At 46.8% G+C, this 47155-nt stretch carries 34 protein-coding genes and 2 tRNA genes; 23 read left to right on the forward strand and 13 right to left on the reverse strand.

Annotated features, from left to right (window positions below):
• The first annotated feature begins 230 nt into the window (after nt 1-230).
• The 12 genes from abc-f (at nt 231) to CIK90_RS07785 (ending at nt 17135) form a co-directional block, all read left to right on the forward strand.
• Complete coding sequence (gene abc-f, locus CIK90_RS07730; protein WP_094446272.1) at nt 231-2171, forward strand: ribosomal protection-like ABC-F family protein; 1941 nt, start codon at nt 231-233, stop codon at nt 2169-2171.
• Nucleotides 2172-2192: 21 nt separating this feature from the next.
• Nucleotides 2193-4232: a M13 family metallopeptidase gene (locus CIK90_RS07735; protein ID WP_094464792.1), complete on the forward strand. Its 2040-nt coding sequence runs from the start codon at nt 2193-2195 to the stop codon at nt 4230-4232.
• 134 nt (nt 4233-4366) lie between these two features.
• A complete protein-coding gene (locus CIK90_RS07740) occupies nt 4367-5308 on the forward strand; it encodes a zinc ribbon domain-containing protein (RefSeq protein ID WP_094464794.1) in 942 nt (313 codons plus the stop codon).
• Nucleotides 5305-8268 (forward strand): protein kinase, encoded by a 2964-nt coding sequence (locus tag CIK90_RS07745; protein ID WP_094464796.1) that lies wholly within the window; start codon nt 5305-5307, stop codon nt 8266-8268. The genes CIK90_RS07740 and CIK90_RS07745 overlap by 4 nt, the downstream gene beginning before the upstream one ends.
• A gap of 2 nt (nt 8269-8270) precedes the next feature.
• Complete coding sequence (locus CIK90_RS07750; RefSeq protein ID WP_094464798.1) at nt 8271-11579, forward strand: AAA family ATPase; 3309 nt, start codon at nt 8271-8273, stop codon at nt 11577-11579.
• A gap of 50 nt (nt 11580-11629) precedes the next feature.
• Entirely contained in the window at nt 11630-12220 is a 591-nt protein-coding gene (locus tag CIK90_RS07755; protein WP_094440696.1) for an FHA domain-containing protein, read from the forward strand.
• 14 nt (nt 12221-12234) lie between these two features.
• Complete coding sequence (locus tag CIK90_RS07760) at nt 12235-12990, forward strand: PP2C family serine/threonine-protein phosphatase (RefSeq protein WP_094464800.1); 756 nt, start codon at nt 12235-12237, stop codon at nt 12988-12990.
• 60 nt (nt 12991-13050) lie between these two features.
• Nucleotides 13051-13968 (forward strand): homoserine O-succinyltransferase, encoded by a 918-nt coding sequence (gene metA, locus CIK90_RS07765; protein ID WP_094390491.1) that lies wholly within the window; start codon nt 13051-13053, stop codon nt 13966-13968.
• Nucleotides 13965-15791, forward strand: a complete 1827-nt coding sequence (locus tag CIK90_RS07770; RefSeq protein WP_094464802.1) for a U32 family peptidase — start codon at nt 13965-13967, stop codon at nt 15789-15791. The genes metA and CIK90_RS07770 overlap by 4 nt, the downstream gene beginning before the upstream one ends.
• Entirely contained in the window at nt 15772-16743 is a 972-nt protein-coding gene (locus CIK90_RS07775) for a zinc ribbon domain-containing protein (protein ID WP_173849326.1), read from the forward strand. Before CIK90_RS07770 ends, CIK90_RS07775 begins: the two co-directional genes overlap by 20 nt.
• Before the next feature lie 199 nt (nt 16744-16942).
• Nucleotides 16943-17029, forward strand: a tRNA-Ser gene (locus tag CIK90_RS07780).
• Between the two features lie 31 nt (nt 17030-17060).
• Nucleotides 17061-17135: transfer RNA gene (locus CIK90_RS07785), tRNA-Glu, on the forward strand.
• A 448-nt stretch (nt 17136-17583) separates the two neighbouring features.
• Here CIK90_RS07785 and pheS read toward each other — a convergent pair.
• Complete coding sequence (pheS, locus tag CIK90_RS07790; RefSeq protein WP_094435924.1) at nt 17584-18621, reverse strand: phenylalanine--tRNA ligase subunit alpha; 1038 nt, start codon at nt 18619-18621, stop codon at nt 17584-17586.
• A gap of 127 nt (nt 18622-18748) precedes the next feature.
• Here pheS and CIK90_RS07795 point away from each other — a divergent pair, with 127 nt between their 5' ends.
• The 3 genes from CIK90_RS07795 to CIK90_RS07805 are packed head-to-tail and all read left to right on the forward strand — an operon-like array spanning nt 18749 to nt 21367.
• Nucleotides 18749-19591: a DUF4348 domain-containing protein gene (locus CIK90_RS07795; RefSeq protein ID WP_254046306.1), complete on the forward strand. Its 843-nt coding sequence runs from the start codon at nt 18749-18751 to the stop codon at nt 19589-19591.
• 19 nt (nt 19592-19610) lie between these two features.
• A complete protein-coding gene (murB, locus tag CIK90_RS07800; RefSeq protein WP_094446280.1) occupies nt 19611-20612 on the forward strand; it encodes a UDP-N-acetylmuramate dehydrogenase in 1002 nt (333 codons plus the stop codon).
• Nucleotides 20609-21367: an MBL fold metallo-hydrolase gene (locus CIK90_RS07805; protein ID WP_094464806.1), complete on the forward strand. Its 759-nt coding sequence runs from the start codon at nt 20609-20611 to the stop codon at nt 21365-21367. Before murB ends, CIK90_RS07805 begins: the two co-directional genes overlap by 4 nt.
• A gap of 176 nt (nt 21368-21543) precedes the next feature.
• Here the strand turns inward: CIK90_RS07805 and CIK90_RS07810 are convergent, their stop codons facing one another.
• The 6 genes from CIK90_RS07810 to CIK90_RS07835 are packed head-to-tail and all read right to left on the reverse strand — an operon-like array spanning nt 21544 to nt 27835.
• Nucleotides 21544-22359 carry an SDR family oxidoreductase gene (locus tag CIK90_RS07810; protein WP_094390486.1) on the reverse strand — a complete coding sequence of 272 codons (816 nt, stop codon included), beginning with the start codon at nt 22357-22359 and terminating at the stop codon, nt 21544-21546.
• Nucleotides 22352-23584 (reverse strand): mannonate dehydratase, encoded by a 1233-nt coding sequence (gene uxuA, locus CIK90_RS07815; RefSeq protein WP_094464808.1) that lies wholly within the window; start codon nt 23582-23584, stop codon nt 22352-22354. Before uxuA ends, CIK90_RS07810 begins: the two co-directional genes overlap by 8 nt.
• 48 nt (nt 23585-23632) lie before the next feature.
• Complete coding sequence (locus CIK90_RS07820) at nt 23633-24109, reverse strand: hypothetical protein (protein WP_144007245.1); 477 nt, start codon at nt 24107-24109, stop codon at nt 23633-23635.
• A 10-nt stretch (nt 24110-24119) separates the two neighbouring features.
• Nucleotides 24120-25601: an ATP-binding cassette domain-containing protein gene (locus CIK90_RS07825; RefSeq protein ID WP_094464810.1), complete on the reverse strand. Its 1482-nt coding sequence runs from the start codon at nt 25599-25601 to the stop codon at nt 24120-24122.
• Nucleotides 25589-26146: a crossover junction endodeoxyribonuclease RuvC gene (ruvC, locus tag CIK90_RS07830; RefSeq protein ID WP_094464812.1), complete on the reverse strand. Its 558-nt coding sequence runs from the start codon at nt 26144-26146 to the stop codon at nt 25589-25591. Before ruvC ends, CIK90_RS07825 begins: the two co-directional genes overlap by 13 nt.
• A gap of 36 nt (nt 26147-26182) precedes the next feature.
• Complete coding sequence (locus tag CIK90_RS07835; RefSeq protein ID WP_094464814.1) at nt 26183-27835, reverse strand: glycoside hydrolase family 10 protein; 1653 nt, start codon at nt 27833-27835, stop codon at nt 26183-26185.
• Nucleotides 27836-27942: 107 nt separating this feature from the next.
• Here CIK90_RS07835 and CIK90_RS07840 point away from each other — a divergent pair, with 107 nt between their 5' ends.
• From CIK90_RS07840 to CIK90_RS07860, 4 genes are all read left to right on the forward strand, one after another.
• Entirely contained in the window at nt 27943-29406 is a 1464-nt protein-coding gene (locus CIK90_RS07840) for a carbon starvation protein A (protein ID WP_094464816.1), read from the forward strand.
• A gap of 21 nt (nt 29407-29427) precedes the next feature.
• Nucleotides 29428-30276 (forward strand): carboxylating nicotinate-nucleotide diphosphorylase, encoded by an 849-nt coding sequence (gene nadC / locus CIK90_RS07845; protein WP_094390479.1) that lies wholly within the window; start codon nt 29428-29430, stop codon nt 30274-30276.
• Between the two features lie 32 nt (nt 30277-30308).
• Complete coding sequence (locus CIK90_RS07850; protein WP_094464818.1) at nt 30309-31973, forward strand: dipeptidase; 1665 nt, start codon at nt 30309-30311, stop codon at nt 31971-31973.
• Nucleotides 31974-32210: 237 nt separating this feature from the next.
• Entirely contained in the window at nt 32211-34226 is a 2016-nt protein-coding gene (locus CIK90_RS07860) for a sensor histidine kinase KdpD (protein ID WP_094464822.1), read from the forward strand.
• A gap of 96 nt (nt 34227-34322) precedes the next feature.
• Here CIK90_RS07860 and CIK90_RS07865 read toward each other — a convergent pair whose 3' ends face one another.
• Entirely contained in the window at nt 34323-34682 is a 360-nt protein-coding gene (locus tag CIK90_RS07865) for a hypothetical protein (protein ID WP_094464824.1), read from the reverse strand.
• A 303-nt stretch (nt 34683-34985) separates the two neighbouring features.
• Between CIK90_RS07865 and CIK90_RS07870 the strand changes: the two genes are divergently transcribed.
• Nucleotides 34986-35618 (forward strand): peptidylprolyl isomerase, encoded by a 633-nt coding sequence (locus tag CIK90_RS07870; protein ID WP_094464826.1) that lies wholly within the window; start codon nt 34986-34988, stop codon nt 35616-35618.
• A gap of 18 nt (nt 35619-35636) precedes the next feature.
• The gene (gene aroC / locus CIK90_RS07875) at nt 35637-36713 is read left to right on the forward strand and encodes a chorismate synthase (RefSeq protein WP_094390474.1); all 1077 of its coding nucleotides are present in this window, start codon (nt 35637-35639) and stop codon (nt 36711-36713) included.
• Between the two features lie 213 nt (nt 36714-36926).
• On the opposite strand, the gene nifJ is transcribed toward aroC, so the two are convergent.
• A complete protein-coding gene (gene nifJ / locus CIK90_RS07880; RefSeq protein ID WP_094464828.1) occupies nt 36927-40505 on the reverse strand; it encodes a pyruvate:ferredoxin (flavodoxin) oxidoreductase in 3579 nt (1192 codons plus the stop codon).
• A 35-nt stretch (nt 40506-40540) separates the two neighbouring features.
• Nucleotides 40541-41728, reverse strand: a complete 1188-nt coding sequence (locus CIK90_RS07885) for an ATP-binding protein (RefSeq protein WP_094440683.1) — start codon at nt 41726-41728, stop codon at nt 40541-40543.
• Between the two features lie 118 nt (nt 41729-41846).
• Here CIK90_RS07885 and CIK90_RS07890 point away from each other — a divergent pair, with 118 nt between their 5' ends.
• Both CIK90_RS07890 and CIK90_RS07895 read left to right on the forward strand, forming a co-directional pair.
• Nucleotides 41847-42932 (forward strand): hypothetical protein, encoded by a 1086-nt coding sequence (locus tag CIK90_RS07890; protein ID WP_094464830.1) that lies wholly within the window; start codon nt 41847-41849, stop codon nt 42930-42932.
• Nucleotides 42933-42973: 41 nt separating this feature from the next.
• A complete protein-coding gene (locus CIK90_RS07895; protein WP_094464832.1) occupies nt 42974-44605 on the forward strand; it encodes a glycoside hydrolase 43 family protein in 1632 nt (543 codons plus the stop codon).
• A gap of 260 nt (nt 44606-44865) precedes the next feature.
• On the opposite strand, the gene CIK90_RS07900 is transcribed toward CIK90_RS07895, so the two are convergent.
• Genes CIK90_RS07900 through CIK90_RS07910 form a run of 3 tightly spaced genes read right to left on the reverse strand, consistent with a single transcriptional unit; the run spans nt 44866 to nt 46936 of the window.
• The gene (locus CIK90_RS07900; RefSeq protein ID WP_371595988.1) at nt 44866-45543 is read right to left on the reverse strand and encodes an MBL fold metallo-hydrolase; all 678 of its coding nucleotides are present in this window, start codon (nt 45541-45543) and stop codon (nt 44866-44868) included.
• Nucleotides 45504-46127 carry a 16S rRNA (guanine(527)-N(7))-methyltransferase RsmG gene (gene rsmG, locus CIK90_RS07905; RefSeq protein WP_094464836.1) on the reverse strand — a complete coding sequence of 208 codons (624 nt, stop codon included), beginning with the start codon at nt 46125-46127 and terminating at the stop codon, nt 45504-45506. The genes CIK90_RS07900 and rsmG overlap by 40 nt, the downstream gene beginning before the upstream one ends.
• Nucleotides 46128-46144: 17 nt before the next feature.
• Nucleotides 46145-46936: an RsiV family protein gene (locus CIK90_RS07910; RefSeq protein ID WP_094464838.1), complete on the reverse strand. Its 792-nt coding sequence runs from the start codon at nt 46934-46936 to the stop codon at nt 46145-46147.
• Nucleotides 46937-47155 lie beyond the last annotated feature (219 nt).

Genomic DNA, 47155 nt, shown 5'->3' on the forward strand with positions numbered 1-47155 from the left:
CCTCTTCGACAGACCGATTCTACCTTTTTACAACAAAGGTACGAAACTGTCTTTAGCAATCATAGTTTTACCTTGATTATTTAACATTTATGCGACTGCGTCGCATTCTTCTGCAAACTTAGAGTGTATTCCGTGTGTTCCGTGGATAAAAATTTCCTTGTAATCCGTGCGACCTTTTCGGTGGGAATACGGGAATAATTTTGTAACTTTGCATGGTAAATATAAATAGAATGATATCAGTAGAAGGATTACAGGTGGAGTTTGGGGTCAAACCCCTCTTCCAGAATGCCAGTTTTGTGGTCAACGACCGCGACCGTATTGCCCTTGTGGGTAAGAACGGAGCTGGTAAATCAACGCTCTTGAAAATACTGTGTGGCTTGCAGCATCCTACGGCAGGAACTGTCAACGTGCCCTCCGACACCACTATCGGCTATCTGCCACAGGTGATGGTGTTGCAGGATGATACGACCGTGAAAGAAGAGGCGATGAAAGCCTTCGCCAATGTCACACGACAGCAACAGTTGATAGACAAACTCAATCGCGAACTCGCAGAACGTACGGACTACGAGAGCGAAAGTTATTTGGCGCTGGTGGAACGCTTCACGCAGGAGCACGACCGCTACATGATGATGGGAGCGGACAGTAATGATGCCGAAGTGGAACGCACCCTGACAGGTCTCGGTTTTGTAAGAACAGACTTTGACCGTCCCACACGCGAGTTCTCAGGAGGTTGGCGCATGCGTATCGAACTGGCAAAGATTCTGTTGCAGAAGCCCGACGTGCTGTTGCTCGACGAGCCTACCAACCACCTCGACATCGAGTCGATACAATGGTTGGAGCAGTTTCTTGCACAAAGTGCGAAAGCCGTAGTATTGGTCAGTCACGACCGCGCCTTTATCAACCATGTGTCTAATCGCACCCTGGAGATATCGTGTGGACACATCATAGACTATAAGGTGCGCTACGATGAATATATGGTGCTTAGAAAGGAACGTCGCGAACAACAGCAGCGTGCCTACGAGAACCAGCAGAAGGAGATAGCCGAGATGCGCGCCTTTATCGAGCGCTTCCGATATCAGGCCACCAAAGCCGTACAGGTGCAGCAGAAGGTGAAACAACTGGAGAAGATAGTACCTATCGAGGTGGATGAGGTGGATAACTCCGCCATGCACCTGAAATTCCCACCCTGTCTGCGAAGCGGCGACTATCCCGTCATCTGTGAGGACGTCAGGAAAGACTATGGCGCCCATACCGTATTCTCGCATGCCAACCTGACCATCAAAAGAGGAGAGAAGGTGGCTTTTGTGGGAAAGAACGGCGAAGGAAAGTCAACCCTCGTGAAATGTATCATGGGCGAGATACCCTACGACGGTATGTTGAAGATAGGGCATAACGTACAGATCGGCTATTTCGCACAGAACCAAGCCCAGCTCCTCGACGAGTCGCTCTCCGTATTTGAAACGATAGACCGTGTGGCAAAAGGAGAGGTCAGACTGAAGATCAACGACATCCTCGGCGCTTTCATGTTTGGAGGCGAAGCATCTGACAAGAAAGTGAAGGTGTTGAGCGGCGGCGAACGCAGTCGTCTGGCCATGATCCGGCTGTTGCTCGAACCCGTCAACCTGTTGATCCTCGACGAGCCCACCAACCACCTCGACATGCCCTCGAAAGACGTGTTGAAGGAAGCCATCAAGGCCTTCGACGGCACAGCCATCATCGTGAGCCACGACCGTGAATTCCTTGACGGCCTGGTCACCAAGGTCTATGAGTTTGGCGGAGGACGCATCAGAGAACACCTCGGAGGCATCTACGATTTCCTACAGTCGAAGCGTATTGACGAACTGAGCCAGTTGGAAACGAAGCCTGCGGCAGAAAAGACACCCAAGGCAGCAGAGAAAAAATCAGACGAAAAATCGCCAGCCCTGTCGTATGCCGAACGCAAAGAACAGCAGAAGAAGATCAGTAAGGCAGAAAAGGCCGTAGCCGCTTCGGAGAAGAAGATCAGCGAGATGGAAGACCGCCTGAAACAGTTGGACCAACTCCTCATGGACCCCGCACAGGCATCCAATATGGAACTGGTGACCGAATATACCAATATCAAGGCAGCCCTCGACGAAGAAGTGGAGCGCTGGGAACAACTCTCAGAAGCGTATGACGCATTAACGAAATGACGAACAAAGATCAATAATATTATGGAAATGAAAAAACTACTTCTAATGATGGCAGTTACAACGATGGCCATTCCTTCGATGGCCCAGCAACAACTGAAATCGGGATTGTCTCTGGCCGACATGGATCAGAGTGCCCGTCCTGGAGACGATTTCTTCACTTATGCCTGTGGCGGATGGATGAAAGCCAACCCTCTGCCGGCAGCCTATTCACGCTATGGAAGTTTTGACCGCCTGGCAGAAAACAATACCAAGCGCATCAACGGCATCCTGAAGGAGCTGCAAGAGAACAGCTATGCCGAAGGAACGGTAGAGCGTAAGTTAAGCGACCTTTACAAAATGGCTGTAGATACAGACCGCAGAGAAAAAGACGGACTCTCGCCCGTACAGCCCATCCTCAAGCGCCTTGAAGCCGCCAAGACCACCAGTCAGCTCTTTGCCATCCAAAAGGAAATGATGCCCGCAGGAGCACCCATGTTCTATGGCGCCGGTATCGGAGCCGACGAGATGAATGCTACGCAAAACATCCTCGGCGTCAACCAAGGCGGACTGACCCTCGGACAGAAAGACTACTATCTGGAGAATGATCCCGCCACGACAAAAATCCGTGAGGCGTACAAGCTCCACATCGTGAAGATGTTCCGACTCTTCGGATTCAAGACGGGGACGGCACAGAAGAAGATGCAGAACGTCATGAAGATAGAGATGGCTTTGGCGAAAGTATCACGATCAAATACCCAGCTGCGTGACCCGAAAGCCAACTACAACAAGATGACGCTCCAGGAGTTTCAGAGCAAATATCCCCATCTGCAACTGGAACAGCTGATGAATGCCAAAGGCATAGACAGCAAATACCTGCAGACACTCGTCGTAGGCCAGCCCGACTTCATGGCAGGTGCCGAGAAAGTGATTGCCGGTCTCTCAGCTCCGGCATACCGCGACTGGATGGAATGGCGCATCATCAACGGCGCCGCCAACCTGCTGAACGACGAAGCCGCACAAGCCAGTTTCGATTTCTACGGCAAGGTGATGGCAGGACGCAAGGAAAACCATCCCCTCTGGCGCAGAGCCACCTCGCAGGTGGAAGGCGTGATGGGTGAGGCCCTTGGAAAAATCTATACAGAGAAGTATTTCCCCGCCTCTTCTAAGAAGCGTATGACCACCTTGGTGGAAAACCTCCGTATCGCCCTGGGCGAGCGTATTGCCGCACAAACCTGGATGGACGACAGTACCAAGGTGAATGCCTTGTTGAAACTCAACACCTTCTATGTCAAGATAGGATATCCCGACAAATGGACCGATATGAGCGAGCTGACTATTGATCCGTCGAAATCGTATTATGACAATATGAAGGAATGTAACCGCTTTTGGAACAAATGGCACATCAACCATACCGCAGGAAAGCCTGTTGACAAAGACGACTGGTATATGAATCCGCAGACCGTCAACGCCTATTATAATCCAACCACCAACGAAATCTGTTTCCCTGCCGGCATCCTTCAGCCCCCGTTCTTTGACCCAGAGGCAGACGACGCCTTCAACTATGGTGCGATCGGCGTGGTCATCGGTCACGAAATGACCCATGGATTTGACGACCAGGGACGACAATACGACAAAGACGGTAATATGCATGACTGGTGGAAGGCTGAGGATGGGAAGAATTTTACGGAACGTACCGACCGCTATGTGGAATTCTTCAACAATATCAAAGTATTGCCCGACCTCAATGCCAACGGACGTCTGACCCTTGGTGAGAACCTGGCCGACCATGGCGGTCTGCAGGTGGCCTATTACGCGCTGAAGAACGCCACCAAGACCCAGGCCCTTCCCGTGATCGACGGACTGACACCTGAGCAACGCTTCTTCCTCGCCTACGCAGGAGTATGGGCAGGAAATATCAACGAAGCCGAAATCCGCAACCGCACCAAGAGCGACCCACACTCCCTCAGCCGTTGGCGTGTGAATGGTGCGCTTCCCCATATCGACATGTGGTATGAGGCATTCGGCATCAAAGAAGGAGATAAGATGTTTATTCCGAAATCAGAACGTTTGGAACTCTGGTAAACACCCGATTTGAGGCATTTATAAAAAGAAATTATAAGAAAAACCGCTGTAGATGATAATTTACAGCGGTTTTTTTAGTATATTTTCAAAAAAAATAAGTATCTTTGCAAAAGAATATTACGACCTTTGTAGTAATGATAGAAGATAACCAGACAATTAAAAACCAAAACCAGCGCACAGTACGTCCGCAGGAAATGTTGCTAAGCCAAGAACTCCAAGAAGATCAGGTTTTGCAGCAGGCGGAAATGCAAACCTTGCGTGCCAAAGTCAAAGTATGTCCGTATTGCGGCGCAGAAAATGAAGAAGAATCCATCTTTTGTGCACAATGTGGACAACCCATAGGAAAACTTACGTGTCCCTATTGCGGGGCAGAAATGGACCCAGGAGCAGATTTCTGTGAGACCTGCCATCGGTATGTGCGCAAAGACGTTTGTTCGTACTGCGGCTATGCGCTCCACGGCAACGAAGCCTACTGTCCCGAATGTGGAAGTCCGAGAGGAGGACTGGTATGTCCGACCTGTCATACGATGAATGATTTTGCTTTCTGCAAGAAATGCGGTACTCCGCTGACGGCAGAAGCCAAGGAGATGGTGAAGCGATTGCAGAAAGAGCCCGATTATATCCATCTGCAAGAGATCGTCAAGGAGTACAACCTTCTGGAAAGCATCCTGCCTGCCTGTACGGAGAAAGACCGTCTGCGCGACAAAAAGAACGATGAGTTGAGAAAACGCGTGTTGACGCTTCTCGCGAAAGACTCGGGGATGCCTGAGGAAGACATCGTGATTCCATCGCGCAACCGCATGACCGATAAACAGTTGGAGATGTTGAAACAGCAAAATATGGAGGCGCTGGCAGAAGCGTTGGAAAAACTTGCAACCAGACCTACCGAGTCGCCTATCATGGCCAGAAACTACACTATGGCCTGCAAGCCACAAGGCATACGCCTCGCGTGGGTATGCAACTATAAACACGCCATGCACAGCAGTCCTTGCGGATGTGCCAAGCCACAGCTTGGAGGCAAATGGGTGGTATTGGGAACAAAGAGCAGTTCCGACATAAAAGATGATAAGAAATGACAGACAAGACCATCGTAAATCCGGAACAGACACAACGGGTCCAACAGGCAACGTTTCGTGTACAGGCATCTGCCATGGCGGATGACCAAACCATTCGTACCAATAGAATTGCCAATGACGATGAAGAAAAGACAGGAGATTTCATTCTCAAAGGCAAATGTTATCAGAATATCAAATGTCTGAGCGACCATTCTGGTGAAGCACAGGTGTTTCTGGTGAAAGACGGAGAAGGGGAGAAGGTGCTGAAACTCTATTACCCCAACTTCAGCATCAACAAGACGTTGATGCGCATCATTCAGAACTTTGACATGGAAATGGTTGTCAAAGTGCAGGATTACGGCAAGACATACGTTGACGGCAAAAACCGAGACTACGAACTGATGGAATATCTGCGAGGAGGTAATCTTGGAGAATACGACCTTGACGGTAACTTCAATCAGTTCAGACGTATTGCCCTGCAAGCCGCAGCAGCCTTGGAATATTGCCACAACAGCAATATCATCCACAAAGACATCAAACCTAGTAATTTCTTCTTCCGCGATGAGAATCACACGCAATTGGTGCTGGGCGACTTCGGCATCTCAAGTGTGATACGTGACGATGAAGATATGCATAAGACCACACAAGCGCGTACCCCTGCCTATGCAGCACCGGAGATGTATAACGACGTGATTGACGGCCAGGTGGAGATTACGCCTTCGGTAGATAGCTACTCGCTGGGAATCGCCTTGATGACCCTGTGGCTCGGAGAGAGTCCGTTCAGCCAAAATGAGCGCGTGATGATGCGCAAGAAAAACGAAGGACGTCTGCCAAGAATCAACGAACTGCCAGAACGCGTCAAGATGATCGTACTGGGTCTGACGGCTGTCAACCCAAAGAGCAGATGGGACTACAATCATGTGGAGCGCTGGTTCCTGGGAGAGAATGTCCCCGTGGATATTTCATCGCCACTTCTGAAATATCGCAGTTTCGTGGTAGATCCAGAGCGCAACCTTGTGGCGGATAATGTGCATGAACTCATCCCCTTGTTGGTAGATAACGAGAAGCTTGCCATCAACTATCTCTATAACGGTCACATTACCAGTTGGTTGGAACAATGTGGTAATGTAAAACTTAGCGCTACGTTGAAGGATATCGTCAGCAATCGCTATCCTGTCGATCAGACAGCAGGTCTGATGTCGGCCATCTACGCCATGGAGCCTACCTATCCGTATCGGGACCTCCGAGGAAAGCTATGTGACAACCTTCACAGTGTGGTCATCTCTGTACTTGCAGCCTCCGATGAATATGCGCTGGCCCTGAAGAACGAAAATGACAGCCTGTTCCTGTATCTTGAAAGCCATTCAACAGCTAATATTGAACGCCTCAGAAGTTATTTCCGCGAAGACAGCCAATTAGACTCGCGTAAGGCGATACTCCAGTTGGCCTATGAGGTAGATAGCGAAATACCGTTTCTTCCGAAATATCCATCATCCAACATCTCGGAAATCGTCAGAGCCTACGGGTATGAAGACTGTACAGACGACGAATGGATGGCGCTGAGCGACGGACGCCTGCTGTCGTGGATGTATGCACACGAAGATCGCATGGCCTGTGAGTCGTTGCGCATCATGACAGAAGGACAGCAGCCTTCAAAGGCGCTGGGGTATAAGGTGTTGTATAATATCGACCGCAACGCGGCATTCGACCTGCGCGAAGCACAAACTCCAGATGCCGTTGGCGCCTGTCTTCTCGCTTTGCTTCACGATACCCAGCATAGTAATGATGAGGATTTTGCGGCAGCCATAGCCGATTACTCAGACCCCGACGGCCGATTCCATTATTTCGCACAGTTGCACGGATGGATGGAACAAATCAATATGGCACGTTCATGTTTCGACATGTCGAGCGATGAGAATACCGAACGCCTGGGAGTTTACGACCTCCGTACGGCAGCCTATCGCTTCTGCATGATGCTCGGCGTCTGTCCAACCTATATGTTGGAGGACGGTATCGAACTGCATGATGTCAAGGCGATGCAGCAGTATGGGAAGCGTACAGTACTCATTGGCGAACTCCAACGGGGTGCGTTGAAGCAATGGATGTCGATCTTCTACCACGAGAATCCGAAAGAAGACTTCCGCGAGTCATACAGTTACGAACGGAGTCTGGAACAATGGATACTGGCATTAGGAGAGATAGACCAGACGCAGACCTATTATAAAAGGTATTGTGAGGCGAAAACACAAACCGCGCAGAAATTTGAACGCGTGCATGGCGATTATATCCGCGCCAATATGAAGGAACGCATGTTGCGCATGGTCTTTTATGCGCTATGCGTACTGTGGATTCTGATGCTGGCGGTCTGCGGCATCAGCGGACGCGAGTATTTGCTGGAACATGCCGGACTCACCATCGTACTGCCTGTGGGAGGAATCATGGCACTTATCATAGCCATGCGAGCCTATTTCCACGGTTTCGGATTCGTGCTCTCGGCATTATGGGGAAGTCTGGGACTCTTCTCTACCTATATTCCTGTGGCCATTCTGCGGCATACGCAGAAAACGGCCCCCGCTATGTTTGTCCCGGTAGTAATCGTCATTACAGCCGTATATATGGCCATCTGCTATTTTACCGACTACCGGAAGGAAAGACGTAATGACGGAAACCTGATAGACGAGGTGATGGACGACGACATCAAGACCTCCCTGCTGGAACCCTTGTACTTCACCTTCAGACAGAAGAGTTATCGGTTTAAGGGTTCTAAGTTCGGACTGTTGGACGATGTCTCCAATCAGATACGTTCCATCAGCGGAGAGTCGGTAGCCCACTACCTGCTGTGGTCTGTCATGGTGCTCATCATGGTCATGGAACTGCTGGTCTATAGCCCGAAGCTATTGAATGTGAAGAATCCTGATTTGGACAACTGGCGGCTCAATCCTACCAAAGTTGTCAATCAGTTGCAAAGAGATGTAGAATAATTATGGTCTGTGAGAAATGTCATAAAGAAAATCGCTCGATAGCGAAATTCTGCAAGTGGTGCGGCCAACCTCTTGCCACAAAACACGTGCTTGACCGCATGGTCGGTCTTGACGAGGTGAAGCGTCAGTTGAAGACCGTAGTAGATACCTATACCTATTTACAATCGCGCAAGGATATTGTCAATATCCGGTTGAGCATCAATACCATTATTATTGGTGAGACAGGTACGGGAAAGACCGCCTTGGCCGAGGTCATTCGCGACTATTTCTATCAACATAAGATTATCGAGAAACCCAAGTTGACCATGGTTGACGCCGTGGATTACCAGCGTTTTGTGGATAAATGGGACGATAATGTGAAAAAGGCGCGCAACGGTATTCTCTTCTTTGACAACGTACAGAAACTGTTGCCAGACCGTTATTCCAATCAGGTCAACCCGCTCGACAAGTTGTTTGTGGAAATGGACAAATGGAACGAGAATCCTATCGTGATCATTTCGGGACTTCCCAAGGGACTTGACGACTTCCTGAGCAATAATCCTGCGGCGCAGAACCGCTTCAAATATACTTTCCGGTTGCCTGCACCAGGCTATGCAGAACTCTGTGAGATCTGTAAACTGGAGTTACGGAAGAAATACGCCATAACCTCCTTTACCCAGGCTGCAGATCATAAGTTGCAACGGTTCTTCCAGTATCAACTGAAGATCAAGGACGAGACCTTCGGATACGGACATCTTGCCGTGAAGACCGCAGAAGATATCTTCACCTCTTTCATCAGCAGGGGAGCCCAAGCCGATACCGTTGAGGAGTGTGACATCAGAGGATATGTTCCTGCAGAACGTTCTGTGGATGACATTCTCAAAGACCTTGACTGCTTCATCGGAATGGATGAAGTCAAGAAGACCGTGCGCGAGATTGCCTATAGCGTGAAGAATAGTGTGGAACGTGCACAACGGGGACTCGGCGATCAAGAGAAAGCCGGCATACATATCGTGCTGACGGGTAATCCCGGAACCGGTAAGACGACCATCGCCCGGAAACTGGGCGAGATACTGGAGTCGATAGGTTATCTCGACAGCGGTCATGTGGTAGAAGCCGACCGGTCGAAGATGGTGAGTCCATACCAGGGCGAGACTCCGAAGATCGTAGATCGCCTGTGTGATAAGGCCATGGGCGGCATCCTTTTCGTGGACGAAGCCTATACGCTGGCGCCACTCAGTCAGACGGGCGAGCGCGACACGCAAGGAGCGCAGGCCCTTGAACAGCTGATGAAACGAATGGAGGACGACCGCGGCAAATTTGTTGTTATTGCTGCAGGTTATCGGTCGGAGATGGAAAATCTGTTCCGTATCAACGTGGGTTTCAGAAGTCGATTCAGCTATTTCCTGAATATAGAAGACTACTCTCCAGAGCAACTTTTCGACATCATGAACATGTTTGCCAAGGAGAAGAAATACGAATTTAGCGAGGCGGCAGAAGGATTGGCGCGCAAGATGATCAAGGAGATGTATCAGTCGCGCGACAAGGATTTTGCCAACGGCCGCACGATGCGTCAGTTGTTTGACAAAATCTGTACCCGTCAGGCAGAACGTCTGCAACGCCTTGACATCAACAGTCTCGACAATCAGCAGTTGATGACGATAGAGCAGGTGGATATTCCCTATCAGGCTCCCAAGAGTGTCAACTACGACGAGTGTCTCGAGAAGCTCCATGGCATGGTGGGTCTTGCTGCGGTAAAACAGGAGATTTCCAATCTTGTCTCGTTTCTCAATCTGCAGATTCGCCGTGGAGAGACGGATACATTCCAGGGAAAACACTATGTGTTTACAGGAAATCCGGGAACCGGTAAGACTACCGTTGCCCGCATCATGGCAGATGTGTTTCGTACACTCGGAATCCTGTCGAAAGGTCAGCTTGTAGAAGCCGACCGCAGCAAACTCGTAGCGGGCTATTCCGGACAGACAGCTATTAAGACCAACCAGGTGATCGATTCAGCCTTGGGAGGCGTATTGTTTATCGACGAGGCCTATACGCTCAAGACCAGCGATGCCGACACATTCGGTAGTGAAGCCATAGACACCCTGTTGAAGCGTTTGGAGGATGACCGTGGAAAGTTCATCTGTATTGTTGCCGGATATACGGACCAGATGCATGATTTCATCAGTTCTAACCCCGGACTGAAGAGTCGTTTTACCCAGACCATCCATTTCGACGATTATACGCCTGATGAGTTGACGCAGATATTCATCAATATGGCGACGGCAAAGAAATTCACCATCGATGCATCAACCACCAACGCCATTCACCGGCAGTTTGAGCAGATGTATCTGCGACGGGACAAGAATTTCGGTAATGCGCGAGAGGCACGCCGCCTTTTCGACTCGGCAGTAGAGAAACAAAGCCAGCGCCTGATGAAACAGATGAGCGATCCGAATTTCAATCAGGAAGATATGTTCAAAATCGTGGAAGACGATTTGGCAGACGGACGTAACGAGCAAGCACGCCCATTGGACGAAGTATTGTCAGAACTGGACGAGTTTGTGGGCATGCGTTCGGTCAAGAACATGATCCGTCGTCTGGCAGTACAGAGCATGTTCATGAAGCAACGTGCCGCCATGGGCGCAGGAAAAGTGCAGCAGATGTCTATGAACTTCATCCTGATGGGTAATCCCGGAACGGGAAAGACCACTATCGCCCGTAAGATGGGAGAAGTGTTGCAAAGCATGGAGATTCTCCCGACAAGTCACGTGGTGGAAGTGAGTCGTGCCACGTTGGTAGGAAAATACATGGGCGAGACTCCCAAGATCGTCAATAATATGTGTGACAAAGCCATGGGCGGCATCCTGTTTATCGACGAAGCCTATACGCTATCGGCAGAAAACGACCAGTATGGTAAGGAAGCCATCGATACGTTGATGAAACGGATGGAAGACGACCGTGGCAAGTATGTGGTTATTGCTGCAGGCTATAAGGATCAGATGGAAAATTTCCTGATGACCAATCCAGGTCTTGCCAGCCGTTTCACACATAAGATGCAGATAGACGACTATAATGAAGACGAGTTGCTGGCCATTTTCAAGAAGATGGCACAGAAAGACAATTACACCTTGTCGCCAGCAGCTGAATTTAAGTTGATGGACCTGATCTGCAGAAAAGTGGTATCGAAGGATCAGAATTTCGGTAATGCACGAGAAATGCGCAACCTGCTCGATGCAACCATCCAGCAACTCTCCGTCAGAGTCAGCGGTATGCAGGAGGTGACCAAAGAAACCTATCAGACCATTATGCCAGAAGACATCTGTGACGTGTAGGTCGTGAGGGGAATTGCAAATAAAATAAGAATCTACGTAGAAAAGAAATTATGATAATATGTCCTAATTGTAAAGAAGAGATCGACGACGATTCGCGCTTCTGCGATCAATGTGGTCAGGCATTACTCTATTGCAGCAGTTGTGGTAGGGTAGGACTGGGTCATCGGTGTACCCATTGTGGCGGTCTGATGATCAGTTACGATGAATTACAGAAGAAGCGGGAAGAGCGCAATAATATGACCTCCTTGTCAACGTCGTTTGTCAGCCAGTCGGTAACCATCGGTCAGGCAACGAAGGGCAATATGGAAACAATTCCCAACGATGTCCCGCAAATCAAGGGAATGCCCATGCTGTTGTTATACAACTCTTCTTTGGCCATCCGCATCGTAGGAGTGAACGGGGCTGTCATAGGACGCCGCCAAGGTCCATACGCAAAATTCTTCAGCAACAACATGTATGTATCGGGTGTTCATGCCCAACTGCTCTTCAAACAAGATTCCGGATGGTGTGTCATAGACAAGCATTCTTCAAACGGAACGAAGCTGAACCAACGGGATCTGTTGCCCGATGTGCCGATGTCTGTTAAGAATGGAGATATTCTGACCATAGCAAATGTCAGTTTACAAGTAAGTATAAAATAATGATAAGATAAGATATGAGTAAGATAACGATAACTGCATCGAGTCGTGTCGGATGTATTCGAAGCAATAATGAGGATATGATTCTGGTGGAAAACAAGTATGTAAGGAGTGAGGCCTGTGACTTGCAGTTCTTTACAGAAAACAAGGATCGTTTTATTGTGGCTTTGGCAGACGGAATGGGCGGACATAATGCCGGAGAAGTTGCCAGCGAGGAGACGCTAAGAAATCTACATTTCTTCATCCACGACCTACCTGCACATATGAGCGAAGGTGCCTTGTGTGAAGCTATGGTGGAGTGGCTCGTTTCCATCAATAAGATCATCTCTTCGCGTGGTGTTGAAGACCGCACGCTTCAGGAAATGGGTACCACACTCGTTGGAATACTATATTACGAAGGAAACTATTTCTGGATGAACTGCGGAGACAGTCGTCTGTATATGCTGTCAGATGGTAAACTGAAGCAAATCACGACAGACCACAGTCTGAACGTAATGACTGGTGTAAAACGCCATTCCAACGTCATCACCAACTGTATCGGAGCAGGATGTACCACCTCGTTTCTCGACTTTACCGAGTTTACCAATGATGTAAAAGCTGGTTGTACCTTCCTGTTGTGTTCTGACGGACTCAGCGATATGGTAGATGATGAACATATAGAAAAATTACTCAATGAAGGGAAGGATGCCAACGCTTTGTGTGAGGCAGCTATCAAAGCCGGAGGTTTCGACAACGTGTCGGCTTGTGTTGTTGCTGTTGCTGAGAGCCATTGAGGATATATAAAAAAGATTGTATTGAAAAAGATTGTGTTGAAAAAGTAAACTGAAAGAAACATGCCTTTAAAATTACCAGATCAATTACCGGCAATAGAGTTGCTGAAAAAGGAAAACATTTTTGTGATGGACGATTCACGCGCCCACATGCAGGATATCCGCCCGTTGAAGATTGTGATTCTCAATCTGATGCCATTGAAGATAACTACTGAGACAGACCTGATCCGTCTGCTTTCAAATACACCTTTGCAGTTGGAAGTGAGCTTCATGAAACTCAGAAGCCACACGCCAAAGAACACCCCAATCGAACACATGATGATGTTCTACAGAGATTTCCAGCAGATGCGCAAGGAGCGTTATGATGGCATGATTATTACCGGTGCACCCGTCGAGACTCTTGATTTTGAAGATGTCACCTATTGGGATGAAATGACAGAAATATTCTCATGGGCACGTACGCACGTGACTAGTACATTATATATCTGCTGGGCTGCGCAGGCGGGATTGTACTACCATTACGGAGTGCCGAAATACCAGTTGCCCAAGAAAATGTTTGGCGTATTCCCCCAACATACATTACAGTCCAAGCTCCCTATCTTCCGAGGCTTTGACGATGTGTTTCAGATGCCGCATAGCCGACATACCGAGATTCATCGCGAAGACATAGAAAAGCAGCATGAGCTGAGCCTGATTGCCGAATCACCGGAAAGCGGAGTGAGTATTGTGATGGCGCGAGAGGGTAGAGAATTCTTTATTACCGGCCATCTGGAATATGCTCCCAATACTCTTGACAAGGAGTATCGACGAGACTGTGGCATACGTGACGATGTGGATTTGCCCAAGAACTATTATAAAGACAATAATCCATCCAATGAGCCCCTTGTCACATGGAGGGCCCACGCCAATCTGTTTTATAACAATTGGATCAACTATTACGTATATCAAGCAACACCGTTCGATATCAATACTATACGATGAGAAAACTGGAACTGCTGGCACCTGCCAAGAACCTTGCCTGCGGTATTGCTGCTATTGACCATGGGGCCGATGCCGTATATATCGGAGCATCACGTTTCGGAGCAAGGGCTGCTGTGGGAAATAGTGTGGACGACATCAGACAGTTGTGCGACTATGCCCATCTGTTTGGTGCAAAAGTCTATGTGACGGTCAATACCATTATTTATGATGGTGAACTCGACGACACGCTGTCACTTATCTGCGAACTCCATGGGGCGGGGGTTGATGCCATTCTCGTACAAGATCTGGGACTGCTCAAACTCCAGTTGCCTCCTATAGCGCTTCATGCCTCCACACAGACCGACAATCGTACGGCAGATAAGGTGAAATGGCTGGCAGAATTGGGATTTCAACGGGTGGTCTTGGCACGCGAACTATCGGTAGAGGAAATCAGAAGCATCCATGAGGCTGTGCCAGATGTCGAACTCGAAGTGTTTGTTCATGGAGCCTTGTGTGTCAGCTATAGCGGTATCTGCTATGCGTCGCAATACTGTTTCGGACGTTCTGCCAACCGTGGAGCGTGTGCGCAGTTCTGTCGTATGAAATTCGACCTTGTCGATGCAGAAGGACGCGAAATCGAACACCAGCGCCACCTCTTGTCGTTGAAAGACCTCAATCAGGCGGATGTGCTCGATCAACTCGTCGAAGCAGGAGCCACCTCATTCAAGATAGAAGGAAGGTTGAAGGATGTCACCTATGTAAAAAATGTCGTGGCTGCCTATAACCTTCGCCTCAATAAGATTGTTGCCAATCAGCCTGATCGCTATTGCCGCGCTTCGAAGGGAACGTGCAGCTATACCTTCACACCCAATCTGAAAAAGACCTTTAACCGTGGTTTTACACATTATTTCCTGAATGGACGCCAACCAGACATCTTCTCTCCCGATACACCAAAGGCCATGGGCGAGTATGTGGGATATGTGAAAGAGATACGCAACAACTCCTTTAATGTTGCAGGAACAGCTGCATTTGCCAATGGTGACGGATTGTGTTTCATTACGGGAGACCGCGAACTGGAAGGATTCCGTGTCAACCGAGCGGAAGGCAACAGACTCTATCCTCAAAAGATGCCTCGGAATCTTCGTCCAGGAATGGCACTCTATCGTAATAACGACCAGGAATTTGAAAAACTACTCTCTCGTCCGAGTGCAGAACGCAAGATTCCCATCATCATGCGGTTGGCAGCCGACGAACAAGGCTTTAATCTCTCGGTTGGCGAGGTTTCGGTAGGTATTGCCTGTGAGCATCAGGCTTCAGAGAAACCACAACGCGACAATATCGTCAGGCAACTCTCGAAACTCGGAGGAACACCCTATCTTTGCGAGCAGGTGGAGATGAGTGATGATTTCAATTATTTCATCCCCAGCAGTTTCCTCGCAGATCTGCGCAGGCGTCTTGTCGAAAAACTCATGACGCCCACTCCTCAAGCGGATGGTCAGTCTAAAGTTTTACCGGCCCACATTCCCGCGTCTGTGTCGGCCCTTTATCCGTATGACTATCTGTATAATATCTCCAACGCAAAGGCACGCGACTTTTATATCTCACAAGGGCTTCATCCTTCCGAACAAGCATTCGAACTCCAGTCATCACGACAGAAGGCTTCCTTGTTGATGCAATGTCGCCATTGTCTGCGCTATGCGCTTGGCGGTTGTGTGAAACATGGCGGGACAAAGGCCCATTGGAGGGAACCCTTGTTTCTGCGATTGTCTGATGGTCGTAGGTTTCGTTTAGAGTTTGATTGTCGTCATTGTCAGATGAATGTCTATGGAGAAAGTGAAAAATAGCCTGTTGTGTGTGATCGTCCTGTTGTTGTCTGCCTGTTACAACCATGGACCTGTTTCGCCTGACGCATGGGACCTTACCGAGCGTCAGATAGACTCCTTGTCGTTCTTTACTACCCATCATTATTCTCAGAACTATAACTTCGTGGTTAAGGCCAGCCAGATGCCCATTTCCGATGAGGCAGGATCTCAGGCTTTCGATACGCTATATGTGTTGAAAGGCGATCCCCTTGTTGTGGCCGACATCAAGACCATCTCGTCAGATACGATAGATTCCGTTTGGGTGAAGGTGGCGCGCGACCAGATGACACAGGGATGGATTCGTGAGAGCGAGATGTTGCCTTGCGTATCGCCCAACGACCCCATTTCCCAGTTTATAGATTTCTTTTCAGATACCCATCTGTTGCTATTCCTGGCATTATTGGTTGTTGTCGTAGTGGCATACGGTCTTCGTCGTTTGATGCGCCATAATGCGCGTATAGTTCATTTCAACGATATTGATTCGTTCTATCCTACATTGTTGTGCATACTCATCGCCTCTTCTGCAACGCTCTATGCATCCATACAGATGTTCAGTCCCGAATCGTGGCGACATTTCTATTATCACCCTTCGCTCAACCCGTTTTCGCTACCGTGGTTCCTTGCACTCTTTATTGCCTCCGTATGGGCCATCCTTATCGTAGGTGTGGCGACGATAGATGATGTAGTGCATCGTTTGGAGCCTTCTGAAGGGTTGCTTTACTTATGCGGACTTGCTGGAGTATGTGCAGTCGATTATGTTCTTTTCAGCATCACTACCTTATATTATATAGGTTTCCTATTTCTTGTTGTCTATATCATCTTTGCCCTGTGGCGCTATTTCCGGTATTCGCATTATCGGTATGTTTGTGGCAATTGTGGCGCAAGGATGCATCGCAAAGGTATCTGTCCGAAGTGTGGGGTGGAGAATGTCTAAGGGATGTGCGGAAAACTCAAGAATCGTCAATATATGGCTCAAGAGGGTAGGGCTTGCGGTGGAAAAGCAGAAAAAATGGGCATAATGCAGAAAAAAATCAGAAAAATTTTTCAAAATATTTGGTGTTCTCAAAAATATGTAGTACCTTTGCACCGCGTTTGAGAGAAAACGCCTAAGGTTAAGAAAGAACAACCGGTTAGGAAGTTTGGGTGAGTGGCTGAAACCAGCAGTTTGCTAAACTGCCGTGCGGGTTACCGTACCGGGGGTTCGAATCCCCCAGCTTCCGCTGGGCTTTCCTAAAAAGACAAAAGAATGATGGTCGATTCATCTAATGGTTAGGATACAAGATTCTCAATCTTGGCATAGGGGTTCGATTCCCCTATCGACTACCAACAAGCAGCGTAAATGATGTATTTACGCTGTTTTTTTTGTTCAAAAGTAGTATGTGTGACACCTTTTGCAGATTAGTCTCTTATGGTGATGCCGTGTAAAAAAAGTAAATCTAGAACTCGCAATTTTTCGGAAAGTTCCCTAACAGATTATTTCTTATCGAATATGGTCTTTCTTTTCTACATTCTATAGCTGTTCAACCTTTCTGTTGATTATGGTTTGAGAAGCGTAAGACTACTACCTCTATCCGTATTATTCCTATAAGGAGAGGATGATACTTTTGTTTGAATGATTGGAATGATTATTCTTGTGGCGCAAAAGTAATTTTCATGGAAGCCTTGAAACGGTTAGAACTTTGCCGTACAGACGAAAGACTATGGTTGAGTATAGCAACAAAAAAGAAGGCTCGCTGATGACAGGAGCCTTCTTGAATATGTTGGTGTGATGAAATTAGTCGGCTGACTCGAATTCGTGGAGGAAGCGGACGTCGTTCTCAGAGAACATGCGGAGGTCGCTTACCTGGTATTTTAAGTTGGTAATGCGTTCAACACCCATACCAAAGGCATAGCCGCTATAAACGCTTGAATCAATACCGCATTGTTCGAGAACATTGGGATCGACCATACCACAACCGAGAATCTCTACCCATCCTGTGTGCTTGCAGAATCCGCAGCCTTCTCCGCCACAGATGAAGCAAGAGATGTCCATCTCAGCGCTGGGCTCGGTAAATGGGAAATAGCTTGGACGAAGACGTATCTTGGTATCTGCACCAAACATTTCACGTGCAAAGGACAACAATACCTGCTTGAGGTCGGTAAACGATACGTTCTTGTCGATATACAATCCTTCTACCTGATGGAAGAAACAATGAGCGCGGGCGGTAATGGCCTCGTTACGATATACGCGTCCGGGGCAGATGATGCGGATAGGAGGCTGGGTAGTCTCCATCACGCGAGCCTGTACACTTGAGGTATGGGAACGGAGCAGGATATTTTTGGTGACATCGTTAGGATGTTGTGACACAAAGAAAGTATCTTGCATGTCACGTGCAGGATGGTCTGCAGCAAAGTTCATACGGGTGAACACGTGGAGGTCGTCCTCTACTTCAGGTCCATCGGCTAATACAAATCCCATACGCGAGAAGATGTCGATAATCTCGTTGGTAACAATAGTGAGCGGATGACGTGTACCCAATCCGATGGGGTAGGGTGTGCGTGTGAGGTCGATATGTTGCGCATCGCATTCTACTGTTTCGGTATCAGTCTTGAGTTGGTTGATGCGCTCCTGTGCTATTTGCTTGAGTTCGTTGATTTTCATGCCCACAGTCTTTTTCTGGTCGGCTGGAACATTGCGGAAATCGTTCATCAAAGCTGTAATGGCACCTTTCTTGCTGAGGTATTTCAGTCGTAACTGCTCTACCTCTTCTGCGTTGGCGGCCGTCATTTGCCGCACTTCGTCTAAGAGTTGGTTTATCTTGTCGAGTATCATAATCATTGATATAAAACTAAATTTTCTGCAAAGGTATAAAAAAAATAAGAATTATGGATTAGGAGTTGGGAGTTTTTTGTACCTTTGCCGAAAAATTGAGAGAAGTTTATAAAATAGATGGAGGTCAATGATGAAACGATATTGGATTGCGTTTTATGTTATGGTCTGTTTGCTGGCTGGTTGCCAGGGTAACAAAACGGTAGAATCTACCGAAGAAACGGTTGCTGACACTACTGCGACTGTTGACTCTACAGTTGCTGACAACGAGATGAAGGCAATCGAAGAGGAGCCGATGCCAAAAGCGGCTGATGAGCTGTTTGATGATTTTGTATTCAATTTCGCCGCCAATAGGAAATTACAATACAGCCGTATTAAGTTTCCACTACCTGTCGTACGTGGAGACGATATTGAATTGTTGCCTAAAAGCAAATGGCATATGGAGAATTTCTTCATGCGACAAGATTTCTATACGCTGATTTTCGACAGCGAGAAACAATTGGAAGAAACCAAGCAGATTTCTGTCTCACATGCTGTGGTGGAGAAAATATATTTTCACTCGAAATCCATCAAACAGTATGTCTTCGACCGTATTAACGGAAGATGGATGATGCAGAAGATCATACACATTCCTTTGCATGAATCACATAATGCATCGTTTCTTGACTTTTACGAGCATTTTGCTTCTAATGCCGACTATCAGATGCACCATCTCCGAGAGACGGTAGATTTTGTGGGACCGGATCCTGACGATGACTTCAATGAGATGGAAGGAGTGATAACACCAGATACGTGGCCAGCTTTTGCACCTGAATTACCTACGGATATGATTTATAACATTATCTATGGTACCAATCATAAAGCAGGAAAATGTAAGGTGTTCGTGCTTAGAGGTATCGCTAATGGTTTGGAGACAGAACTGACCTTCCGACACGAAGGAGGAAAATGGATGCTGTCTAAACTCTCTACCTAATATAAATAGGAACAACGCTATGAAAGATATTCATGACTATAGTTTGAAGCAGCACAATACCTTTGGTATTGAAGCCCGTTGTGACCGCTTCTTGGAATATTCGACTGCCGATGAAGCAAAAGCTGTGGCCGACATTCTTCGTCAGTCAGCCCAACCTTTTCTGATTATTGGAGGTGGAAGTAATCTCCTGTTGACACAGGATTTCAAAGGCATTGTCGTGCGCTCAGCCATCAAAGGCATAACACCACAGAAGGACACCCTACGCTGTGGAAGCGGCGAGGTATGGGATGATGTAGTAGATTATAGTGTGAAGCATGGATATTACGGCATGGAGAATCTCTCGTGGATTCCGGGTGATGTGGGTGCCAGCGCGGTACAGAACATCGGTGCCTATGGTGTTGAGGTGAAAGACTTTATAGAGACCATTGAAGCCATCGAAATCGCTTCGGGAGCGTTACAGCTCATAGATGCCGCTGCTTGTCGGTACGCATATCGTCAGAGTCGGTTTAAAGGAGAATGGAAGAATCAATATCTGATCACCCATGTGACCTATCGTACCCAAAGAGATTTTCAACCTAAACTCGATTATGGTAACATTCGCAGCGAACTTGAAAGGCGAAACATGACTCATCCCACAGCAAGTCAATTGAGAGAGGTCATCATCGGCATACGACAAGAGAAACTGCCTGATCCTGCTGTTATGGGAAATGCAGGAAGTTTCTTCATGAATCCCATTGTGGAACGATCACAATATGAGGCATTGGCATCACAATATGAGAATATGCCACACTATACCATCGATGCAAATCACGAGAAGATTCCTGCAGGATGGATGATAGACCAATGTGGATGGAAGGGACGTACCGTAGGACATGCAGGCGTTCACGATCGTCAGGCCTTAGTGTTGGTGAATCGTGGTAATGCTACCGGTCAGGAGATTGTTGATCTTTGCCGGATGATCCAGCGCGATGTGAAAGAAAAATTCGGAATAACCATCAAACCAGAAGTGAATATTATATGAAAATAACCTTCCTCGGTACTGGAACATCGTGTGGCGTTCCTACCATTGGATGCCAATGTCCTACCTGTAGCAGTCAAGATCCACATGATAAAAGGTTGAGATGTTCGGCGCTGTTAGAGGAGGGAGACACACGCTTGCTTATCGACTGTGGGCCAGACTTCCGTCAACAGATTATGCCCTTGCCATTCAGTCGGATAGATGGAATCCTTATCACCCATGCCCACTATGACCATGTAGGAGGACTTGATGATGTCAGGCCTTTCTGTCAGTTTGGAGAGGTGAACGTCTATGCGGACCCTATTGCACGTCAATCGTTATTGAAGATGCTTCCATATTGTTTTGTAGAACATCGCTATCCCAATACTCCTGTCATCAGACTTCATGAGATTCATCCTCATGAGGTGTTTAACATCAACGGTATTGATATCATGCCGATACAGGTGATGCATCACGACTTGCCCATTTTAGGTTATCGGATTGGTGGATTGACATATATTACAGATATGAAAACCATTGCAGATAGTGAATTGGAATATCTGAAAGGAACAGAAGTGCTGGTGGTTAACGCGCTTCGCCGTACTCCGCATCATTCACACCAGACGCTTGATGAAGCGGTGGCATTTGCGAAAAAGATAGGAGCACGTCAAACATGGCTTACTCATGCGGCACATAGCATAGGTAAACATGATGAGGTCAATAATATCTTGCCTCCTCATATTCGCATGGCATACGATGGACTTGTGGTCAACATATAATGAGTCGCAGGAGGTTCTCTGCCTTGAGAATCTCTTTTTGTCTTATACCGTAATCATAACTCTCTTTTTATAATCATACACAGAAAATTTATAAGGAATACTAAAACTTTCTGGAAAAAGAAAGAGAGTCACACGAGGTGTGGCTCTCCTTTGGAGTATGATGTATTGTTTGGAACTTACATGGCAAAAGCATTAAAACCTCCGTCAACAACAGCTACGGTACCGGTGACGAATTTTGCAGCTTCTGACATCAGATAGTGGATTGTGCCACAGAGTTCTTCAGGATCACCCATGCGGCCGAAGGGAGTCTGACGAATCACATCCTGACCACGCTGTGTGAAGGTACCATCGGGATTGGTCAACAAAGCACGGTTCTGTTCGGTAATGAAGAAACCGGGAGCAATGGCGTTGACGCGAATTCCTTCGCCAAACTTCTTGGCACATTCTGTTGCCATATATGCTGTGAAATTGCTGATACCAGCCTTGGCAGCAGCATAACCACATACGCGAGTCATGGGACGGAAAGCAGCCATCGAAGAGAAGTTGATGATGCTACCTTTTCCCTGAGCTACCATGGGACGAAGAAATACTTGGGTGGGGATGACCGTTCCTGTGAGGTTCAGATTGAGAACAGTCTGGAACTGTGAGGCATCGAGGTCGAAGAAGGTTTTATCGGGAGCGATGGTAGCGCCCGGCATATTACCTCCCGCAGCATTGAGGAGAGTGTCGATACGTCCGTATTTACGCATGATGTCGTCGCAGTTTTGCTGAACGACCTCTTGGTTCATGACGTCAGTTTTCATAAACTCACACACGCCACCTGCTTCGCAGATGTCAGAAGCAATTTTCTGTCCTACCTCTTCCTTACGGCCGAGGATGATGACTTTGGCTCCTTCAAGGGCCAGATACTTAGCGATGGCACGTCCAAGAACGCCTGTTCCACCTGTGATGACAACAACGTTGTCTTTAATGTTGAAAAGGTTGTTATTCATAAAATCCGGGTTGTTTGTATTCTATTCCTAATTCACGGTCAACGGTGGCGAGAATGCCTTGTACTTGTCCCATGGCAAACATACGTCCGAGGAACGAGTAGCCTGCATTATAACCTTTAGTCTCGTCGCCAAGCATTGTCATGCCGTGATCCACACGCATGGGCAACGCAGGATTCTCTTGTTCGAAAATACGTGCCAATTCGATGATATCGGCACGTCCTCCAAGGTGTGAGGCTTCTGTAAAGTCGCCATTGGGGAAGATATGACAAGAGCGGAGGTGTACGAAATGGGTGCGTGGTGCAAATTTACGTGCCATCTCCACCACATTGTTATAAGCGCCAGCAGAGAGACTCCCAGCGCAGAAGGTCAGTCCGTTGTGCTTGTTAGGAACAGCATCAAGGAACCATTGGATATCTTCTTGGGTGCGTACGATGCGTGGGAGGCCGAGAATCTCGATGGGGGGATCGTCGGGATGCACACACATGTTCATATCACACTCTTCGCAGGTAGGCATGATAGCGTTGAGGAAGTATTTCATGTTTTCCCTCAGTTGATTCTTGTCAATACCATCATAGTTTGCGAGCAACTGGTGGAAGAGTTCGAGGGGGTGTTCGTCGCCCTCTTTGAAGTTGCCACTTACAAAACCTTGCGTTTTGATAACGATGTTTTCTACCAGTTGATGGTCTTTCTCTGGAGTCATGGTTTTGGCGAGCGCATCAGCCTCTTCCAGTACGTTACGTCCTTCACCTACGCCAGCTGGGAATTGGAAGCGTGCCCATTCTTCGCGTGCGCCTTGTCTTTTGAGTATATAAATATCGAAATAGGCAAATTCTGCATAAGAGAAGAATAGGTTTGACGAACCGTTAGGATTCGCGTGAAGCAAGTCTGTACGAGCCCAGTCGAGTACGGGCATGAAGTTGTAACAGATGGTATGGATGCCTTCAGCCGATAGGTTGCGGAGCGATTCCTTATAGATTTCTATCTGTTGGTCACGGTCAGGACCTCCGTATTTGATAGTCTCTACCACGGGTAATGATTCCACGACGCTCCATCGCATGCCGTAGCTTTCGATATATTCGCGGAGATCTTTGATTTTTTCTCTGGTCCAAACTTCACCAAGAGGTACGTCGTGAAGAGCAGTTACGATGCCTTCCACACCGATTTGTTTTAGCATGGCAAGCGTTATCTTATCGTTTTTGCCAAACCATCTCCATGTTCTTTCCATAGTTGTTGATCTGTTTTTGTTATTGTTATTGTTAGTTTTTGGGTAATGTTAGTCTTTCAGTTGTGCTTGAACAGCAGCCAAAGCCCGAGGCCAGTCGGTATCGAGTGAGAATCGTGTGATGCTGCTGGCATTGTTTAGATAGCTGTGTGCAGGTTCTTCTTCCTTGTCGTTGAAGAGCGGGTTTGACACGGAGGCATCGATAAAAATCTTGGTGATCTTCACTTGTGCAGCATCGGGCATATTATTCATTTTTACCAGTTGCATGATATATGCTGTAATGAAATTGTTCAGTCCTAATGCCTGTTCGTCAAGATAGAGTACTGGTGCGTCTGGCATCTGTTCCTGCATGCTTATAGCAAGATAATTGAGCGCATCGAGTTTAAACTGATTGATCTGTTTCATGATTGGCAAAGTCTGTTCGTTGCTCACAGCATCGAAGGCTTTGTGTTTAATCTCGTTGAAGATTTCCTGTGCTTGCGCATTAGCACAGAAAGCCATCATTAGTACAATAAATAACTTCTTCATATATAATATGTTATTGTTGTTTGATTAAGTAAATCTTGTTAGTGATATTGTTGGGTAGTTCCTCTTCGTAGTGGGTCACCATGACCATTGTCTTGTGTGGACGTTGGCAGAAGGTTTCTATCACATCTTTCACCAAACGGCGATTGTAGAGGTCGAGCCCGTGGAGTGGTTCATCAAGGATAATGAGTTGTGGGTCTTTAACGAAGACACGAGCCAAGAGTACGAGTCGTTGTTCACCACTTGACAGTTTGAGAAAGGGTCTGTCGTAGAGTCCTTCGAGTCCGAAGATATCCATCCACCATCTGCATATTTCGTATTCTTCGGGATTGGGTTTGACGTAGAGTCCTACAGAATCTTTCAGTCCGCTTGCTACGATGCGAACGGCAGGAAGGTCTTTTTGATAAGCTCTATGCATTTCAGGAGATACATATCCAATATGTCGTTTGATGTCCCAGATGCTCTCTCCCGATCCGCGTTGTCTGTCGAAAAGTGTTATGTCGCAAGCATAGCTTTGAGGGTTGTCGGCGCATACCAGAGAGAGAAGAGTGGATTTTCCGCTTCCGTTCTGTCCGCTGAGCGCCCAACGCTCTCCATCGCATACCGTCCAATCGAGTTCTTTCAAGATGGTTCGTTCTCCATAGCGTATGCCCACCTGATGCATGGCAATAACCTGATGTGCTGTATAGTCATTGGCTTTGTTGGGCAATTGGATGATAGCTTCGCGTTTCTCTTCGGAGAGGACGTGTGAAGGTATAGTTGGTTGTCTGTTGTTGTATTCTTCTAATGTGCATTTGGGTTGTACCACTCCTTGTTTGACCTCCACGACATGCGTGATGAAGTCTGGAATGTCATCAGTTTTGGAGAGCACAAGGATGATCTGTAGCGCGCGCTCATGAGCCAGGGTGCTCAGCAATACTTTGAGTTGGTCGCGTGTTGTGGCATCAAGTCCAATAAACGGATTATCCATGATTAGTACGCGAGGATCTGCAAGGAGCGTCTTAGTGAGCTGGAATTTGCGTAGTTCACCACTCGACAGACTGATGATATATTTATCAGTTAGCTGTTGGATATGGAAGAGTTCGTATAGATGTTGTTGTAAACCTCGATGTTCTGGTGTATCTTCGCCTGCCATTTGGTATGCCTCTTCCAAGAGGTCACCCACACGTGGAGTCTCAGGGTCTATATCGTGTTGATTCCATCGTTGTTGGAGATAATATGCTCCGTCAGACGTACCGTATGAATCGCGAAATGTGATGTATCGTATGTTGTCTGAAACCAGCGGTTTTGTACTTGGTGAGAAATCGTATTTAGGAGGCTGCAACCGTAAAGGATGTCTGCCGGTAATGATATCTACGAGCATGGATTTTCCACTGCCGTTGCGTCCTACAATGGCGATATGTTCGCCGTCGAGAGATTGGAAATCGACGGGTTGAGCCATTCGCCATTCTTCCATACGGGTGACACCCTGTTGTATATCAATTATTTTTTGCATATTCTATTCTGATTTTTATTGGCGAAGTCTTTCCAGCTACGATAGTTGGCCTGTGATTCTGGTCTTCCCATTTGCAGAAAATGGCAATAGGCTGCGGCCAGCGCATCTGTTGCATCCCGGAATTTTGTTAAAGTGTCTGCATCAAATTTCAACATTCGTTGTAGCATTCCTGCTACCTGTTCTTTGGATGCCGAACCGATACCTGTTATTGCCATTTTGATTTTCATCGGAGCATATTCATGAATAGGAACTCCATGATGGATGGCTGCAGCGATGGCTGTACCTTGTGCACGTCCGAGCTTCAGCATGGTCTGTGCGTTCTTTCCGAAGAAAGGTGCTTCAATAGCCAATTCGTCGGGCAGATAGGCATCGATGATTCCCGTGACTCGCTCGAAGATGTGTCCGAGTTTAAGGTAGCCATCTGGAAATTTTCGCATATCGATAACTCCCATCGTCACCATTTCGGCGTGATGGTCCACCACTTTCAGCACACCATATCCCATGATATTCGTGCCAGGGTCGATACCTAATATGATTTTTTCCATTTATTTTGTTTTGCAAAGTTAGTCAATTCGTTTGAATTATTTCCCTTTTCTGATGACAAAATATCCAATATGTTGTTGGTTGTCGTGTTGTCGTGGCGAAACAACCTCGTATACGCCATCTGGCAGAAACCCTACGGGGATTGCTGTGTCAGCGGGATGGGTGGCAAGTGTTTGTCCTTGCATAGAACAAATGGCAATTGTGGTAATCTCCCCAGTCAGCAGTTCGGTAGGAACGTGAAGAGTTGTACCATCGCAGTCGAGTAGGGAAGTCTTAGCCTCTTGTTGAGCAGTCGTTCGGTTAGGTTGAGCAGGCTGGCTCTCCTGTCCGTAGCGATCTACTGCTGATACTGCGAAGTGAAGTGGTGCTTCTGTTTTCTGTCGTTTGATTTCTATTGTCGTATCTTGCCAACGGATGGCGACGATGTTGTTGGCATCATTTGTGTTGACAGGATAGTGAGTAGAAGCATAGACGGTATAGACGATGTATTCGTTGGGATGCTGTGAGGTAACAGGAGCCCAAGACAACCGGTAGCCCGATGGAGACGGAGTTGCCGAGAAGTGCTGTGGAGCCGCAGGCGCAGGTGTTGATGTCTTGAGGGCAGGGGTGAGCGCCAATGTGGCATCGAAACGACAAACGAAGTCGTATATGCCCTTCACATTGTCTGTGAGGAATTTTGTACGGAAGTAAGCATGTCCCAATCCCATTTGTCGTGCCACATTCATTTGTCTTTCAACAGCCGACAGCGACCAGTTGCGCTCTTTGGGTGAGAGCATATAAATGCCCAGTCCTGCTGCTGTTTGTCCATCATAACGGTTGTCGCTCCAATCGCTGGCAAAAGGATAAAAGTGTTTGCCGTCGAAATACATCATCGGATAGAGTTGATCCATTATTCCGTCACGTAACCATTGCTGTGCATCTTGACAAACGCGTGTGTATGCATTCCACCCATAGCTTTCTTGTCGGTCGAGGTCTTTGTATTTTCCGATAGGAGAACAGCTCATTTTTACCCAAGGTTTGATGGATTTCACCCTTTGGCTAATTGCCTGTGCGATGCGAGTAATATACGTACGTCCCGTCTGCCTGTTGATATTAATTTTCCATGTTTCTGGGTAGCGGATGTAGTCGAGATGGATTCCGTCCACATCGTAACGCTTGGTAATGTCGCCACAAAGGTCTGCCAGATAGTCTGCAGTACCAGCCGCTTCAGGATTCATATATGCCTCGTCTCCTATACGTTTGACGAGGCGTGGGTTGCGTAGCATTAGGTTGCGAGCTCCAGCTCCATTCCATTTACCTATCGGAATGGTAACCACCCAAGCGTGCAGTTCCATACCTCTGCGATGACATTCATCGATGGCAAACTGCAGGGGATCGTAGCCGGGATTTTGACCGGGATTGCCCGATGTGCATCCGTCCCATGGCTCTTGTGTAGAGGGGTAAATGACAGTACCGCGGATACGCGTCTGAAAGAGCACGGTATTGACGTGAGCCTCTTTCAGAAGGTCGAGGGTGCGACATAGTTCTTCTTGTTGCCGACGTATAGATTTAGGTGACTGCGCATAGTTATGCGGCCAGTCTAATCCACCTACTGTGGTGAGCCATGCTGCCCTTAATTCATGCTTCGGCTGTGCTTTACAGGAGAGCGCAAAGAGTGCGATGAGGATATATAAAAAGGTTGTCCGTTTCAATTTATTAGAGTTTTTGTGTACAAAGGTACAAAAAAGTTGGTAGAACGGCGTTCAAACTATAAAGTTTTTATTATCTTTGCACGAAGTTTATAAATAACAACTAAAAAATGGTATCTTTTATATTGAGTCTTGTGGCTCTGATTTTGGGATATCTTCTCTATGGACGCTTTGTGGAGAAGGTATTCGGTCCAGACGACCGTGTGACGCCAGCTATTGCTAAGGCTGACGGTGTTGACTACCTTGTACTTTCTGGATGGAAGATTTTCATGATTCAATTTTTGAACATTGCCGGTACTGGTCCTATTTTCGGCGCTATTCTGGGCGCGAAGTTTGGTCCTGTGGCTTATCTGTGGATTGTGCTCGGCTGTATTTTTGCCGGAGCTACGCACGATTATCTCAGTGGTATGCTTTCCATGCGTAATGACGGAGCCAGTCTGCCTGAACTTATCGGCAAGTATCTGGGCCGCAATGCCAAGATGGTGATGTTGGCCTTCACCGTACTGCTGCTTATCATGGTCGGTACGGTATTTGTATATTCCCCAGCCGAGATCCTTCATTCGATATGGGGTTCGAGTCTGTTTTGGATTATAGTCATTTTTGCTTATTATGTAATTGCAACCATGTTGCCAATCGATAAGATCATAGGAAAGATCTATCCTCTTTTCGCTTTTTCGTTGCTTTTTATGGCAGGCGCTCTTATGGTGATGCTCTTTGTGAAGATGCCTCAGCTTCCAGAGCTATGGACTCATTTTTATAATATGGGTGCAGAAGCCGAACCGGAGAAATGGACAGATCAGATATTTCCTTGTCTCTTTATCACTATTGCCTGTGGTGCCATTAGCGGTTTCCACGCTACTCAAAGTCCATTGATGGCTCGTTGTGTGAAAAGTGAGCACATGGGACGCCCCATCTTCTATGGTGCCATGATTACCGAAGGAGTTGTTGCCTTGATTTGGGCTACCGTATCATCTTGGTTCTTCTATGGCAGTCCGGCTCCTGGATACGAACTGATTGCTGCTGTGAATACAGGATTTTCGACATCAGCCCCTGCGGTCGTAAATATCGTTTGTAACGACTGGTTGGGTGTGGCAGGTGCTATTCTTGCCTTGTTGGGTGTCGTAGCTGCCCCTATTACCAGTGGTGATACTGCATTCCGTTCTGCCCGTCTGATCATTGGTGAATGGCTTCATATCGACCAACGTCCAATCATCAAGCGTCTTGCCATTTGTCTGCCCTTGTTTATATCCTCCATCGCCATGTTGGTTTGGCAGATAGAAAATCCTGATGGCTTCAATATCATTTGGCAGTATTTTGGATGGGCAAACCAGACGCTTAGTGTATTTACCCTTTGGACATTAACGGTGTATCTTGTACGCCAGAAGAAACCCTATATCATCACGCTCATACCTGCGTTGTTGATGACAACGGTGTGTACCACATTCCTCTTTGTCTCCAAACAAGCATTCCACCTGCCTGAAAACATCGGATATCTGTTAGGCATCCTCTGTCTGGTTGTAGCTCTTGTGTGGTTTATTGTCTGGTACAGAAAAGAAAAAAGCAAATTAGTATAAACTCTTAAATACAAAAACATTATGTTAAGTGTAGAACAACTCGTGGATCAACTTATTGATCTCTCCTTTGCCGAAGATATTGGCGATGGTGACCACACCACTTTGTGTTGTATTCCTGCTGACGCCATGGGAAAATCGCATCTACTCATTAAGGAAGATGGTATTCTTGCTGGTGTAGAAGTTGCCAAAGAAGTGTTCCGTCGCTTCGACCCAGAAATGCAGGTAGAAGTGCTGATGGGTGACGGATCGAAAGTGAAGAAAGGCGACATTGCCATGGTAGTAACAGGTAAGGTGCGCTCTTTGCTTCAGACAGAGCGTCTGATGCTTAATATCATGCAGCGCATGAGTGGTATTGCCACCATGACCAATCGTTATGTAGAACGCTTGCAAGGTACAGGAACACGCGTGCTCGATACCCGTAAGACCACACCAGGTATGCGCATGTTGGAGAAACAGGCCGTGAAGATTGGCGGTGGTGTGAACCATCGTATTGGCTTGTTTGACATGATTCTGTTGAAAGACAATCATATAGATTTCGCAGGAGGCATTGTTAATGCTATTGACCGCTGCCACAAGTATCTTGAAGAAAAAGGACTCCATCTAAAAATAGAAATTGAGGTACGCTCGTTTGATGAATTGCAGCAGGTTCTCGATCATGGCGGCGTAGATCGCATCATGCTCGATAATTTCTCTGTTGCTGACACCAAGAAGGCGGTTGACATTATCGCACATCGTTATGAAACAGAGTCTAGTGGTGGTATTACCTTTGATACCATTCGCGACTACGCCGAACAAGGTGTTGATTTCATCTCGGTTGGCGCTCTGACCCATTCTGTCAAGGGATTGGATATGAGTTTCAAGGCTTGTTAGATATTGATGTATAACTATGAAATTTCACGATTATGTTACAATGTAAACGAATGATTCTTTCGGCGAGCATGCTGATGGCAACCATGATGGCCACCGAAGTGGAAGCTTGCACCAATTTTATTGTCGGCAAGAAAGCCAGTGTTGACGGATCGGTCATCTGTAGTTATAGTGCAGATTCCTTTGGCTCTTACATGCCACTTTATCATTATGCAGCAGGTAAACATGCTAAGGGTACCAAGCGTAAGGTTTATGAATGGGATACCAATAAATATCTTGGCGAGATTGATGAAGCAGAAGAAACCTATAATGTAGTTGGAAATACCAACGAATGGCAAGTTACTATTGGTGAGACTACGTATGGCGGTCGTGAGGAAATGGTTGATTCTACAGGTATCATCGACTATGGTTCACTCATTTATATCGCCCTGCAACGTTCACGCTCAGCTCGTGAGGCCATCCGCGTAATGACCTCTCTTGTAGAACAATATGGTTATTGTTCAGAAGGTGAGACATTCACCATCTGTGATGCTGACGAAGCATGGATTATGGAGATGCAGGGATGCGGTCCTGATCGAAAGGTATCCAAAGAGCGTACCGTATGGGTTGCTTTGCGTATTCCCGATGATGCTATCTGTGCACACGCCAACCAGAGCCGTATCGGACGTTTTAATATGAAGGATAAAAAAAACGTTCTCTATTCAAAGAATGTGGTGAAGTATGCCCGTAAGATGGGATGGTACACTGGTAAGGATGAAGATTTCGCATGGAAATGGACTTATGCAGCGCCCGATTTCTCTGGTCGCCGTATTTGTGATGCTCGTGCATGGAGTTTCTTCAATCACCACAAGAAGGGAATGGAACGCTATCTGCCATGGGTACTCGGTAAGGACAAAGATGCCGAGGATATGCCTTTGTGGTTAGTACCTGACAAGAAACTGAGTGTTGCCGATGTCATCAACGACATGCGTGATCACTATGAAGGCACCCCGTTGGCTATTGATTCTACCGACATCGGAGGAGGAATCTGGCAGATGCCTTATCGCCCGACACCTCTTTATTATAAGGTTGATGGTAAAACTTACTTCAACGAGCGCCCAATCTCAACCCAGCAGGCATCCTTCGTATTTGTTTCGCAGATGCGTTCTTGGTTACCTCGTGAGGTTGGAGGATGTTTCTGGTTTGGCAACGATGATGGCAATATGGTGGCATTCGTGCCTATCTATTGTTCGATGACCCAGCGTCCGGAATGCTTCAATGCACCAGGAGCTGATGCCATCACTTTCAGCGACCGTAGTGCTTTCTGGGTGTGCAACTGGGTGAGCAATATGGTTTATCCCCGTTATTCAGCTCTCTTCCCCGACTTGAAACAGGTGAGAGACTCTTTGCAGCAGTCTTATTTCGACCAACAGGCAGAAATAGAGGCGAAGGCACAGACGATGGAACCTGCACAGATGCAGAAGTTCCTCAATGACTATAGTGTCAATAAAGCACAGCAGATGCTTGCTCGTTGGAAGCAGTTGGCTACCTATCTTATCGTTCGCCATAACGACATGGCAGTCAAACCTGTAGATGCTCAGGGACGATTCTTGCGTAGCGAGTATGGTTTTGGTAAAACTGTTGAACGTCCTGGTTATCCTCAGCCGTTTGCTCGTCGCCTTGTCAAAGAAGCTGGCGATCGATATAGTAAACCTGAATAAAAAAGCTACAATAAGCCTAAATCCGGTCATAAGGATTTGGGAGAGATTAAATAATCAGCACACTGGTTTCCCCGACCGGTGTGCTTTTTTTTATTTGCTTGTCCAGGAATGCGAATATTTTAAGGTTCTGTATAAAGAAAAAAGATAAAAAACTTGGTAGTGAGTCAATTAGTTTGTATATTTGCATATTGGTTAACCACGACCATATCATATTACTAACACCTAACCAGATCATATATGACCAAAATCGTAACTGTTTCAACCTCTGTGCTTGTCAAGAGTGTTTTGACGATATTTGTGTTGGCAATAGCATTGTTAGCCCAAGCAAAAAGTCAATATGACGGCTTCAAGACCGCCCACCTTCAACAGTTGTATAAGAATGCAGAAGCAGCCATTTATAATGATAATGCCATGCAACTTTCACAAATGCTGATGAGAGAAGGAAAGAAGCAGAACGATACGCTTGCCATTACTGAAGCCTATACGCAGCAAGTGTATATTTATGCGCTGAAATATAAAAATCCTAATAAGGCGCGTGAAATCCTTTACGAACTGAAACAGCACTATCCTAAGCGTATGAATGCCATTTTCAACTGCTTTCGCTTTGTGATGTATGGTTATCAGAACAACGGACTATTCCATACTGCAATGGTCATAGCACGCGAAATGACAAATATTTCCCAAGAACCTCGCTGTGTGATAGAAGGCAAAAGTGCTATCTATGAACACTATAATGATACCAATAATGAGCAAATGGCATTGAATACTATGCAGGAACTCTGTCAATATATTGACCGCACCTTCCCAGGTGAAAAGATCAAAAAAGCCTATATGGCAGCGACCATATTCTCTGAAATGGCATTAGCGGCTTGCAGCAATGGTAAGAATGCTTTGGCGTTGAAGTATCTGAAGCGTACTAAGGAACTCTACGATAAGTATAAAGATGACTATGAAAAGCGCGACCATCCATCGCAACATTGCCTGTGGGCATTTCAATTGAATCGGTATTGGTATATTTATGGCACCTATTGTTTGCAACATGATACAAAGAACAGCAAACCGAAAGGTGACAACATAGAATTGTCAACCGTGCTAAAAACATTATTAGCAGACAAAAGCGATGATTCAAAGCGCTATTACTATAATCTTGTTATGGAACACGCTATGAACCAAGGCAAATGGCACCAGGCTTTACAAGCTTCCGATTCTATTGTCGCTATCAAGAAACGTATGGAAATAAATCCATATACCAGTTTGTATTTTAAGAATCGTGCAGAAATATTGGAACATCTGAGAGACTATAAAGGTGTCGTAGAATGTTATAAGAAACTGGTGGAAATCAACGATTCTAATCGTCTGGCGGAGGCACGTAGCAGTACGGAGGAATTCTCACAAATTCTTGGATTGCATGATCTTCAACGCCGCAACTCTGCTATTCAGGAAGAACTCGAACATAAGAAATTGCAAGAGGCATATTTCTTTATCTTTGTCTCTGTTGTCATATTGATCGTATTAGGATTGTGGCTCTTCTCGGTATTAAGGGCACGCAAAAAATTGCAGAGAGCTTATAATGATGTGTCGTGTGCACTTGAAATGAAAACCAATTTCATCCGTAATATCCAACATGAGATTCGTACGCCGCTCAACGCCATTGTGGGTTTCTCTCAGATTGTAGATATGAATTATGCAGATAATCCTGAGTGTAAGGAGATGACCAAACTCATCGTCGATAATGGCGTCTTATTGACTAAATTGATCGACAATATTATTGATGTGTCGGATGTTGAGAGCAGACAGTTGAAGGTAAGTACTTTCAATCCGGTAGCATTACTCCACGATACAGTACGTCAGATGGAACATCATACAGAATGTTCGTTTGAAATAACAACGCAAATAGAGCCAAATTCCGACCAGACATTCTGCAGTGATATGGATCTCATAGGCAAAGCGTTAGCACTCGTTATTGATAATGCTACAAAATTTGCAAAAGAAGGTCATGTGGTGTTGAACTGTGCCATAGATGGAGATCTCTTGCGTTATACGGTGACCGATAACGGTCCTGGTATTCCTGTCGATAAGCAAGAATGGGTTTTCGAACAGTTTACAAAGATTAATCCGTTTACTGTAGGTACGGGTATTGGACTTCCTCTGTGCCGTGCCATAGCCCGCCGCTTGGGAGGAAATGCAAAGATAGATGCCAGTTATACGCAAGGATGTCGCATCATTATAGAAGTGAAGCGTATGAAAGGATAGAGGAGTTGTATAGCAGAGCAACAAAAAAAATCGCTGTCCTCATCATGAGAACAGCGATTCCATTGTCTATATTAACCTTTTCACATCGGAGGCTGATTATTTCAGACCACGGTTGTTCATGGTCGCGTTCAGCAGCATTACATACTTTTTGTACTGCTCTTCATTAAGTACGGTGTGCATGTAAGCCAAGTCCTTGTTGATGGCTTTGTTCATCATAGTACCACGCTCTTCCTTGCTTGACTGTCCGGCAAAGTCCATTTCTGCACAGAATACCTTGTGGATGTCAGCAACGCTTGCCTTTTGGTCACCAGTCAAATCAAGTGCACGTGAGAGCATGTTCATGTTGATGTTCATGTTGTAAGCCTCAGCATTGTTTACGCTGTTAGTGTTCTCATTGTCTGCAAAAGCCATTGTCATGCTCAACATTGCAGCTACTGCAAAAATCATTCTTTTCATTTTAGTTACCCTTTCTTTTACCTTAAATTAATAATGTTATCCTTACTTGTCTTCAGGTCTTTTTCCTGTTTGACGATGCAAAGATAGAGAGTATTTTGATATCATACAAGTGGTTTTGTATGTTTGTGTGCGCAAACAGCTTGTTTCTTGATTTTAATCAAATAACAGCGAATATAGAACACATTTTATCAGATTTTCACGAAAGCGCATAGAATATTTGTTTTTCCATCAAATTATGCGTACCTTTGCATACAAATTGAAAATAGAGTTAGAAACATAATTGTAATACAAATAGATAAAGATATGAATAACGCAAACAATAAGTTTATAGCCCTCACTTACAAACTCTATGTGGATGGTGTTCATGGTAAAGAAATGGTAGAAGAAGCTAAGGCTGACAGACCATTCCATTTTATAAGTGGATTTGGATTTGCCCTCGATGCTTTTGAACAACAGGTGATTTCCTTGGAAAAGGGTGCGCAGTTCAGCTTCTCTCTTTCTAAAGACGAAGCTTATGGTGATTATGACGATCAACAGGTTGCATCGTTGGACCGTACCATATTCCATGTGAATGGCAAATTTGATAGCGAACATATATATGAGGATGCCATTGTTCCCTTGCAAAACGCAGAAGGGCAACGCTTCTACGGTCGTGTATTGGAAGTGGGCAACGATAAGGTGAAAATAGATATGAATCACCCTCTGGCTGGCGAGACCCTCTATTTTGAAGGGGAGATTCTGGAAAACAGAGATGCTACAGAAGATGAGGTTAAGAAACTGATTGCTCATCTCAGCGGAAAAGGTTGCGGTGGCGGTTGCCATCACGACGGTGAAGGATGTTGTGGCGGTGGATGTGGGAACCACGACGGAGAAGGGTGTTGCGGAGGACACGGCGATGGTGAATGCAGTTGCGGTGGCCATTGTCATGAAAACTAATCATTAAAACGATATAAGGTGAAAAATACGTTTGGACATCTTTTCACGCTTACCACATTCGGGGAAAGCCACGGTGAGGCAATTGGCGGTGTGGTAGATGGAATGCCTGCGGGCATTCTCATCAATCCTGATTTCATCCAACAGGAACTTGATCGCCGACGTCCGGGACAAAGCAAGATAACCACGGGACGGCAGGAAGCCGATCGTGTCGAACTGCTTAGCGGTGTCTTTGAAGGACGTTCGACAGGTTGTCCTATTGGTTTTATTGTACGTAACACCAACCAACATTCGTATGATTATGACAACATGCGTGATACATTCAGACCATCGCATGCTGATTATACCTATCAACAAAAATACGGACTGAGAGACCATCGCGGTGGTGGACGTTCGTCAGCTCGCATTACCATCAGTCGGGTTGTAGGAGGTGCATTGGCTAAACTTGCTTTACAACAGTTGGGTATTTCGGTCGAGGCGTTCACCTCTCAGGTAGGGGATATTGCCTTATTGCATGATTATACCCATTACGATCTATCGTTACGGGAGAATAATATCGTGCGTTGTCCAGATAGCGAGAAGGCTGCGGAAATGGTGCGCTTGATAGAAAGCGTCAAAGCTGATGGCGATACTATTGGTGGTATTATCACTTGTGTGGTAAAAGGGTGTCCTGCTGGATTGGGTGAGCCTGAATTTGGAAAATTACATGCTGCTCTTGGTAGTGCCATGTTGAGTATCAATGCTGCCAAAGGTTTTGAATATGGTGAAGGTTTCAGTTGCGTCAACTCACGTGGTTCTCAGCAGAATGACATCTTCGTCAATCGAGATCATCACATCACCACATTAACCAACCACAGTGGTGGAATTCAAGGTGGCATCAGCAATGGAGAAGATATCTATTTCCGTGTTGCCTTCAAACCAGTGGCTACCATTCTGCGCGAGCAACAGACTGTCAACATCGAAGGACAGGAAACAACGCTTTTAGCGCGTGGCAGACACGATCCTTGTGTATTGCCTCGTGCCGTACCTATTGTAGAAGCAATGACGGCAATGACCATCTTAGACTATTATCTGCAAAACAAGGCTACGACTTTGTAAATAAGGCATAAGAGTCAATTCGTCCAAACACAGATTGAATAGGAATAGCAAACAGGTGTCAGTTTCTGATGCCTGTTTTTTTTTCGACTATAGAAAGATGAAACTGGTACGGTTTCTATATTTACAAGAATGAGTATGTCATGACTTGACTGCGCATAAAAAAAGGCAAGGCCCATATAGAGCCTTGCCAATGATTATAGAGAGGAGAGGGGATTAGTCTTCCCAGTTCTCCTGAGTCTTGCGAACATAGGTCTTGTAACGCTGCTGAGCCATCTTCTGTGCCTCGGCAAACAGTTCTTCGGCCTCGTTAGGATAAGCCTTCTTGACAGAAAGGTAACGAACCTCACCTAGCAGGAAGTCGTGGAAGTTTGCCCAGTTAGGCTCCTTAGAGTCGAGTGAGAATGGGTTCTTGCCCTCGGCTGCCAACTCTGGGTTGAAGCGCCACAGGTGCCAGTAACCACATTCTACAGCCTTCTTCTCCTCAGCCTGGCTCTTACCCATACCGCCCTTGGCCTTCAGACCGTGGTTGATACATGGAGCGTAAGCAATGATGAGTGAAGGTCCGTGGTAAGCTTCTGCCTCGCGGATGGCTTTAAGGGTCTGAGCGTGGTCAGCACCCATAGCAATCTGAGCAACATAAACATATCCATAGGTAGTGGCAATCATACCGATATCCTTCTTCTTGATGCGCTTACCCTGTGCAGCAAACTGTGCGATAGCACCGAGAGGAGTAGCCTTTGAAGCCTGACCACCGGTGTTAGAGTAAACCTCGGTATCGAGAACGAGAATGTTCACATCCTCACCGCTGGCGATAACGTGGTCGAGACCGCCGTAACCGATATCGTAAGAAGCACCGTCACCACCGATGATCCACTGTGAACGTTTCACGAGATAGTGGTCGAGTGTCTGCAGTTCTTTGCAGATATCGCATCCAGCCTCTGCACCTGCCTTGATGCAAGCCTTGAGTTTTGGAGCAATCTCCTTGGTCTTTTCAGCGTCTTCCTTGTTGTCAATCCATTCCTGAGCAAGAGCCTTGTATTCGGCAGGTGCATTCTCGCTGGCGATGATTTCGCCGAGCAGGATGGCAATGCGCTCCTTCATCTTCTTGTTACCCATAGTCATACCAAGACCGAATTCGCAGAAGTCCTCAAACAATGAGTTGTTGAAGGCAGGACCCTGACCCTTTTCGTTGGTGGTGTATGGAGTAGAAGGAATTGATGCAGAGTAGATTGAAGAACAACCGGTAGCGTTGGCAATCATCTGACGGTCACCGAAGAGCTGAGACAGCAACTTCACGTATGGAGTCTCACCGCAACCAGCGCAAGCACCTGAGAATTCGAAGAGAGGCTGAGCAAACTGTGAGTTCTTCACGTTGCTCTTCACGTCAACGAGATCCTGCTTAGACTTCACGTCCTTCACAAGTTTCTCCCAGTTCTTAGCTTCCACCTTCATATCCGCAGCATCGGGGTTGAATGGAGCCATGGTGAGAGCCTTGCCGAGTTTTGGATTACCTGGGCAGATATCAGCACAGTTACCGCAGCCAAGACAGTCGAGTACAGATGCCTCGATACGGAAGTGCATGCCCTTCATAGCGGCAGGAGCCTTCATCTGGATAGTCTTGAAGTCGTCGCCGAATCCTGCAAGTTCCTCGTCGGTCAGAACGAATGGACGGATGGCAGCGTGAGGACAGATGTATGCACACTGGTTACACTGGATACAGTTGTCTGGATTCCAAACGGGAACGAAGGCTTCTACACCACGCTTCTCGTAAGCAGCAGTACCAACCTGCCATGAACCGTCAACGGTGTTGTGCTTCACAAAGTCGTTCACAGTCAGCAGATCGCCGGCCTGGGCGTTGATGGGGCGAACAAGCTCCTTAACGAATGCGGGAGCGTCGTCCTGCTTCTCGGCATCATCAGCCAAGTTAGCCCATTCGGGTTTAACCTCGAATTTCTTGAATTCACCACCACGGTCGATAGCAGCATAGTTTTTGTCAACAACGTCCTGACCCTTGGCACCGTAAGACTTCAAGGCAGCAGCCTTCATCTTTTCAACGGCAAATTCTACAGGGATAACCTTTGTGATACGGAAGAAGGCACTCTGTAGGATGGTGTTGGTGCGGTTACCCAGACCGATTTCCTGTGCAATCTTGGTAGCGTTGATGGTATAGACAGTAATGTTGTTCTGTGCGAAGTAGCGCTTAACCTTGTTAGGCATGAATTTCTCCAGTTCAGCATCATCAAAGATGGTGTTCAACAGGAATGTACCGTTCTTCTGCAGACCACGTGTTACATCGTACATGTGGAGGTAAGCCTGAACGTGGCAAGCTACGAAGTTAGGAGTAGTTACCAGATAGGTAGAACGGATAGGAGTATCACCGAAACGCAGGTGCGAGCAGGTGAAACCGCCAGACTTCTTAGAGTCGTATGAGAAGTAAGCCTGGCAATATTTGTCGGTGTTGTCACCGATAATCTTTACAGAGTTCTTGTTGGCACCGACAGTACCGTCAGCACCCAGACCGTAGAACTTAGCCTGGAACATGCCGTCGCCACCGAGTGCGATTTCCTCTACTGCAGGCAGAGAGGTGAAGGTCACGTCGTCAACGATACCCACGGTGAAGTGGTTCTTGGGCTCTGGCATGGCGAGGTTGTTGAATACAGAGATGATCTTGGCGGGAGTAACGTCTGATGAGCCGAGACCGTAGCGGCCACCTACGATGAGAGGACGGTTTTCCTGGTCGTAGAAAGCTGCCTTAACGTCGAGGTACAGAGGTTCGCCGTCGGCTCCTGGCTCCTTGGTGCGGTCGAGTACAGCGATGCGCTTTACGCTCTTGGGAACTGAAGCGAGCAAGTGCTTCACTGAGAAAGGACGATAGAGGTGTACGCTGATCATGCCGACTTTCTGTCCGTTGGCGTTCAGATAGTCGATAGCCTCGCGTGCAGCGTCTGTTGCAGAACCCATGAGGATAATCATTCTGTCTGCATCCTCAGCTCCATAGTATGAGAAGAGGTGGTATTCACGACCGGTAATCTTAGAAATCTCACCGAGATACTTCTCTACTACTTCAGGTACTGAATTATAGTAGCTGTTGCATGCTTCACGGTGTGTGAAGAATGTTTCGGGGTTCTCAGCGGTACCGCGAGTAATAGGGCGCTCAGGACTCATAGCACGGTCGCGGAAGCGCTTGATGTATTCCTCGTTGACGAGAGAACGGATATCTTCCTGATCCATCAACTCAATCTTATGATACTCGTGAGAGGTGCGGAAACCATCGAAGAAGTTAACGAAAGGAACGCAAGTCTCGAGCGTTGCGAGGTGGGCAACGGCAGTCATATCCATCACCTCTTGAACAGAACCTTCGCAGAGCATGGCGAAACCGGTCTGGCGGCAAGCCATGACGTCCTGGTGGTCACCGAAGATACACAGTGAATGTGAAGCCAGAGTACGTGCAGAAACGTCGAATACGCATGGGATAAGCTCACCGGCAATCTTGTACATGTTAGGAATCATCAGGAGCAGACCCTGTGATGCGGTGAATGTGGTGGTGAGAGCACCGGCCTGCAGTGAACCGTGAACGGCACCTGCGGCACCAGCCTCAGACTGCATTTCCTGTACTGCTACGTTTTGTCCCCAGAGGTTCTTACGACCACGAGCAGCCCATTCATCGACGTGCTCCGCCATTGGAGATGACGGGGTGATGGGGTAGATAGCAGCTACTTCCGAGAACATGTAGCTCACGTGAGCAGCAGCCTCATTACCATCACAAGTGATAAATTTCTTTTCTTTTGCCATTGTTTTAATAAAAATATTAAATGATAAAACTTTGTTTAGTATAGGAATCCCAGAAGCCATAGTGGTATCTGGTTGTCTTTTCCGATTTCTGTATTATAGCGTGCATAGATGGTGTCGGGCGAGTTTCGGGTCTTTCCTGATGCTTCTGCATCACAGACGCGGAATTTCAAGCGTTCATCTACCATATATAAGGAGTCGCGCGAACCTTGATTTACCTTATGGTCTTTCCACAGCGAATTGACGAAGAAGGTCTCCATGGCATTCTGCTTTTCTACGTGGATGGGGTAGATGGCATAAAGCAGATTGGAGTTGTGCAGCATGATTTTTGCCGGTTTCTTGGGGAAATCCTGTCCCACAGGGTAAATCATGTTCAGCAGTCTGGCGTCAGTAAGATATTTCACGTAGTTCATGACTGTGGCGCGACTGGTCTCTATCTTGTTGGCCAACTGGCTGACGTTGGGCGCTTTCGGACCTTCTTCTGCCAGGAGGTAGAACAGTTGTTTGATTTTCGTGAGATATTTCAGTTCAATCTGTTTGATGAGCAGGATATCCACTTCTGTCATCATGTTCATGGTTTTCAGCAGGTTTTCCGAATAGTTGCGCTGTTCCTGATAGAATGGATAGAAACCATGATGAATATAATCTTGGAAGTATTTGTTGGGTGATACTTTTGGTAATATTTCCTTGATGATGTGCTCGTGGTCGGCAAGAATCTCTTCAAGCGTATAGGGATGGAAATTGTTGCCGGTTTGGAGGTTGATGAATTCACGGAAGGAGAAACCTCTGAGGTTATAACTCTTCACGATGCCGTTCAGTTCGGGGTTTTCCTCTTTCAGTCGCATCACGCTTGATCCGGTGAATACTATTTTCAGTCCGGGATGCTCGTCATAACATCGACGAAGCTCCTCCGACCAGTTGGGTTGTTTGAAAACCTGGTCAACCAACAATACGCGTCCTCCTCTGTGATAGAATTCTCCTGCAAAATCTGCAATGCCTCTCTCCTGAAAATAGAAATTGTTCATGTTGATATAGAGACATTGGCGGTCTTGAATGTCGAATTTCTCTTTTGCATATTGCAACAGGAAGGTTGTCTTTCCGATACCACGTGTTCCCTTGATGCCTATCAAGCGGTCGTTCCAGTTGATTTCGTCCATGAGGATTCTGCGAACGGGTGCGTTCGTGTGCTCAACCAAATATCGATGTGTTCGAAAGAATGCTTCCATTGAAAAGTACGATTTGTTTTAAAACGTTTGCAAAGTTAATAATTTATTTGTAATTTGCAAACTCTATATTGCAAAATATCAAAAAAAAGTTGTAAATTTGCATCCGAAACAAACTATTATGAGTAATTTCTGCCTTTTCAACCCAGAACATGAAATAGCTTTAGCGAGCAATTTGATGAATTTCACAGCCCCGAAGGCTGGGCGTATGCTACGTGCCGACTTGGGATTTCTGCCTGTTTTTTGGGCGGAAGAGGGGGATGTTATTCTTGTGGATGATGTTGACAGTTGTCAAAACGCCTTAGACGATTTCCTTTCTGACTGCGCATGGTGGTTGAAAACTGCAGACAAGCATCTGCCTCATGTCGTATGGACTGATGGTCGCAGGATGGATCGTATTCCCCTGCCGTCTTCCATCGACCCTTGGGGATGGGATCCGGCTGTTTGGAACAGATTGTCGCGTATCGCCATAGACAAGGCCTTGTTGCCGTCGCTGCATCATATCGAACAGATACGCCTGTTGGCACATCGTCGTACTGCTGCCCGACTGCTGGCGCAGTTGTCGGGAACGGGAATTGTCGGCGAGGCTTTTGAGTGTCAAACGATGAAAGAAGTCGAGGACCTGGTCGCTCGTTACAAGCGTGTCATGATCAAAGCGCCTTGGTCGTCGAGTGGGAGAGGGGTGCGCCCCTTTACTCCTGATAAGCTGTTGGAGGCTCCGCAAAAAAAGTGGATAGAAAACCTTCTCCACCAGCAAGAGTCTGTCATGGTTGAACCCTATTATAATAAGGTGAAGGATTTTGCCATGGAATTTACGATGACCCATGATGGTCAAGTCAGGTATGAAGGTCTGTCGCTCTTCCATACCGACCATACTGCCTATACGGGTAATCTCTTGGCTACAGAAGAAGTGAAGCGAAAAGCCATAAGTACTTATTTTTCAACCCAACAGTTGGATGATATTAAAGTGAAGATTTGTAACTGTTTGCCCAGCCTCTTAACTCCTGTTTATCAAGGTCCTTTAGGCATTGACATGATGGTCGTGGAAGATGGCAACGGTCATTTGCTCTTGCATCCCTGCGTCGAAATCAATCTCCGCCGTACCATGGGACATGTGGCTTTATCGCTGTCCCCTACGCATGGTGATGAGGTTGCCATGATGCAGGTTGTTTACGATCAGCATTACCAACTCAAAATTACCAAGTAACACGTATTTCGAAATCTCATTTATCAAATAACAAAAAAAACATGAAAAGAAAAACTCTTCTACTAACGCTGCTGGCAGTTACCCTGTGTGGTCATGCGCAGTACAAATCTCAGGTGTGGTCACCCGATAATGGTGACGGAACATACACCAACCCCGTAATCAATGCCGATTATAGCGACCCCGATGTCTGCGTGGGATCTTCTGGCGATGATTACTATATGACAGCATCCAGTTTCCAGTGTATTCCCGGTTTGCCCATTCTTCATTCCAAGGATCTCGTCAACTGGCAGTTGGTGGGACATGCGGTGAAGGAACTTGAACCCAAAGAGGTTTTCGACAAACCGTCACACGGTAAAGGTATCTGGGCGCCTTCCATCCGTTATCATAACGGCGAATATTATATCTATTGGGGAGATCCTGACTTTGGCGTCTTTATGGTTAAAAGCAAAGATCCCGCAGGAGAATGGAGCAAACCGCATTGCGTGATAGCAGGCAAGGGAATGATCGACACCACGCCGTTGTGGGATGAAGACGGACGCTGCTATCTGGTCAACGGATGGGCTAGTTCAAGAGCTAATTTTGCATCGATGCTGTGTGTGCGTGAACTCTCTGCCGACGGAACACGCGCCATCAGCGACCCTGTCATTGTCTTCGACGGTAATGGTACGGAAAACCGCACTTGCGAAGGTCCTAAATTCTACAAGCGCGACGGATGGTACTGGATTATGTGTCCTGCCGGCGGCGTACCTACCGGTTTCCAGTTGGCTATGCGCAGCAAGTCGCCATACGGTCCTTACGAACATAAAATCGTATTGGCACAAGGCAAAACCAATATCAACGGTCCTCACCAAGGCGGATGGGTACATACGAAATATGGAGAAGACTGGTTCCTGCACTTCCAAGACAAGGATGCCTATGGTCGTGTGGTTCATTTGAATCCCGTTGACTGGTCAACAGGATGGCCTATCATGGGCAAGAAGGGTGAACCTGTCACCACTTACAAGAAACCCAAGTCGTCATCATCGGTTATTGTCAATCCGGAAGAGAGTGATGAGTTCAACAAGACGACGTTGGGTCTCCAATGGCAATGGCACGCTAATTATCATCAGTTCTTTGGAATGCCTACTGCTTTCGGCACCATGCGTGTTTTCACATATAAACAGGATGGAGGTGCGAAGAATCTTTGGAATGTGCCCAACATGCTGTTGCAGAAGACTCCTGCCGACCGTTTTACCGCAACAACCAAAATTCGCTTAACCGCTAAGGCAGAAGGTCAGTATGGTGGTTTTATCATGATGGGACTTGATTATTCAGCATTGGTAGTGAAACGTGTCGGTAATGAGTTCCGTCTGATACAGATGACCTGTAAATCGGCAGACAAGGGAAATGCGCAGAGCGAGACACTCATCGCCACGCTTCGTCCTACCGCTGTTGACAAGGTAAATTACAAACCAGCTATTCACGAAGATATTTACCTCCGCATGACCGTCAACGATGGTATGATGCAGTTTGCATGGAGTCAGAACGGTAAGAAATTCACCACCTGTGGCGAACCGTTCAAGATGCGTGAAGGAAAATGGATTGGTGCGAAGATCGGTTTCGTAGCAGTAGATACAAATCCCAATGCGGATAAAGGTTGGATTGATGCCGATTGGATTCGCTTCACCAAATAATCATTTCAGCAAGAGACATCTCTTAGATGATATCATCTCCGCACCACTTGGACGTTCTTCCAGTGGTGCGGATTTTTCATTAAAGATTTCCTCCAAAGATTTACCTATGGTTTGTTTTGTCGTGACTCAGCATAGTGAAAGCGCGCTTTCACTATGTCTTCGCTACTCCAAAACATCTTGCGCTCGCGCAACCCCAAAAAACATCCGTCTAAGATCCGATGATTGACTTCCGCGTGATACATTTCCGGAGTCACCATGGATTAGTATATCAGATAGGGATTGGAGCGCAGCTCGTCCGCCATACTTGTTTGTGGCCCATGACCACATAAGAGTATGGTGCTTTCGGGCAGACTGCGCAGCAGTTTCAAACTCTCCTTCATTTGCGCATAGCTACCGCCAGGGAAGTCAGTACGTCCGATACTCTGTTTGAATAGCGTGTCGCCCGTAAACGCCACCTTTTCTTCTTCGCAGTAGAACACACATGATCCTGGGGTATGGCCAGGTGTGTGAAGAATCGTAAAGGAATGGTTGCCAAACGCCACCGTTTCTCCATCAGTAAAATAATGTCCTACGGGAGCGTACTCCTTTTGAAGCAACATGCCGAGCATCGACGATGCCTGATCAGCCAGGTTTTCTATGAGCGACCGGTCTTCAACCCTTAGTTCAACCTTCAGTCCAAACTCCTTGTATATGACATCATTACCGATATTGTGGTCGAAATGTCCGTGGGTGGCAATTAGGTGCACAGGCGTCAGCCTGTTGTCGTGGATGAACCGTGAGATGGCTTGATGCTCCTCAGGGTAAAAAGCCCCACAGTCTATGATGACACACTCTTTTGTTTCGTCATAGACCACATAACAGTTTTCCTGCAGCATGTTGCAGGTGAAGCGTTGGATATTCAGCATGGCAGATATACGATATTTTTCTCTTGAAACCATTCCTCATCAAAGAAGGAACTGATGTCTGTTATTTCCACGATATTGCGGAACGGTTTTGTTTCCTCTTCCAGATGCCCGCCCTTAAGACAGATGATGCCGTTGGGCAGACTGTTGCGTTGATCGCGTGAGATGTTCTTCTTCACTATTTTATAAAGGTCAGTCAACGGCATGACAGCGCGACTCACCACAAAATCATACTTGCCCTTTTCCTCTTCACCCCGGAGGTGGGTAGGGTGGCAGTTGGTCAGGCCGATAGCTTGGCAAACCTCCTGCGCCACGCGGATTTTCTTTCCCGTACCGTCGATGAGCTTGAAGTCACAATCAGGAAACAGTATGGCGAGGGGTACACCGGGAAATCCGCCACCAGTGCCGAAATCGAGAATGGTAGAACCGGGAGTGAAATGCGTCACTTTCCCGATAGCCATCGAGTGGAGCACATGGTGCTCGTAGAGGTTGTCGATGTCTTTACGTGATATCACGTTAATCTTCGCATTCCACTCCCGATAGAGTGCGTCAAGCGCCTCGATTTGCTCCTTCTGTCTGGAGGTGAGATCAGGGAAATACTTGAATATAATGTCTGTCATCTTGATTATTGAAGCGTTTATTGTTTTTTCATTATAGCCTTGAGTTGTCCATAGGAAATCGTCAGTTCGGTATCGCCCGTGGCGTATGGTGCTATTTCGTATGGATTATAGTGGAACGTCACCTCTTTTGTGCCCAATATATAGTTGTCAGTCACATAGAGGTCCATGGTCATCAGATATCCCTTGTCGTGCAGCTCATCCATGTTCTTCGAGTTTGTTTTGCGCATCAGTTCCGAAAGGAGCATGTCGCAGAGCGGTTGCTCATAACCCGTCACGAAGATATCGTTGAGTTTCAGCAGTTGCCCACTGTCAGCATCGAAGTTCATCACCATGGTCTGGTGGTTAGGATGTGCTCCGCCTTCGTATGTCATGAGTTCCACCCGATAGACGATGGCATCGTTCAGTCCAGGTGTTACTGTCGTTCCCAGTTTATACTGGTATTCGTACCATCCCTGTCGTTCCGTGTCGTGTTGGTCATCCCTGTAGAGCGGCATCATGTTTTCCCGATAGCTGTCAGTGTATTGCTTCACAAACGCGTCAACAGCCTGTTGCATGCTCAGTTGTTGGAGATTGAAGATCCGTTGTTCTATGGTGTTATTGATGCGTTCCGCCCTTATGCTTTTTTCATCCAGGTATTTCACTTGGATATCGATGGTGCATGCAGGGCTGTGTGGAGCATCAGTCAGTGCCATATTCCGGTTGACAGCAACCTCTTTGAAAAGGCTGTTGACATCGTCTTTGTTTTTACATCCGCATAGCACCAAGCAAACAGCCAATGCAGTGTATATAATCTTCTTTACGTCTTTCATCGACTTGCAAAGTTACGCATAAGGGTTTGAAAATGCAAATTATTGCAATAATAGTTTCTCTTTCCCATTCGTTTTTTGTATTATCCAAAAAAATCCACGGAGCACACTCTAAGCAATCATCGGAATTTAAACGGATGTTTTTTTGGATTCTTCGCAAGATTTGATATACAAGCAACAACGGGCTGAAGGCCCAATGGCTTCCTTAGCCCAGGGTAACAC

Source organism: Prevotella sp. P5-126 (genome assembly GCF_002251185.1).
Taxonomy (GTDB): Bacteria; Bacteroidota; Bacteroidia; order Bacteroidales; family Bacteroidaceae; genus Prevotella.

Coding starts and splice junctions, on each gene's coding strand:
- abc-f (WP_094446272.1), top strand. CDS start 231: ATGATATCAGTAGAAGGATTACAGGTGGAGTTTGGGGTCAAACCCCTC.
- CIK90_RS07735 (WP_094464792.1), top strand. CDS start 2,193: ATGGAAATGAAAAAACTACTTCTAATGATGGCAGTTACAACGATGGCC.
- CIK90_RS07740 (WP_094464794.1), top strand. CDS start 4,367: ATGATAGAAGATAACCAGACAATTAAAAACCAAAACCAGCGCACAGTA.
- CIK90_RS07745 (WP_094464796.1), top strand. CDS start 5,305: ATGACAGACAAGACCATCGTAAATCCGGAACAGACACAACGGGTCCAA.
- CIK90_RS07750 (WP_094464798.1), top strand. CDS start 8,271: ATGGTCTGTGAGAAATGTCATAAAGAAAATCGCTCGATAGCGAAATTC.
- CIK90_RS07755 (WP_094440696.1), top strand. CDS start 11,630: ATGATAATATGTCCTAATTGTAAAGAAGAGATCGACGACGATTCGCGC.
- CIK90_RS07760 (WP_094464800.1), top strand. CDS start 12,235: ATGAGTAAGATAACGATAACTGCATCGAGTCGTGTCGGATGTATTCGA.
- metA (WP_094390491.1), top strand. CDS start 13,051: ATGCCTTTAAAATTACCAGATCAATTACCGGCAATAGAGTTGCTGAAA.
- CIK90_RS07770 (WP_094464802.1), top strand. CDS start 13,965: ATGAGAAAACTGGAACTGCTGGCACCTGCCAAGAACCTTGCCTGCGGT.
- CIK90_RS07775 (WP_173849326.1), top strand. CDS start 15,772: ATGGAGAAAGTGAAAAATAGCCTGTTGTGTGTGATCGTCCTGTTGTTG.
- pheS (WP_094435924.1), bottom strand. CDS start 18,621: ATGATACTCGACAAGATAAACCAACTCTTAGACGAAGTGCGGCAAATG.
- CIK90_RS07795 (WP_254046306.1), top strand. CDS start 18,749: ATGATGAAACGATATTGGATTGCGTTTTATGTTATGGTCTGTTTGCTG.
- murB (WP_094446280.1), top strand. CDS start 19,611: ATGAAAGATATTCATGACTATAGTTTGAAGCAGCACAATACCTTTGGT.
- CIK90_RS07805 (WP_094464806.1), top strand. CDS start 20,609: ATGAAAATAACCTTCCTCGGTACTGGAACATCGTGTGGCGTTCCTACC.
- CIK90_RS07810 (WP_094390486.1), bottom strand. CDS start 22,359: ATGAATAACAACCTTTTCAACATTAAAGACAACGTTGTTGTCATCACA.
- uxuA (WP_094464808.1), bottom strand. CDS start 23,584: ATGGAAAGAACATGGAGATGGTTTGGCAAAAACGATAAGATAACGCTT.
- CIK90_RS07820 (WP_144007245.1), bottom strand. CDS start 24,109: ATGAAGAAGTTATTTATTGTACTAATGATGGCTTTCTGTGCTAATGCG.
- CIK90_RS07825 (WP_094464810.1), bottom strand. CDS start 25,601: ATGCAAAAAATAATTGATATACAACAGGGTGTCACCCGTATGGAAGAA.
- ruvC (WP_094464812.1), bottom strand. CDS start 26,146: ATGGAAAAAATCATATTAGGTATCGACCCTGGCACGAATATCATGGGA.
- CIK90_RS07840 (WP_094464816.1), top strand. CDS start 27,943: ATGGTATCTTTTATATTGAGTCTTGTGGCTCTGATTTTGGGATATCTT.
- nadC (WP_094390479.1), top strand. CDS start 29,428: ATGTTAAGTGTAGAACAACTCGTGGATCAACTTATTGATCTCTCCTTT.
- CIK90_RS07850 (WP_094464818.1), top strand. CDS start 30,309: ATGTTACAATGTAAACGAATGATTCTTTCGGCGAGCATGCTGATGGCA.
- CIK90_RS07860 (WP_094464822.1), top strand. CDS start 32,211: ATGACCAAAATCGTAACTGTTTCAACCTCTGTGCTTGTCAAGAGTGTT.
- CIK90_RS07865 (WP_094464824.1), bottom strand. CDS start 34,682: ATGAAAAGAATGATTTTTGCAGTAGCTGCAATGTTGAGCATGACAATG.
- CIK90_RS07870 (WP_094464826.1), top strand. CDS start 34,986: ATGAATAACGCAAACAATAAGTTTATAGCCCTCACTTACAAACTCTAT.
- nifJ (WP_094464828.1), bottom strand. CDS start 40,505: ATGGCAAAAGAAAAGAAATTTATCACTTGTGATGGTAATGAGGCTGCT.
- CIK90_RS07885 (WP_094440683.1), bottom strand. CDS start 41,728: ATGGAAGCATTCTTTCGAACACATCGATATTTGGTTGAGCACACGAAC.
- CIK90_RS07890 (WP_094464830.1), top strand. CDS start 41,847: ATGAGTAATTTCTGCCTTTTCAACCCAGAACATGAAATAGCTTTAGCG.
- CIK90_RS07895 (WP_094464832.1), top strand. CDS start 42,974: ATGAAAAGAAAAACTCTTCTACTAACGCTGCTGGCAGTTACCCTGTGT.
- CIK90_RS07900 (WP_371595988.1), bottom strand. CDS start 45,543: ATGGTTTCAAGAGAAAAATATCGTATATCTGCCATGCTGAATATCCAA.
- rsmG (WP_094464836.1), bottom strand. CDS start 46,127: ATGACAGACATTATATTCAAGTATTTCCCTGATCTCACCTCCAGACAG.
- CIK90_RS07910 (WP_094464838.1), bottom strand. CDS start 46,936: ATGAAAGACGTAAAGAAGATTATATACACTGCATTGGCTGTTTGCTTG.